Source organism: Moraxella sp. K127, assembly GCF_015223095.1.
In the GTDB taxonomy this organism is placed as follows: Bacteria; Pseudomonadota; Gammaproteobacteria; order Pseudomonadales; family Moraxellaceae; genus Moraxella.
Map to the genome: position 1 here is coordinate 1 of NZ_JADFBZ010000004.1, position 57,198 is coordinate 57,198.

General features: G+C 42.5%; 63 protein-coding genes and 1 pseudogene (1 of these 64 only partly in view). 50 read left to right on the plus strand and 14 right to left on the minus strand.

Annotated elements, in window-relative coordinates; translation table 11 throughout:
* The first annotated feature begins 39 nt into the window (after positions 1–39).
* The 6 genes from IM753_RS01320 (at position 40) to IM753_RS13420 (ending at position 4,270) form a co-directional block, all read left to right on the plus strand.
* Positions 40–969, plus strand: coding sequence for an alpha/beta hydrolase (locus tag IM753_RS01320; RefSeq protein WP_065255711.1), 930 nt, complete (start codon positions 40–42; stop codon positions 967–969).
* Between the two features lie 122 nt (positions 970–1,091).
* On the plus strand, positions 1,092–1,526 hold the full coding sequence (locus tag IM753_RS01325; protein WP_065255712.1) for a MarR family winged helix-turn-helix transcriptional regulator: 435 nt from the start codon (positions 1,092–1,094) through the stop codon (positions 1,524–1,526).
* A 70-nt stretch (positions 1,527–1,596) separates the two neighbouring features.
* The gene (locus tag IM753_RS01330) at positions 1,597–2,382 is read left to right on the plus strand and encodes an ABC transporter six-transmembrane domain-containing protein (protein WP_197035881.1); all 786 of its coding nucleotides are present in this window, start codon (positions 1,597–1,599) and stop codon (positions 2,380–2,382) included.
* A complete protein-coding gene (locus IM753_RS01335; protein ID WP_065255713.1) occupies positions 2,379–2,921 on the plus strand; it encodes a GNAT family N-acetyltransferase in 543 nt (180 codons plus the stop codon). Before IM753_RS01330 ends, IM753_RS01335 begins: the two co-directional genes overlap by 4 nt.
* A gap of 234 nt (positions 2,922–3,155) precedes the next feature.
* Entirely contained in the window at positions 3,156–3,446 is a 291-nt protein-coding gene (locus tag IM753_RS01340; RefSeq protein WP_194108482.1) for a hypothetical protein, read from the plus strand.
* Between the two features lie 20 nt (positions 3,447–3,466).
* On the plus strand, positions 3,467–4,270 hold the full coding sequence (locus tag IM753_RS13420) for an SMP-30/gluconolactonase/LRE family protein (RefSeq protein ID WP_194108483.1): 804 nt from the start codon (positions 3,467–3,469) through the stop codon (positions 4,268–4,270).
* 45 nt (positions 4,271–4,315) lie between these two features.
* On the opposite strand, the gene IM753_RS01350 is transcribed toward IM753_RS13420, so the two are convergent.
* The gene (locus tag IM753_RS01350) at positions 4,316–5,164 is read right to left on the minus strand and encodes an MBL fold metallo-hydrolase (RefSeq protein ID WP_194108484.1); all 849 of its coding nucleotides are present in this window, start codon (positions 5,162–5,164) and stop codon (positions 4,316–4,318) included.
* Between the two features lie 221 nt (positions 5,165–5,385).
* Here IM753_RS01350 and IM753_RS01355 point away from each other — a divergent pair, with 221 nt between their 5' ends.
* Positions 5,386–5,805: a MarR family winged helix-turn-helix transcriptional regulator gene (locus IM753_RS01355; RefSeq protein WP_370582621.1), complete on the plus strand. Its 420-nt coding sequence runs from the start codon at positions 5,386–5,388 to the stop codon at positions 5,803–5,805.
* 112 nt (positions 5,806–5,917) lie between these two features.
* A complete protein-coding gene (locus IM753_RS01360; RefSeq protein ID WP_065255717.1) occupies positions 5,918–6,361 on the plus strand; it encodes an organic hydroperoxide resistance protein in 444 nt (147 codons plus the stop codon).
* Positions 6,362–6,423: 62 nt separating this feature from the next.
* Here the strand turns inward: IM753_RS01360 and IM753_RS01365 are convergent, their stop codons facing one another.
* Positions 6,424–6,588, minus strand: coding sequence for an isochorismatase family protein (locus IM753_RS01365; protein WP_156065065.1), 165 nt, complete (start codon positions 6,586–6,588; stop codon positions 6,424–6,426).
* On the opposite strand from IM753_RS01365, the pseudogene IM753_RS01370 reads away from it, so the two are divergent.
* A pseudogene (locus tag IM753_RS01370) lies at positions 6,577–6,708 on the plus strand (alcohol dehydrogenase); the annotation flags it as partial. The gene IM753_RS01365 and the pseudogene IM753_RS01370 overlap by 12 nt on opposite strands.
* A gap of 70 nt (positions 6,709–6,778) precedes the next feature.
* On the opposite strand, the gene IM753_RS01375 reads toward IM753_RS01370, so the two are convergent.
* The 4 genes from IM753_RS01375 to IM753_RS01390 are packed head-to-tail and all read right to left on the minus strand — an operon-like array spanning position 6,779 to position 10,402.
* On the minus strand, positions 6,779–8,821 hold the full coding sequence (locus IM753_RS01375) for a DUF3732 domain-containing protein (protein WP_065255718.1): 2,043 nt from the start codon (positions 8,819–8,821) through the stop codon (positions 6,779–6,781).
* Positions 8,818–9,276: a three component ABC system middle component gene (locus tag IM753_RS01380; protein WP_194108485.1), complete on the minus strand. Its 459-nt coding sequence runs from the start codon at positions 9,274–9,276 to the stop codon at positions 8,818–8,820. Before IM753_RS01380 ends, IM753_RS01375 begins: the two co-directional genes overlap by 4 nt.
* 11 nt (positions 9,277–9,287) lie before the next feature.
* The gene (locus tag IM753_RS01385) at positions 9,288–10,091 is read right to left on the minus strand and encodes a hypothetical protein (RefSeq protein ID WP_194108486.1); all 804 of its coding nucleotides are present in this window, start codon (positions 10,089–10,091) and stop codon (positions 9,288–9,290) included.
* Positions 10,082–10,402 (minus strand): hypothetical protein, encoded by a 321-nt coding sequence (locus tag IM753_RS01390; RefSeq protein WP_083108070.1) that lies wholly within the window; start codon positions 10,400–10,402, stop codon positions 10,082–10,084. Before IM753_RS01390 ends, IM753_RS01385 begins: the two co-directional genes overlap by 10 nt.
* Positions 10,403–10,830: 428 nt before the next feature.
* On the opposite strand from IM753_RS01390, the gene IM753_RS01395 reads away from it, so the two are divergent.
* The 6 genes from IM753_RS01395 to IM753_RS01425 all read left to right on the plus strand — a co-directional run bounded on the left by IM753_RS01395 (position 10,831) and on the right by IM753_RS01425 (position 17,899).
* Positions 10,831–11,958 (plus strand): MBL fold metallo-hydrolase, encoded by a 1,128-nt coding sequence (locus tag IM753_RS01395; RefSeq protein WP_065255721.1) that lies wholly within the window; start codon positions 10,831–10,833, stop codon positions 11,956–11,958.
* A gap of 54 nt (positions 11,959–12,012) precedes the next feature.
* On the plus strand, positions 12,013–12,546 hold the full coding sequence (locus tag IM753_RS01400) for an alpha-ketoglutarate-dependent dioxygenase AlkB (protein WP_194108488.1): 534 nt from the start codon (positions 12,013–12,015) through the stop codon (positions 12,544–12,546).
* Positions 12,547–12,882: 336 nt separating this feature from the next.
* Positions 12,883–13,902 (plus strand): aspartate carbamoyltransferase catalytic subunit, encoded by a 1,020-nt coding sequence (locus IM753_RS01410; RefSeq protein ID WP_064647164.1) that lies wholly within the window; start codon positions 12,883–12,885, stop codon positions 13,900–13,902.
* A 32-nt stretch (positions 13,903–13,934) separates the two neighbouring features.
* A complete protein-coding gene (locus IM753_RS01415) occupies positions 13,935–14,303 on the plus strand; it encodes a tetratricopeptide repeat protein (protein ID WP_194108489.1) in 369 nt (122 codons plus the stop codon).
* Between the two features lie 48 nt (positions 14,304–14,351).
* Positions 14,352–15,527 carry a dihydroorotase gene (locus IM753_RS01420; protein ID WP_194108527.1) on the plus strand — a complete coding sequence of 392 codons (1,176 nt, stop codon included), beginning with the start codon at positions 14,352–14,354 and terminating at the stop codon, positions 15,525–15,527.
* A 254-nt stretch (positions 15,528–15,781) separates the two neighbouring features.
* Positions 15,782–17,899, plus strand: coding sequence for a TonB-dependent receptor domain-containing protein (locus tag IM753_RS01425; RefSeq protein ID WP_227713046.1), 2,118 nt, complete (start codon positions 15,782–15,784; stop codon positions 17,897–17,899).
* Positions 17,900–18,046: 147 nt separating this feature from the next.
* Here the strand turns inward: IM753_RS01425 and efp are convergent, their stop codons facing one another.
* Positions 18,047–18,616, minus strand: a complete 570-nt coding sequence (efp, locus tag IM753_RS01430; RefSeq protein ID WP_029103061.1) for an elongation factor P — start codon at positions 18,614–18,616, stop codon at positions 18,047–18,049.
* Positions 18,617–18,713: 97 nt separating this feature from the next.
* On the opposite strand from efp, the gene epmB reads away from it, so the two are divergent.
* Complete coding sequence (gene epmB / locus IM753_RS01435) at positions 18,714–19,724, plus strand: EF-P beta-lysylation protein EpmB (RefSeq protein WP_194108491.1); 1,011 nt, start codon at positions 18,714–18,716, stop codon at positions 19,722–19,724.
* Positions 19,725–19,780: 56 nt separating this feature from the next.
* Here the strand turns inward: epmB and IM753_RS01440 are convergent, their stop codons facing one another.
* The gene (locus IM753_RS01440; RefSeq protein WP_194108493.1) at positions 19,781–20,353 is read right to left on the minus strand and encodes an FxsA family protein; all 573 of its coding nucleotides are present in this window, start codon (positions 20,351–20,353) and stop codon (positions 19,781–19,783) included.
* A 140-nt stretch (positions 20,354–20,493) separates the two neighbouring features.
* Between IM753_RS01440 and ruvC the strand changes: the two genes are divergently transcribed.
* Positions 20,494–21,081 carry a crossover junction endodeoxyribonuclease RuvC gene (gene ruvC / locus IM753_RS01445; protein WP_062498284.1) on the plus strand — a complete coding sequence of 196 codons (588 nt, stop codon included), beginning with the start codon at positions 20,494–20,496 and terminating at the stop codon, positions 21,079–21,081.
* A 223-nt stretch (positions 21,082–21,304) separates the two neighbouring features.
* Positions 21,305–22,615 (plus strand): solute carrier family 23 protein, encoded by a 1,311-nt coding sequence (locus IM753_RS01450; protein ID WP_194108495.1) that lies wholly within the window; start codon positions 21,305–21,307, stop codon positions 22,613–22,615.
* A 117-nt stretch (positions 22,616–22,732) separates the two neighbouring features.
* On the opposite strand, the gene IM753_RS01455 is transcribed toward IM753_RS01450, so the two are convergent.
* The 3 genes from IM753_RS01455 to gdhA all read right to left on the minus strand — a co-directional run bounded on the left by IM753_RS01455 (position 22,733) and on the right by gdhA (position 26,280).
* The gene (locus IM753_RS01455; RefSeq protein WP_065256933.1) at positions 22,733–23,230 is read right to left on the minus strand and encodes a protein disulfide oxidoreductase; all 498 of its coding nucleotides are present in this window, start codon (positions 23,228–23,230) and stop codon (positions 22,733–22,735) included.
* Between the two features lie 59 nt (positions 23,231–23,289).
* Entirely contained in the window at positions 23,290–24,678 is a 1,389-nt protein-coding gene (locus tag IM753_RS01460) for an FAD-binding oxidoreductase (protein ID WP_065256932.1), read from the minus strand.
* Between the two features lie 261 nt (positions 24,679–24,939).
* Positions 24,940–26,280, minus strand: coding sequence for an NADP-specific glutamate dehydrogenase (gene gdhA / locus IM753_RS01465; protein ID WP_194108496.1), 1,341 nt, complete (start codon positions 26,278–26,280; stop codon positions 24,940–24,942).
* Between the two features lie 332 nt (positions 26,281–26,612).
* On the opposite strand from gdhA, the gene IM753_RS01470 reads away from it, so the two are divergent.
* The 31 genes from IM753_RS01470 to IM753_RS01620 all read left to right on the plus strand — a co-directional run bounded on the left by IM753_RS01470 (position 26,613) and on the right by IM753_RS01620 (position 52,426).
* Positions 26,613–27,284, plus strand: a complete 672-nt coding sequence (locus tag IM753_RS01470; protein ID WP_065256930.1) for a phosphoribosylanthranilate isomerase — start codon at positions 26,613–26,615, stop codon at positions 27,282–27,284.
* A complete protein-coding gene (locus tag IM753_RS01475; RefSeq protein ID WP_065256929.1) occupies positions 27,281–27,844 on the plus strand; it encodes a hypothetical protein in 564 nt (187 codons plus the stop codon). The genes IM753_RS01470 and IM753_RS01475 overlap by 4 nt, the downstream gene beginning before the upstream one ends.
* A gap of 129 nt (positions 27,845–27,973) precedes the next feature.
* A complete protein-coding gene (locus tag IM753_RS01480) occupies positions 27,974–28,399 on the plus strand; it encodes a hypothetical protein (RefSeq protein WP_065256928.1) in 426 nt (141 codons plus the stop codon).
* Entirely contained in the window at positions 28,396–28,638 is a 243-nt protein-coding gene (locus tag IM753_RS01485; RefSeq protein WP_065256927.1) for a hypothetical protein, read from the plus strand. Before IM753_RS01480 ends, IM753_RS01485 begins: the two co-directional genes overlap by 4 nt.
* A complete protein-coding gene (locus IM753_RS01490) occupies positions 28,638–29,054 on the plus strand; it encodes a type II toxin-antitoxin system VapC family toxin (RefSeq protein WP_065256926.1) in 417 nt (138 codons plus the stop codon). The genes IM753_RS01485 and IM753_RS01490 overlap by 1 nt, the downstream gene beginning before the upstream one ends.
* Positions 29,055–29,071: 17 nt before the next feature.
* Positions 29,072–29,824, plus strand: a complete 753-nt coding sequence (locus IM753_RS01495; protein WP_194108497.1) for an SDR family NAD(P)-dependent oxidoreductase — start codon at positions 29,072–29,074, stop codon at positions 29,822–29,824.
* Positions 29,825–29,832: 8 nt separating this feature from the next.
* Entirely contained in the window at positions 29,833–30,063 is a 231-nt protein-coding gene (locus tag IM753_RS01500) for a hypothetical protein (protein ID WP_062498278.1), read from the plus strand.
* An 8-nt stretch (positions 30,064–30,071) separates the two neighbouring features.
* Positions 30,072–30,449, plus strand: coding sequence for a type II toxin-antitoxin system VapC family toxin (locus IM753_RS01505; RefSeq protein ID WP_255518620.1), 378 nt, complete (start codon positions 30,072–30,074; stop codon positions 30,447–30,449).
* A 27-nt stretch (positions 30,450–30,476) separates the two neighbouring features.
* Positions 30,477–31,679, plus strand: coding sequence for a tryptophan synthase subunit beta (trpB, locus tag IM753_RS01510; protein WP_194108500.1), 1,203 nt, complete (start codon positions 30,477–30,479; stop codon positions 31,677–31,679).
* Positions 31,680–31,687: 8 nt separating this feature from the next.
* The gene (locus IM753_RS01515; RefSeq protein ID WP_065255675.1) at positions 31,688–31,939 is read left to right on the plus strand and encodes a hypothetical protein; all 252 of its coding nucleotides are present in this window, start codon (positions 31,688–31,690) and stop codon (positions 31,937–31,939) included.
* Positions 31,932–32,336 (plus strand): type II toxin-antitoxin system VapC family toxin, encoded by a 405-nt coding sequence (locus IM753_RS01520; protein WP_065255674.1) that lies wholly within the window; start codon positions 31,932–31,934, stop codon positions 32,334–32,336. Before IM753_RS01515 ends, IM753_RS01520 begins: the two co-directional genes overlap by 8 nt.
* A 5-nt stretch (positions 32,337–32,341) precedes the next feature.
* Positions 32,342–32,890 (plus strand): NADAR family protein, encoded by a 549-nt coding sequence (locus tag IM753_RS01525; protein WP_065255673.1) that lies wholly within the window; start codon positions 32,342–32,344, stop codon positions 32,888–32,890.
* A gap of 30 nt (positions 32,891–32,920) precedes the next feature.
* Positions 32,921–33,514 (plus strand): hypothetical protein, encoded by a 594-nt coding sequence (locus tag IM753_RS01530; protein WP_065255672.1) that lies wholly within the window; start codon positions 32,921–32,923, stop codon positions 33,512–33,514.
* A complete protein-coding gene (locus IM753_RS01535; protein ID WP_065255671.1) occupies positions 33,511–33,855 on the plus strand; it encodes a hypothetical protein in 345 nt (114 codons plus the stop codon). Before IM753_RS01530 ends, IM753_RS01535 begins: the two co-directional genes overlap by 4 nt.
* A 221-nt stretch (positions 33,856–34,076) precedes the next feature.
* Positions 34,077–34,703, plus strand: coding sequence for a hypothetical protein (locus IM753_RS01540; RefSeq protein WP_065255670.1), 627 nt, complete (start codon positions 34,077–34,079; stop codon positions 34,701–34,703).
* Between the two features lie 47 nt (positions 34,704–34,750).
* Positions 34,751–35,569: a tryptophan synthase subunit alpha gene (trpA, locus tag IM753_RS01545; RefSeq protein ID WP_194108502.1), complete on the plus strand. Its 819-nt coding sequence runs from the start codon at positions 34,751–34,753 to the stop codon at positions 35,567–35,569.
* Positions 35,570–35,637: 68 nt separating this feature from the next.
* Positions 35,638–36,525 (plus strand): acetyl-CoA carboxylase, carboxyltransferase subunit beta, encoded by an 888-nt coding sequence (accD, locus tag IM753_RS01550; RefSeq protein ID WP_194108503.1) that lies wholly within the window; start codon positions 35,638–35,640, stop codon positions 36,523–36,525.
* A 73-nt stretch (positions 36,526–36,598) separates the two neighbouring features.
* Positions 36,599–37,141 carry a DUF2059 domain-containing protein gene (locus IM753_RS01555; RefSeq protein WP_065255667.1) on the plus strand — a complete coding sequence of 181 codons (543 nt, stop codon included), beginning with the start codon at positions 36,599–36,601 and terminating at the stop codon, positions 37,139–37,141.
* 26 nt (positions 37,142–37,167) lie between these two features.
* Positions 37,168–38,496, plus strand: coding sequence for a bifunctional tetrahydrofolate synthase/dihydrofolate synthase (gene folC / locus IM753_RS01560; protein ID WP_194108504.1), 1,329 nt, complete (start codon positions 37,168–37,170; stop codon positions 38,494–38,496).
* A gap of 86 nt (positions 38,497–38,582) precedes the next feature.
* The gene (locus IM753_RS01565) at positions 38,583–39,722 is read left to right on the plus strand and encodes a LysM peptidoglycan-binding domain-containing protein (RefSeq protein WP_194108506.1); all 1,140 of its coding nucleotides are present in this window, start codon (positions 38,583–38,585) and stop codon (positions 39,720–39,722) included.
* A gap of 459 nt (positions 39,723–40,181) precedes the next feature.
* Positions 40,182–42,359, plus strand: coding sequence for an ATP-binding protein (locus tag IM753_RS01570; protein WP_194108507.1), 2,178 nt, complete (start codon positions 40,182–40,184; stop codon positions 42,357–42,359).
* 199 nt (positions 42,360–42,558) lie between these two features.
* The gene (locus IM753_RS01575; protein ID WP_194108508.1) at positions 42,559–42,921 is read left to right on the plus strand and encodes a response regulator; all 363 of its coding nucleotides are present in this window, start codon (positions 42,559–42,561) and stop codon (positions 42,919–42,921) included.
* A gap of 228 nt (positions 42,922–43,149) precedes the next feature.
* On the plus strand, positions 43,150–43,605 hold the full coding sequence (locus IM753_RS01580; RefSeq protein WP_194108510.1) for a chemotaxis protein CheX: 456 nt from the start codon (positions 43,150–43,152) through the stop codon (positions 43,603–43,605).
* 293 nt (positions 43,606–43,898) lie between these two features.
* A complete protein-coding gene (gene rpsB, locus IM753_RS01585; RefSeq protein WP_194108511.1) occupies positions 43,899–44,708 on the plus strand; it encodes a 30S ribosomal protein S2 in 810 nt (269 codons plus the stop codon).
* A 159-nt stretch (positions 44,709–44,867) separates the two neighbouring features.
* On the plus strand, positions 44,868–45,746 hold the full coding sequence (gene tsf, locus IM753_RS01590) for a translation elongation factor Ts (protein ID WP_194108513.1): 879 nt from the start codon (positions 44,868–44,870) through the stop codon (positions 45,744–45,746).
* A 109-nt stretch (positions 45,747–45,855) separates the two neighbouring features.
* Entirely contained in the window at positions 45,856–46,494 is a 639-nt protein-coding gene (gene pyrE / locus IM753_RS01595; RefSeq protein ID WP_065255679.1) for an orotate phosphoribosyltransferase, read from the plus strand.
* 8 nt (positions 46,495–46,502) lie between these two features.
* Positions 46,503–46,742 (plus strand): hypothetical protein, encoded by a 240-nt coding sequence (locus IM753_RS01600; protein ID WP_065255661.1) that lies wholly within the window; start codon positions 46,503–46,505, stop codon positions 46,740–46,742.
* The gene (locus IM753_RS01605; protein WP_065255660.1) at positions 46,739–47,203 is read left to right on the plus strand and encodes a type II toxin-antitoxin system VapC family toxin; all 465 of its coding nucleotides are present in this window, start codon (positions 46,739–46,741) and stop codon (positions 47,201–47,203) included. The genes IM753_RS01600 and IM753_RS01605 overlap by 4 nt, the downstream gene beginning before the upstream one ends.
* A gap of 24 nt (positions 47,204–47,227) precedes the next feature.
* On the plus strand, positions 47,228–48,178 hold the full coding sequence (gshB, locus tag IM753_RS01610) for a glutathione synthase (protein WP_194108515.1): 951 nt from the start codon (positions 47,228–47,230) through the stop codon (positions 48,176–48,178).
* 212 nt (positions 48,179–48,390) lie between these two features.
* Positions 48,391–50,514, plus strand: coding sequence for a PhoX family phosphatase (locus IM753_RS01615; RefSeq protein ID WP_194108516.1), 2,124 nt, complete (start codon positions 48,391–48,393; stop codon positions 50,512–50,514).
* A gap of 526 nt (positions 50,515–51,040) precedes the next feature.
* Positions 51,041–52,426: an APC family permease gene (locus tag IM753_RS01620; protein WP_065255657.1), complete on the plus strand. Its 1,386-nt coding sequence runs from the start codon at positions 51,041–51,043 to the stop codon at positions 52,424–52,426.
* An 89-nt stretch (positions 52,427–52,515) separates the two neighbouring features.
* On the opposite strand, the gene IM753_RS01625 is transcribed toward IM753_RS01620, so the two are convergent.
* Entirely contained in the window at positions 52,516–53,223 is a 708-nt protein-coding gene (locus tag IM753_RS01625) for a ParA family protein (RefSeq protein WP_194108518.1), read from the minus strand.
* A gap of 100 nt (positions 53,224–53,323) precedes the next feature.
* The gene (locus tag IM753_RS01630; RefSeq protein WP_065255655.1) at positions 53,324–54,091 is read right to left on the minus strand and encodes a TetR/AcrR family transcriptional regulator; all 768 of its coding nucleotides are present in this window, start codon (positions 54,089–54,091) and stop codon (positions 53,324–53,326) included.
* 260 nt (positions 54,092–54,351) lie between these two features.
* Between IM753_RS01630 and IM753_RS01635 the strand changes: the two genes are divergently transcribed.
* Positions 54,352–55,533 carry a fatty acid desaturase gene (locus IM753_RS01635; RefSeq protein WP_194108529.1) on the plus strand — a complete coding sequence of 394 codons (1,182 nt, stop codon included), beginning with the start codon at positions 54,352–54,354 and terminating at the stop codon, positions 55,531–55,533.
* A 321-nt stretch (positions 55,534–55,854) separates the two neighbouring features.
* On the opposite strand, the gene IM753_RS01640 is transcribed toward IM753_RS01635, so the two are convergent.
* A protein-coding gene (locus IM753_RS01640) for a DNA translocase FtsK (protein ID WP_227713047.1) crosses the window boundary here: on the minus strand, positions 55,855–57,198 show its 3' end. Its footprint extends 1,677 nt past the window's final position; only the last 1,344 of its 3,021 coding nucleotides appear in the window; the start codon falls outside the window, past its right edge; it ends in the stop codon at positions 55,855–55,857.

Genomic DNA, 57,198 nt, shown 5'->3' on the forward strand with positions numbered 1-57,198 from the left:
TAAGTCCCTGTTATGTTTTGATTTTTAGGATAAAATTTGATGAAATTTTTAAAAACCGCTTTGCTTGTCAGCTTGACGGCAGTCTCTTTAATCGCCTGCTCCGCCGTAAAAGAAAAATGGGAGCGTATGCCTGTGGTTAATGTCAGCTACACCCAAGAAATACAAGGCTTAATGCCGATTGAAGCCAAATACACGCAAATGGGGCAATTTGCTGTTGTCTCGCAAACCGTGCCAAGTGGCGAAAATTATTTTAAAGAACACAAAATCTGGTATCCACAAAACATCAATCAAATCAATGGTAAATTGCCCGTTGTGGTGTTCGCCAATGGTACAGGCGTGCCGTATTACAAATACGAAGCGGTGTTTGAGCATTTGGCAAGCTTTGGTTTTGTTGTGATTGGCAATGATGATAAAGAAAGTTGGAGCGGATTGTCATCAAGTCAATCGCTTGCGGTGCTAGATAACTTAAACAGCGATAAAAATTCAATATTTTTCAATAAATTGGATACCAAAAACGCAGGCATTAGCGGTCATTCGCAAGGCGGTGTGGGGGCAATCAATGGGGCAACCCGTTTTGCCAATTCACACCAATTTAAAGCGGTTTATACTTCCAGTGCGACCAAATTGGCGTTGGCAAACGGCTTAAAATGGGATTATGACATCAGCAAAATCCGTGTGCCGTATTTTGCCGTTTCAGGCACAGGCTTGTTTGATGCAGGCAATGGCAAGCCCGATAGCGGTATCGCCCCTTTATCATCGCTACAAGAAAATCATCACAAAATCCCAAACGGTCAATGGGCGGTTTTCGCTCGCAGAAAAAACACCGACCACGGCGATATGCTGTTTAAAGCAGACGGCTATATGACCGCTTGGTTTATGTATCATTTAAAAAATGATGTCAATGCAGGCAAAATGTTAGATGAAATCAAACGCAATCCAAATTGGCAAGATGTGATGATAAAGCGTTGATGATGAAAACACCGTTTGCAAAATGTGAGCGGTGTTTTTATTTTATTAAAATCAAAATTCCCTTGCAAATCGTCCGAAAATTGACTAAAATACGCCACTTCGTCAATATTCGGACTATTTTTATGAATACATTAACCCCCAATCAAATAGACCAAATCGCCGATGTCGCTGTGCAAATGATGAATGATTATGCTCAATTTGCCAAAAAGCACAATGTAAACGACAACGAGCTTGGCATACTCTACACACTGTGGGTGGACGGTGCGTGCAGTCAGTCGCACATTGCCCAAAAACAGCTTATCGCCAAACAAACGGTCAATACGCTATGCCAAAAATTTATCAAAGACGGTCTGTTGATAAGCCAGCCTTGCGATACAGACAAACGCCAAAAGGTGTTGCATTTTACCGATAAAGGGCGAGCCTTTGCCGAGCCGATTATTGCCGATTTACTCGCCCAAGAAAACAAGGCAATCGCTGAATTTGGCGTTCGGAGAGTGGCATTTTTATTAAATGAATTAAAAGACTTACAAGGCGTACTTGCCAAGTATTTGGAGTAACCAATGACAACTGCGGTTTAGACCTTAAAACACATTGCACGCACCAACCACAAAAAATTAACGCTAACATTTGCTAACATTTGCCCTTGTGGCAACCGAGAATCTTTTGTTTGTGCTGTATCCATTGGTGGGCAGTTTTGCGGTCAATGCGGTGCTTTCTGGCGATACTGTTAAGGCGTTGGCGTATGCATTCATCGTCTTTGTGATGTGGGCGGTGGGGTCGGCACGGCGAGCGGTGGACACACGGGCGTTTGTGCGGATTTATGCCAGTCTTGCCGTGCCTGCCATTTTGAACCAAAAACAAAAAGGCACAACGTCCAGTGCTATCGCCCACGCCAATTTGGCACGGCAATTTGTGGACTTTTTTGAGACGCATTTGCCTGTGCTGATTACCGCAGGATTTAATATTGTCGGTTCGGTGGTCATGCTTATCATCATTGAGTTTTGGTCTGGGGTGATTTCGTTGGCTATTTTGTTGATATTTATGATGATTTTGCCAAAATACACCAAGATGAATGACCGACTTTATTTTAAATTGAACAACCACATAGAAAACGAAGGCAATCTGATTGAGCGTGGACAAGCAGGCGAGCTGGTTCGCCATTATGATTTATTGTCAAAAATCCGCATTGGTATTTCCAACCGTGAAGCGATAAGTTTTTTTGTGATTGGTGTGTCGCTTGCGGTGCTGTTTGGGATAACTTTGGCGATTTTGGCAAACAAATCGGTGCAGGCAGGACACGTTTATGCGGTCATTACCTATCTGTGGGCGTTTGCGATGAGCATTGATGATATGCCAAGATTTGTAGAGAAATTTTCAGAATTAAGAGACATTGGAGCTAGGGTACAAATATGACTTTAACTGTTAAAAACATCCGTCCATTTACGCCATATTTTGCTGATTTTAAACGGCTGTATCATGCGGTATTTCCTGATAAAGCACGTTTTCCCATACCGCTACTTGTGCTGATGTCGGTGCGGTCTGATGTGGATTTTTGGGCAGTGCTGGATAAGGGCGAATTTGTCGGATTTGTGTATTTGATTAACGACAAAAAAGCAACCTTTGTGCTGTATTTGGCGGTGGACGAACGCCAGCATTCCAAAGGCTACGGCTCGCAAATTTTGGCACTCATTGAACGCAAAAAAGCAGGCAAAACCATTGTGCTAGACATTGAAACGGCTGATAACACAGAAGCGGACAACCACGCCCAACGGGTCAAACGCCAAGCGTTTTATGTGAAAAATGGCTTTGAGCGAATGGATTTTCGTTTGCAGGATAATGATGATTATCTTGATGTTTTGTGCAAAAACGGACGGATTGACGAAAAAGCGTATCACGCCTTAGTTACCAAACCTGTGTTTGGGTTGGTGAATATTCGGACAAGAAAGCGGTAGAGCATGGGATTTATAATTCTTTGGTTAAAGTGATTTATTAGACTTCCTGCAAAACCCCAAATTAAAGAAAACCGTTCTAATGGTTTTCCTACCCGCAGGCAAGCTTGGGGCGAACGGAAAACTGGTTTTGCAGGAAGTTTATTTTCCATTTTTAAAAATTAAATTCCCATTTATCGCCATTCCTTTTTATTTTAAAAAAGATATAATGATACCAATTCATCAACGAGAACAATCATGACAACATTTAAAATCACACTCATCGCCCTATCCCTTGCCACATTTGGCGTGGCGTGTACGCCGATTGACAAACTGGCACACCAAACGAGCCAAGCGGTCAAACAGGCAGGGCAAAGTGTTCATCTTTCCCATGCTAAAACGGTGGAAAATCTGCACTTTATCAACGACCTAAAAAGCCCCGAAGATTTGGTGCAAATCCCCAATACCAAATGGCTGATTGCCAGTGGCATGACGCACCATAGTGGATTGTATTTGGTGGACAGCCAAACTCGCCCGCCCAGCGACTGATTGCCCCCAAGGCGTCTGCGGTGTCTCATGAGTTTAAAAACAGCAAGCCACAGCCCCATGCCGATGAAATGCAAATTCATGGGGTGAGCATTCGAGATATTGGCGGTGGCAAATCGCTTCTGTATGCGGTCAATCACAACAGCTTTGACAAAAATATCACGCACGAGAGCGTTGAAGTGTTTGAAGTGAATGCCAACACCGCCACACCAACAATCACATGGCTAGGTAACGTGCCAATGCCCAAAGATGACAAAGGCAGGTATTTGGCAGGCAATGCGGTGGTATCAGGCTCGGACGGCTCAATGTATGTTACCGTGATGATGCACCCTGAGCATGAGCTTGGTGATATATTTACAGGTAAAACCACAGGGGCAATTTATCGCTGGACACCCACCACACAAAAATTTGAGAAATTGCAAGGCTCGGAATTTAACGGCAACAACGGCATTGAGCTATCCAAAGATGGCAAGCACATCTTTGTTGCCCATATGCAAAAGTTGAGCAAATTAACGAACACCAACCCTGCCAAAATCGTAGCCACCACGACACTGGATTATGGCGTGTTTGACAATTTGCATTGGCATGGCGATAAACTCATTACCGCAGGGTCAATGACGGTGTCGTGTGATAATGGCTTAACCTTTGACTGTCTAAAAGATTTTCACATCACCACAATCAATCCTGATAATTTGGCGGTTAAACCAATCTATCAAGGCAAATACAGCAAAGATTTTAGCGGAGTTTCGACCGTATTGGCGGTGGATAATACCTATTATCTAGGCTCGTTTTATAGAGATAAAATGGCGTATTTTGAAGGGGAATGAGCCATAAAAGAAAACACCGTTTTTAAAAAGCGGTGTTTTTTTGAGTTATTTTAGCCTAATCACTTCCCCATCTTTTGGGATACTCACTTTATCAGCGATTTTCTCGCCAATCACAAATTTACGCATATCTTCACGACTGACCGAATTATGGTTGGTGGTGTCCATATGCACGGTGATGATGTGGGCATTGGGGGCGACTTGCGTGGCTTTTAGCACGTCATCCACGCCCATGATGATACTGTCGGATATGCCGTTAATACGAGCGTAACCTGTGTTCATGACCAGATATTTTGGCGTGTGTTTGTGCAGGGCTTTATTGACTTCGGCAGTCCAGACGGTGTCGCCCATGATGTAGGTGGTGGGGTGTCCGTCTTTTTTGATGACCACGCCCATTGCTTCGCCGAGCAAGCTGGCAAGCTGGGGATTGGCATAAATCGCTTCTGTGCCATGACTTCCGCCTGTTTTGTGCAGTTCCACACCGCCAAAGGTCGCCTTGTCGTGCAAAACCGTTACATTTTTAAAGCCTTGTGAGCGGATAAGTTTGGCATCGTCTTCGTGTTGTACAAAAATCGGCAAATGCTTAGGAATCGCCTGTTGGGCGGTTTCGTCCCAATGGTCTTCGTGCGTGTGCGTTACGATGACCGCATCCACGCCCTTTATAATGTCCTTGATGGGCATGGGCAACTCAATCATCGGCGACTGCAAATGACTATTATAAGTGCCGTCAAAGCCTGCCATTGAGCCTTTTTTGGCAAAAAATGGGTCTACCAAAAAGGTCTGCCCTGCGTACTCAATCCTGGCGGTGGCGTTGCGGATATGCTGATAGCTGTCTAGGGCAAAGGCAGAAATGCTTACACTTAGAGCTAGGGCGGATAGGGTTAATTTTTTAAACATAAAATGTCTCACTGTGGATTGGTAAAAACAAGCGTATTTTAGGGTAGATTGGCAGGCGTGAAAATGGGCAAGATTGCCATTTATCGTAAGGATTTTGCTAAGTTGAAAATACTTAAAAAATAATGAAGGACAAGCAAAAGTCTAATGTAACAGTTGGATAAATATAGTTGTGTACAATTTGATTTTATGCTATTATCCGCCCAAATTTATTTGGAAAATTAATCATGCACGACCAACTAAGACTTTGTAATCAGCTCTGCTTTCCACTCTATACCATCTCCAAAGAAATCACACGCCGTTATACGCCATTTTTGCAAGAGCTTGATCTGACTTATCCGCAGTATTTGGTCATGCTCGTGTTATGGGAGTCTGATGCGATGAGCGTGGGCGAGATTGGCGAGCAGTTGCACCTAGATAGCGGTACGCTTACCCCACTTCTAAAACGTTTACAAAGCAAAGGGTTGATTGACCGAGTTCGCTGTGTCAATGACGAACGCAGTGTCAAAATCACTCTAACCGAACAGGGGCAAGCCATGGAAAATCAAGCGGTAGCGATTCCTTATAAGATGGCAGAACAGCTGAATTTATCCGATGATGAAGTTGATACGCTAAAAAAAATCGTTTCAAAATTAAACAGTTAGCATTTATTTTAGGGATTTTTGATAAATTTTATAAAAATATATTGTATACAATTTAATTTTGTACTATAATAATTTCATCAAGTTAATAACCATGCTTTTAAGGAGCAATCTTATGAAAATTTTTTATCACACATCAGCCACAGCCACAGCCACAGCCACAGGCGGACGAGACGGTCGCACCCAAGTAGATGACGGCTCAATCGGCTTTGATTTGGTCGGCTTTCAAAACGAAAGCGGTAAAGTCGGCACCAACCCAGAACAGCTTTTTGCCATGGGCTATGCCGCCTGCTTTGACAGTGCGATGAATCATGTCGCCCCAACGCTAGGCATCAAGCCCGAGCAATCTAGCACCACTGTGGCGGTCGGTATCGGTCAAAAGGCGGACGGTGCATTTGGTTTGGATTTGGACATCACCATCACCGTAAAAGGTCTAAGCGAAGAGCAGGCGAAAACCTTGATTGAAAAGGCTCATGCCGTTTGCCCTTATTCAAATGCTGTGCGTGGCAATGTGGACGTACGTTTGCACGTGAATTTGATTCAAACTTTTGATTTGTAATTGGTTTGATAATAAAAAACACCGCCCAGCGATATTGTTAGGCGGTGTTTTTTATTATAAATTTAAACCACATCAATCCAATCACGGTCTTTTAATGCTTCTAGGGCGATACCATGGATAAGCTCTGTCGGTGCGGTGCAAAGGCTTGATAAGACACGGATTTTATAGCCCTTGGCAAGGGGTGATAAGGCGGTGTGGGTTACGCAGTTTTGGGTTGTGCCGAGCATAATATCGTGCCAGATGTGGAAATGATAAATATGCAGGACATTAACACCGCTTATGAACGTATGCAAAAAAGCGATGTGAAATATCGTTTTGTGATTGATATGGCGAGTTTGAAGGGGTAATTTTAGGATAAGGGAAACACCGTTTATTGCAAAATAAACGGTGTTTTTTATCAAAAATTATGGGTGCTGATTATTCAGTTGGGTAAATAAACCCACGATTTCGCCACCGTTCTTTTACAAACCCCTCAAAATCAAACTTACCTAAATTCAAATCATCTGCGTGGTCAGTAACAATGATTTGTGGTGAATAGCCATATTTTTTCTGTAATTTATCGCAATAAATTGCCAGTTGTTTAAAAATATTTTCAACTTGTTTAATATCATCATCAAACTTTTCTGCGTTAAAATTGGTATTAAGTTGTTGTTCCAAAATTTTAATGTCATCTGCATTAAAATTATCAGATGTATCATATTTAAAATTTGGAAAATATACTTGGGTTGGCTGGTCAATCATTAAAATTGAAGGAATCAAACATTTAGAGTTGTTTGAAAATAAATCTAATGATTTTGAATTATCTAATTCCACAAAATATTGGTGTAATGCTAAAAATAAGGTTAAATGACTGTATAGCCAATTTGCACCACTACCCATTGAACGCAGGTAAACTTTTTCATTCTTTGATTTTTGGTGATACAAATCAAAATTTTCAAAAGAAAACTTTAAATTTATCGGCGTATAAGAGTCCTCAAAATTAAAATGTTGTCCAATTTCACGCATAATTTGACTGACTTGAATGTCCGCCTGCTTAATTTCAGCTTCAATATTATACGCTTTCTTTTGTTCTTGATAATTTTTTAATTCTTTATTCAAACCATCAATTTTATTTGTTAATTCCACATCATTATTAGATGATGTTTTATCCAAAAGATAAAATATATCGTTTTTAAGACTTACTGCAATATCAAATAATTCTTTAAATTTTTGCACCGATTGATTATTTTGTCCTATTTTTGACATTTCTGCTTTTATAACTTCTATTTCTTTTCTGCATTCTTTAATCTCTTTTTCTGTTTTGTCAAGATGTGTTTGCAATTCATTTTGAAGTGCCTTATTTTTAACAATATTTCTTGATACCACATCAATTGCTTGCTGTAGTTGTTTTGCTTGCTCTGTCAAGCTAATATTGGTTGTATGACAAAATGGGCATTCCGATTTTTGAATATCATCAATATGCTGATTATATATTAAATCATTAGTAAGTTTATTTTCCAATGTTAAGGAGCGATTTATTTTATCTCTTTTAATACATAAACTTTGATGTTTTATATCCAGCTCACCAAGCCTTACCCTTAACTCACCGTAGCGTTGAGACAATATTTCGGTATGATGATTGATATTATCATATTTGATGATTAGATTTACCTCTGATTTAAAATCATCGGTAGGTGTGATACCAAATTTAAACTCTGGGAAAGAATTAGGTAAGTTATCCAAAAACAAAATACCTTTTAATAATTGTATTTTATTTTCCAAATTTGGTAAATTATCTTTGATAAATTTATCCAATTGTTCTTTTTCTCTATTTAGTAATTTTAATTCATTTTTGACACGCTCAAAATTTTGAGCAATTAAAAAATATTGCTGGTCAGCAAATCCCAAAAATATTTTAATGTGCTCCATTACTTGCTCTCGCTTTTCTTTTTCATCAAAGCGATAAAATAAAGCGTGTTTATTGGCAATTAAATTTTGATGTTGAAACATAAAAGAAGTAAAACTGCGAATAGTAGGTCTTGGCAAAGCCTTACCCCGTATTTCTTTTGCAATTTCAGATTCCTCAACGTCTTTAATACCAATAAATTCATCATTTAATGTATTGAGATAGTGTGTTAATGTCATTGATTGTTTTTCATAAAAATAATCATTATTGATATTTTGATGATATTCCTGCTCTTTCACAAAATAACACTCTCTAATATTTTCAGAATTCCTTGCTAAAACATAATAACATTGGTTGGTTTTAATATAAATATAATAAATTTTTGCATTATCTGTAATTACGCCTACAGGAATTGTGTATTCACTACTACCAAAACAATAGTCCACAATTTCAATCAACGCACTTTTGCCCGTTGAAGATTTGCCTGTAATAATATTTAAACCTTCTTGTAATGGAACACGATGAATATTACCATCTTTATCCAAAACACCAATTTCACATATCATCATTCTCATAATTTCACTCCCAAATATGAATAAATTTCATCTACTGAATATTTTCCAAATAATAAAGCAAGTCTTTCTGCTATTTTGGAATCTGGATTGAATTTTTTTACAGTTTTTTTATCCAAATTATTGGCATAAATATTTAATTCATCAATATTTAAATATAGCAATTCTTTTCCTAAACAATATTGCAAGCTCTGTCTTGACAACATCTGCAAAGCATCTATCCTTTCTTGAAAATCATAAAGTTCTTTTTTGTTTTCAAAAATGGTTAATAATGAACTTCTTTTATTTGAACCAGTGATTTTATTCGTATATTTTGAATGGCTGCATAATGGAATGATTAAAGGTAATAAGAGTATGTTGTTCTGATATTCTGGTAAATTACTATAAAAACGATAAATATACTCTCCATATTTAAATGGATTATATTGAATATGGTAAATAGCATCAATCATATTCATTATTTGGTATCTCATTTTAAGTCTATTTGAGTATTGTCTTTTTTCAATTCTGCATCATTCATAATTTCGTGAATCAAACCATTTTTATAAACCAAATCAGGCACTGTACCTTGATGAGAAAAAGGTTTATCTACCATTGTTTTGTCATAAAATGTTTGTGGGTGAATTTTTTCTCTTTTAGCCATACGACAATGAGTATATAAACTTGAAACAAGAGAGGTGCGGTAGCTCGTTGTATAATCTAGATAAGTAGGGCTGTCTTTCATCTTTATATTTAAAGCATTTAAAAACTCAATATAATTCCCAATAGCTTCTGGTAATACTTCATCATAGTCAATATCTTTGATTTTTCTTACAAATAAATGTTGTTGATGTTTAGCTATTTGATCATTATCTGCTTCATTGTTTAAAAACTCTGGGAAGCTAAGTATTTTTGAGTATCTTTCTGTTAATTGAAAAATTTCCGTTTGAAAATCATTATAACAGATAGACCAATCATTGCTATTATTTGATTTTTTATATACAAAACCCACAAGGTCACTTAAATATGGTAACTGGTATTCTTCTCGAATAAGATTTAGTCTTTCTCTGCATATTTTAGTAATCAAATCCTCCCTATTTTCCATTTCTGCATTAATAATAATTTTAGGGATAATTGCTTTTAAATTATCCTCATCATTCATTACTTGTTGTTGATATTGTGATACCGAACTGGTTTCTTTAGTGCGTTTATCATTTTTTCTTTTTGATACAATATTTTGCAAAATAACAAAACGATTGTCATTGCTTTGACTATTCCAATCTTTTAAAAGCATTTTTTTTCTCCATAAGATTGAGAGGTGTGTAAAATCAGAAAACGATATTGATGATGCTGAAAATTAGGAGATAGCCAGTTTTTGAGTGTTTTCCAAAAGTTTTCATGATTATCTGTTAAATTATCAGAATAATGCTTCACTTCTATATTTGCAGAGTTTAGTCCATTTTTATCAACAAAACTCACATCACCATCTTTTTCAAAATAGATGACTTCATCTTCTTTTAATTCAAAACATTTATCCAAACCAACAAGGGTTTGGTAATAAAAGGATAAATTAGTTTCTTTTGCAGAATGATTAATTTTTACCATTACAAATCCTAGTAAATAGTAATTAAAACCCCGCTTATCATCAACTTAAAATCATAAATTATTGATAATTATAATTTATGATTATAGTCTCGTAAGGGCAAATTGCAATTCGCCCTGATAAAAATCAAGTCCAGGTTTTTAAATTTAGAAAAATACTCAAAAAACAGGGGGTCTAGCCCAATCTTTTTTGGTTTCGCAAGAGATTTAATCTCCAAAAATGTGTTTGGTAATTTTGTTAAGATGGTGTTGACATTATTATTTTTCAAGTGTATAAATTTTGGTATTAGCTTCAACCATAACCCCACCTTATACCCACCCATAACCATTCTCAATTTCCCTTAATATCTAAAACCTTGTATAATATCCATTTTCCAACCAAACCATTAGGACAACCCATTCCCTAATGGTTTGTTTTATTTGCCAAACCGATGAAACCGACTGTTAAACACCCCATTTTAAAACGCCTGCTTAAATTCACCCTAATCACTTTGGGTGTACTCACGCTTATCATCGCCATTTTGGGCGTGATGCTCTATCGCAATTTGGGCGGATTGCCCGATGAGAGCCGTTTTGCTCATTTGCCCTATTACAAAAACGGGCAATTTGTGAACCTTTATACCACCGATTTGCCCTATTATCCCGACAAAGCCACAGGGCAAGGCGGTTTTGTGCGGTTTGACGGTTACACGCCAAAGGCTCGTTTGCCTATGGTGGATTTAAATCAGGCGACTTTTGGCCAGCCTGAAAACTTTGCCTATTATTGGCTCGGTCATGCGTCCGCCATTTTGGAGCTGGACGGCGTACGCTTTTTGACCGACCCTGTGTTTGACAACGCCAACCCCTTAAATCTACCGCTCATCGCCCCACGCTTTCAAGAAGCCCCAATCACACGCCAAAACCTGCCTGCCATTGACGTTGTGCTGATTACCCACGACCATTATGACCATTTGGAAGCCACAACCATTCGCCATTTGGCGGATAAGGCAGAGCGGTTTGTCGTACCGCTTGGCGTGGGGGCAAGGCTAGAATCTTGGGGAGTGCCGTCTGAAAAAATCACCGAACTGGGTTGGGGCGACAGCACGCAAATTGGCAAAATCAAACTCACCGCCGAGCCGACTCAGCACTACTCATCACGCTGGACGAATGACCACAACAAAACATTGTGGGCGTCTTTTGTCTTTGAAGGGAGCAAACGGCTGTATTGGAGTGGCGACACGGGTTATGCCGAGCATTTTTCCGACATTGGCAAAAAATATGGCGAATTTGACATCGCCTTTATGGAGATTGACGCTGCCAACGCAGGCTGGCCAAAAACGCATATGTTTGCTCATCAATCGGTGCGGGCAAGCCTTGATTTAAATGCCAAAAAAATGGTGCCAATGCACTGGGGCGTGTTCAGTTTGGGGCGAAATCCGTGGTATGAATCCATTGATAATGCGGTCAAAAGTGCCAAAGAACATAACCTTGCCATTGACGTGCCAAAAATGGGCGAGAAATATACGGACGGTTTTGTGAATGATAATTGGTGGGAAAATAAGGCATTAAGAAGAGAGTGATTTTTTTGGGGTGTGGTATAATAAATTTATTTATAAATTATTTTAGGTGTTAATATGAATGCCCTTAATGAACCCAATATTACATTTATGCCAAATTTTATTGTCAATCCCCAAGATTTATTTGAATTGATTGAAAATACAACCAATTGGGATAATCGTCTGTCGGTGCGAAAAACGGCAAGTTTTGGCGTGGCTTATGAATATTCCAATTTATCCTATCCAAAAACAACCATGCCTGATTGGTCATTACCCATTATTGAACAAATGGCGGATAAATTTGGCTTTTTACCCAATAATTGTTTAATCAATTATTATAAAAATGGGCAGAATGAAATGGGGTTTCATTCTGATGATATAAGCCAAATGTATGAAAATACAGGCGTGGTTATCATCAGTCTTGGGGCGGAACGAGAAATTGTTTATCGTCAAAAAACAAATAAAAACAATGAATACCGTTATTTATTAACAAAAGGCAGTTTGCTGTATATGGACGATAAAGTGCAAGAAGATTGGTTGCACGCCATTCCTATGGATAATACCACAACACCCAGAATGAGTTTGACATTTAGAAAATTATTAAGTAGTTGATTAAATATAAGTAATTAAATGGTTGATTTGGAAAAACCCCATGCAACACCTAGAAACCTTTCGTATTTTTAATGGCGAACAACAAATTTGGCAACATTCATCGGCAACGTTAAATTGTGAAATGAAGTTTGCCATTTAAATGACTAAAAAACCATCCAAACCAACACCCCATCTCTGTGTGTTTAGCCGCTCCCGCCTTTTTGTTGCTTGATTTGCACCCAAAAATATCATCAAGAACCATTCCCAAATCTACCAAAATTTGTTAAAATGTCTTAATTTGTTTTTATTTTGCCACGGCACAAGCACGCATCACAAGCATGCACCCAAGGAAAACCCATGACCGCCACCACCGCCCGCCTAAATCAAACCCTTGTCCGTCCACAGCTTATCCCCAATGATGATACTGGCATCCGCCATTTTATCGGTGTGGAGGGGTTAAATAAAAGCCAGCTTGAAAGTATCATTGATAAGGCGATGGGCTATTTTGATGAAGATGGCAGGCTCATTAACACCGATGAGCTGTCAGGCAAGACGGTGATGAATCTGTTTTTTGAAAATTCCACCCGCACCCGCACCACTTTTGAGGCTGCCCAAAAACGCTTGGGTGCTAATGTGCTAAACCTTGACATCGCGCGTTCAAGCACCAACAAGGGCGAGACTTTGCGTGATACCCTTTGGAATTTGGAGGCGATGAGCGCCGATATGTTTGTGGTGCGTCATTCTGCCAGTGGGGCGGCCCATTATATGGCGACCGAGGTTACCCCCAATGTTGCCATCATCAACGCAGGCGACGGCTGGCACGCCCACCCCACGCAGGCGATGCTTGACATGCTCACCATTTACCGTGAAGCAGATAAGCCCTTTGATGAACTTTCTGTGGCGATTGTTGGCGATATCAAGCACAGCCGTGTGGCTCGCTCGGATATTTCGGCTTTGACGACTTTGGGGGTGCGTGACATTCGTGTCATCGCCCCCAAGACTTTGTTACCAAAAGGCATTGAACGCTATGGCGTCTTAGTATTTGATGACATTGATAAAGGCGTGGCGGATGCTGATGTGATTATTGGCTTACGCATCCAAAATGAACGCATCGGCTCACCACTTTTGCCATCAACTTCTGAGTATTTTAAAATGTATGGCATCACCGAACAACGGCTAAAACTTGCCAAGCCCAATGCGTTGGTCATGCACCCAGGTCCTATGAACCGTGGCATTGAAATCGCATCAAGCGTGGCGGATGGTGGGCAATCGGTGATTTTAAAACAGGTCAATAACGGCATTGCGGTGCGTATGGCGGTGATGGCATTGGCGATGGCAGGACAACGACAAGCAGGCTATTTTAAACCTTACAACTAAGATGGATTTTTATTTTTTATAAGGATAAAGTCATGTTAACAAAATTCACAGCGTTAGCCATGGGCGTGTTGTTATCGGTATCGGCAATGGCGGCGGATATGGCGACGGTGGATATGGCAACTTTGACACGCCAAGCTCAAAGTGGTGATGTAGCGGCTCAATCTGATTTGGCTCATGAGTATTATGAGCAAGGTAACCATGCCAAAGCATTTGAATGGTACACCAAAGTCGCCCATCAAGGTGATGCAAAAGCCCAATCTAATCTGGGCGTGATGTATTACAATGGTCAAGGCGTACGCCAAAATAAAAGCACCGCCAAACGCTACTATGGTCAAGCCTGTGATTATGGAAATCAGCTGGGCTGTGATAACTACCGAATGTTAAACCAACAAGGCTACTAGGTGCTGATGATGCCCCATATCCCAAATCAAGCAAATCAAGAGACAGCGATGAAAAATCTACTCCCCCCCAACTGGCGATTTGACACCGCCCAACTCAAAGAAATAAGCACAGATGGCAAATGGCTATTACCGCCCCTTGTTGATCTGTGTGCCAGATTGCGAGAGCCGGGGCATCAGTCGCACGGCACACTGGCAAGCGAGGGGCGAGCGGCACGCCAAAATGGCTTTTTACATGTGGTCATGCCACCTGATACCAGCCCTGTGCTAGAAAATGGCTCACTGTTAAAGGGTCTCAAACAAAAAGCATGGACAGACGGTGGCATTTACTTGCATGTTTTGGGGGCATTGAGTGCAGGCTTAGAGGGCAAACAACCTGCCAATCTGGCAGGACTAAAACAAGGCGGTGCTATCGGTGTGAGCAATACAGCGGCAGGTTTTGAGAGTGATTTGGTATTGTTACGCTGTTTAGAATATGCAGCGACTTTTGACATCAAAGTCTTTTTCTACCCTGATGAACCCAGTTTATCGGCAGGGGGTGTGGCTCACGATGGCTACATTGCTTCTTTTCATGGCTTACAAGGCATTCCGTGGCTGGCTGAGACCATTGCACTGTCTAAGCAAATTTTGATGACCGAAGAGACAGGCATTCATGCACATTTTAGCCAAATCACTTGTCGCACCTCGGTAGAGCTAATCCGTCATGCCAAACAAAAGGGTCTGCCCATTACCTGTGATGTGGCGATGCACCAGTTACACCTGACCGATGATGACATTGAGGGTTATAACGCCCATGCTTATGTGTTGCCCCCTTTGCGTAGTAACACCGACCAAAAAGCTCTTATCAAGGGTCTTCAAGACGGTACGATTGACGCCATCTGTTCTCATCATGAACCACTGTCAAGCAGTGCCAAACAAGCCCCCTTTGCCCAATGCCAAGCAGGGATTAGTAACTTTGATACTTTTGTGTCATTGGGGGTGAAACTGGTGGCAGATGGCGTGTTAAGTACTGAGCAGTTGGTAGAGAAAATCTGCCTAAATCCTGCCAAAATCGCAGGCATTACAGATTATGAGCGCATTGGCGGGGCGGTACTCATTGACCCAAATCAAGCATGGACGGTAACCAAAGACACCATGCTATCAGCAGGCAAGAACACGCCATTTTTGGGGCAGACGTTGATGGGGAAAGTTGTGCAGACATTTTTTGACGACTGTATGAATGGTTGATGATAAGATGCCAACATCAGACAAGCATTCTCCAACCAATCCATAAGGCTTGCAAGATGCGAGCTTTTCTATTTGTCATCATGTCTTAAAAAAGTCCTGTTATTAAATAATATTAATTATACAAATAATAAGAAATATTATTTACTTTTTAAAATAATCGTGTTAATATTATTACCAGTCTCTTACCAACGCTGATGCTCACACACTGATGCACGATGTGAGTCTCACTCCTTTTTGATACTTATGGTGATTTTATGACACAAAAGACCTTTGCACTACGCCATTTGACCTTTGCCGTCATTGGCACGATGACAGCGACCGTTGCCATGGCAAATACCACGAACGTGGGGCCGACGGTTCGCCTAGAACACGAGGTGATTAGCACTGACCGCCAAGGTGCGAAAATTAAAACCAATGTTGTTACCTTACGAGAAAAAGACGAAAGTACTGCCACAGATTTGCGTAGCCTGTTGCAAGATGAACCTGCCATCGGTTTTGGCGGTGGTAATGGTACTTCTCAATTTGTCAGCATTCGTGGCATGGGTCATAATGCCATTGACCTAAAAATTGACAACGCTTACCAAGATGGTCAATTGCACTATCACCAAGGTCGCTTTATGCTAGACCCTCAGATGGTAAAAGTCGTTTCGGTACAAAAAGGGGCAGGCTTTGCCAGTGCAGGCATTGGGGCAACCAATGGTGCGATTGTTACCAAAACCTTAGACGCCAATGATTTGTTAGCCAATAGCAGTAACCCAAATTTTGGGGCAAAAGTTAAGGCAAATTACAGCAGTAATAAAGGTCATGGCTATGGTGCCAGTGCCTTTGGTAAAACAGATAACTTTGATTTTGTTGTCTCTGCCAATGTTGTCAATGACAGTAACTATAAAGATGGCTCAGGCAGAGAGATTCAATACAGTGCTTTGGATAAAAAAAGCTACTTAGCCAAAGCAGGTGTTAATTTAGGTGATCACAGATTATCTTTAAGCCACTTACAAGAAAGCCATAAAGGTGTACGCCCAGTGCGTGAAGAGTTTGTTAACTTTGATCCTAAACGCCAAGCGCCACATCAGCGTGATACTTATCAAAAATTAACCAACCTTGAATGGACAGGTAAAAACCTTGGCTTTGCAAGTGAAGTTACTGCCAATGTCTATAAGTTAGAACATGGTCGTGATTCTCAAAGTGATTTGGGCAATACTTATGCAACGAACAATTCTCCAGAAGAGGGCAATGATAAATTAGCTGATACACCATCAAACATGCATGTGGTAGCCAAAGGGGCAAATCTAAACTTTGACACCGAGTTTAACCACCTTTTATTAAAAGGCTTTGGCGTTGACCATACTTTATTAAAATATGGTATCAACTATCGCCATCAAGAAGCCGTACCACCCAGAAGTTTAAACACTGGTGTGGTGCATCAAGAAAAAACCGATGCTGGCATTTATCTAGAAGCGGTTAACCATATCAATGACTTTACCATCAATACAGGCGTGCGTGTTGACCGTTTTAACTTTAAAGCCATGGACGGTAAAAAGGTTGAACAAACCGACATCAACCCAAGCTTTGGGGTGATTTATGATGTCAATCCCAATCTTAGCGTCAGCGGTAACCTAATCTATGCCACTCGCAGCCCACGCTTTGCTGATGCCATCCTAAGCCGTGGTTATCGTGATGGTGTGGTTAGCATTAATGAGGATGCAAAAGCAGAAAAAGCACGCAATACCGAGATTGGTTTTAACTATAATAATGGACCATATACCGCCTTTGGTAGTTATTTTTGGCAGCGTGTGGATAATGCCAGAACCGCCACTCGCACTGATAATCATGGCAGAAGAGATAAAAAGGGTAATCTTCTTGAAATACCAGAAATTGGCAACCAAGGTCATCAGACCAACCACGGCTATGAGCTGGGCGTAGGCTATGCTGATGGGGCGTGGCGTGCTCGTGCTGGCGTTGCTCATAGCAAACCAACCATGCACAATGTCAAATTTAAAGGCAATCCTGAATATGCCGTGCGTACAGGTCGCACATGGACAGCAGATGTCGCCTATCGCCTGCCAAACCCCAGCGTGGAGCTTGGTGTGAGACACACATTGGTTGAAGATGTAAGTGCCAAAGACACTTCTATCCTTAGTGGTAAACTTGATACATCAAGAGATGGTAAGACCGTTTATAACCGTAAAGGCTATAATGTCAGCGACATCTATGCCAACTGGAAGCCTTATGGCAACGATAAGGTGAATGTGAATTTCTCAGTGAACAACGTCTTTAATAAAAACTACCGTCCACACACTCAGAATGCTTCTGAAAACGCTTTACCTGGGGCAGGTCGTGATTTCCGTGTTGGGGTGAACTTTACTTACTGATTTGGCTGATGAGCCAACTGACTTTTAAAATATCGTGCTTTTCTCCACACCCAACTTTCACGCTTGAAGGTTGGGTTTTTTCATACCTAAATCAGCACAAAAAAACAGCCCATATATATGGACTGTTTTTTGGCATTCATCACACCATCACACACGAGACAGATATTCGCCAGTACGGGTATCTACTTTAACCACTTCATTTTGTTGAACAAACAGTGGCACACGCACGACCGCCCCTGTTTCTAGTTTGGCAGGCTTACCGCCACCGCCTGATGTGTCGCCACGCACACCAGGGTCGGTTTCCACGATTTCAAGCTCCACGAAGTTTGGCGGAGTTACTGACAGTGGCGAGCCGTTAAATAGGGTAATGGTGCAACGGGCGTTTGAGTTTTCTTTTAGCCATTGTGCTGAGTCGCCCATGGCGTTTTTGTCGGCTTGCATTTGCTCAAAGGTCTCAGGGTGCATGAAATGCCAAAACTCGCCGTCATTGTACAAGTATTCCATTTCGGTATCCACCACGTCCGCCCCTTCTAGGCTGTCGCCTGATTTGAAGGTTTGTTCTAGGACTTTACCAGTTTTTAGGTTACGCAGTTTGACACGGTTAAAGGCTTGACCTTTACCAGGTTTGACGTATTCGTTTTCTAGGATAGAGCAGGGGTTGCCGTCAAGCATGACTTTTAAGCCTGCTTTAAAATCGTTGGTAGAAAAACTTGCCATGAAAATTACCTTAAAAAATAAAAATAAAAAGTAAAATGCGTTATAATGACGCACTTTAACCGTCTATTATACTGAAAATTACTAAGTTTTGTCAAAAATGAACGACATTTTTTTTAATGAGCCAAATTGGCAAAAAGAGCTGTCAGGTGCCGTAAGCGACGTGGCAAGCCTTTATCAGCTGTTAGAGTTGCCCCTGCCAGAGCAGGTATACACCCCAAATAAATTCCCCCTAAGAGTGCCACACGCCTTTATCAATAAGATGAAAAAGGGCGACCCAAACGACCCATTATTACGCCAAACCCTACCTGACATTGCCGAGAGTCTGCCTGTGGCAGGCTATACCGCTGACCCACTTGGTGAGAATGCCCACAACCCAATAAAAGGCTTATTGCACAAATACCAAAGCCGTGCCTTAATCACGGTAACAGGGGCGTGTGCGGTGCATTGTCGTTATTGTTTTCGTCAGCATTTTGATTATGGGGCGAACTTGCCAAACAGCCAAGACATTCGCCAAATCTGCCACTATATCGCCAATGACAAAAACATCAATGAAGTGCTATTAAGCGGAGGCGACCCATTAAATATTAACAATCGCCGTTTTAATGAATGGATTGGGGCATTATCAGCGATTGATAATATTAAAACCATTCGCATTCACACCCGACTGCCAGTGATATTGCCAAATCGTATTGATGATGAGCTGATTGAGATATTGGCAAACTGCCCAAAAAATATCGTCATGGTGCTACACATCAATCATCCCAATGAGATAGACGATGCCCTTGCCCAAAAATGCCAAATTCTAAAAAATCATGGTGTGGTACTGCTCAATCAAAGCGTATTATTAAAAGGGGTCAATGATGATGTAGATACGCTGTGCAAGTTAAGTCATGCTTTATTTGGTATTGGTGTGATGCCGTATTATTTGCATGTTTTGGACAAAGTGGCAGGGTCGGCTCATTTTGATTTGCCCATTGATAGAGTGATTGATATCTATTGGCAACTTTTGGAAAAATTATCGGGCTATCTTGTGCCGAAACTGGTGCAAGAGATGGCAGGCAAGCCCTATAAAGTACCGATTGATATTTATAAGCGACCCCCAACTTAAAATCATAAAAATAAACAATCGCCCAATGTTATTGAGCGATTGTTTGTGATTTTAGCTTAGTCATCATTGGCTGATTTTTTAACTGTTTTGGCTTGTCCGTCAATGGTAGTGCCAGAGTTGCCATAATTGCCCCCAAAACCGCCAGTACCAAAGGGGTTTTTTTGCCCAAATGGGTTATTGGGGTTCATGCCCCCCATGCCACCAAAGGGATTTTGACCCCCCATCTGTTTTGCCATCATTGCCATCATTTTGTCTTGGTTGTTCATGGTGTAGTTTTTGGCTTTGGCTGTCAGCATTTTTTGAATGGCAGGTAACAAGAGCAAAAACGCCCCAATGTCAGTTAAGATGCCCGGTAGGACAAACAAAATCCCTGCAATGCCCATCGCAAGCGATTTGGTGATGGCAGACTCTGGCGGTTGATTGGCAGGGTTGGGGATAACGCCACTTTTCATCTGCTTGGCCATGGGATTTAGGGTACTGGCGGCTTTTTTGATGAGTGTCAGACCGATAAAAAACGCCACGACAAACCACAAAAAAACAAGCCAACCACTCATAAACTGAGCCAGCAGATACCAAATCAACATCTCAATGATGAACCACACCAAAGCAATGCCCACAATAACGCCCATACGTTTTCCTTATTAGTTTAGAAATTTAACACAAAATAGTTTATAATACCAAATGTTTGTGCTAACGCCAACTTTTTAAAGGCAAGGGTAACAATTTTTAACATTTATCTTTTAATATTTTTTGGGTAGGCTTCATTAATATGACACTCATCATCGGCATAGACCCCGGCTCTCGCATGACAGGTTACGGCATCGTGCGTTCAGTGGGTGATGGCTTGACATTCATGGATGCAGGAACAATACGTACTGACAGTATGGACATGCCTGTGCGTATTGGTCAGATTTTTGATGGCATCACAAGGATTGTCCAGCATTATCAAAAATATTACGATGAACCGATACATTCCGCCATTGAACAGGTGTTTATGGCGACAAATCCTGACAGTGCTTTAAAGCTTGGGCAGGCTCGTGGGGCGGCGATTGCCTCTTTGAGTGCACAGGGTTTGACCGTCTCAGAATATACCGCACGCCAAATCAAACAGGCGGTCTGTGGCTATGGGGCGGCGGACAAAGAACAAGTAACGGCCATGGTGTGTCGTCTGCTTGCCCTTGATGTTGTACCGCAGGCAGATGCAGCCGATGGGTTGGCGTGTGCTATTTGTCATGCCCATTCTAGTCATTCTATGCACAAACTTTTGGGGAATGCTGCTCTAAAAGGTCGCTCGGTGAGCAAAAAAAAGGGACGATGGCGTCTGTCTGAGACGGATTTACTCATCCAAAAAAAATAACAAAATCATGATAACACCAAAACGTAACTGCCTGTTATGATGCAATTTACATGTTAAATATTTTAAAAAAACACGTGTTTTTGCATGAATAGAGTGTACCTGCTCTTAGCTGGTTGCGTCTCATAAAATCCAAACCCCATCTTCAATCGTCATATTGAAAGGGGTTATTTAAATTAAGACAATTTAAAACAATTTAAAATGATTTAAAACAATAAGGTCAGCCATGTCATTCTTTCCAAAATTTACCCCTTACAAAGGCGACATTGCCACAAGCCCTGTTGCCACTTATGAATACTTGCCCCCTGCTCAAACGGTCATGCTGGGCATTCAGCACGTCCTTGCCATGTTTGGGGCGACGGTGCTTGCTCCTATTTTAATGGGCTTTGATGCCAATCTTGCCATTATGATGAGCGGGATTTGTACCATTTTATTTTTTATCATGACAGGTGGGCGAGTGCCAAGCTATCTGGGCTCGTCCTTTGCTTTTATTGGGGTTGTGGCAGCAGCAACTGCCCACGTTACAGGCAGTGGAACAAACCCTAATTTGGGCGTGGCATTAGGTGGCATCATCGCTTGCGGTGTGGTTTATGCCTTGATTGGTTTTATCGTCATGGCAACAGGGACACGCTGGATTGAAAAACTCATGCCCCCTGTGGTTACAGGAGCGGTGGTTATGATTATTGGATTGAACCTTGCCCCTGTTACGGTGTCATCTGTGGCAGGCAAACCTTTTGAACTTGCCATGACGCTTGTTACCGTGCTTTGTATGAGTGGCATTGCGGTATTTGCCAAGGGGTTTGTCAAAAGACTGTTGCTCCTGTTGGGGCTAGTGCTTGCCTATATCATTTATGCCGTTGTCGCCAATGGTATGGGGTTTGGTAAACCGATTGACTTTGGGGTGATTGGGCAAGCAAGCTGGTTTGGCGTGCCAAACTTCTCCGCCCCTGTATTTGACATGAATGCCATGCTCATCATCGCTCCTGTGGCATTTATCCTTGTGGCGGAGAACCTAGGGCATATCAAGGCGGTGGGGGCGATGACAGGCGAAAACCTCACGCCACAGCTTGGTAAAGCATTCGTGGCGGACGGTGTGGCAACGGCACTCTCGGCAGGCGTGGGCGGTACTGGTATGACAACTTATGGTGAAAACATTGGGGTTATGGCGATTACTCGGGTATACTCTACGCTCGTGTTTGTGGTAGCAGGGGTATTTGCCATTTGTTTGGGGTTGTCACCAAAATTTGGAGCATTAATCCAGACCATTCCCACGCCTGTTTTGACAGGTGCGTCCATTGTTGTATTTGGTTTGATTACCATTGCAGGGGCAAAGATTTGGATTGATAATAAAGTGGATTTTAGCGATAACAAAAACCTGATGGTGGGTGCGGTCAGTGTAATTTTGGGAACGGGTAATTTTGGTTTGGTGATTGGCTCATTTGATTTGGGGGGTATCGGTACGGCGACTTTTATGGCAATGCTACTAAATTGGGTGCTTGGGGCAGGCAAGAACAAAGGCAACACCATGCAGAGTTAATCAATATGGACGGGGCGTAATGGCGAGTTTTTGGGATTTGCCATGAAAATGGCTAAATCCTCAATTTTTTATCAAGATTTGTAAAATGTCATCAAAGCTAAGAAAGCTAAGTACACCTTATAATCCTGCCCACCACATCCGCAATCTTAACAACCAAAGCGGTGCGATGCCTGTAAAACTTTGGGCAACTTTACCATCATCTAGTATCACAAAAGATGGCGTTACTTGTCCGCCCCATTCATGAAATATCGCTCCTTGTTGGTCATTTAGGGTATAAAAATCATAGCCATGTTTGTTCATATACGCAAGCAGTTCATCATCATTACCTGATGATACCGCCACACTTAGCACGTCATGACCATTGGCGTGCAGGGTTTGGACGTTGGGGCCGGTTGTGCGACACACCCCACACCATGACCCCCAAAAGTAGATGAGTACAGGGGTATCATGGCTTTGTGCCACGACATCCACCACTTGTTTTGAGCTGTTTTGATAGATAAGTTTGGGGCCGTCTGGCATGACAGGCGACCGCCACAGATTGACCGCCGTGTAGATGATGATAAACATCACAAGGTAAGTCAAGGCGGAAAATAAAGTTTTGCGAAGTTTTTTCATAATTTATAAATAAAACTTATCTTGATAATTCTAAAATAGGTTTTTAAATTTAAAAAGTTCTAAATATCAAACACCTTACCACGGTTCATAATCCCATTGGGGTCAAACACCGCTTTTACCGCTTTCATGTATTCAATCTCAATGGGCGAGCGGGTGTAATCCAAATAGGGTTTTTTGGTCATGCCTACGCCATGTTCGGCAGATATTGAGCCTTTGTATTTTTTGACGGTTTCAAAGACGTATTTATTGACCGTTTGGCATTTTGCAAAAAAGTCGTCTTTGGTCAAGTTGTCAGGTTTTAGGATATTTAGGTGCAAATTGCCATCGCCAATATGCCCAAACCAGCAAATCTCAAAATCAGGGTAGTTGTCCTTGACAATTTGCTCAATATCATTGATAAAATCGCCCAAGTGCGTAATCAGCACCGATACGTCATTTTTATAAGGGGTAAACACCGAAATCGTCTCAGAAATGCTCTCACGCAATTTCCAAAGCTCGTGCAGTTGCCCCACGCTTTGGCTCATCACGCCGTCTTCTATCAAGCCGTCTTCGGTGCAACTTTCAAACACATTCATGGCGGTGTCTAGCACGTCATCGGATACCGCTTCAAATTCCAAAAGCACATAAAAAGGCGTACGGCTCTCAAAGGGGGCTTTGGCGTGTCCTGCGGTCAATACCTTGTCAATTGCCACGCTGTCAAAAAATTCAAACGCAGTCAAATTTAACGCCTTACCAAACTTATCAAGCAGTTTTACCACCGAGCCAAAATCAGGCACGCCAAGTACCATAGCGGTTAAGTTTACAGGTTGTTTTTCAAGTTTAATCAAGGCTTTGGTTACAAAGCCAAGCGTACCTTCTGCTCCGATGAACAGATGACGAAAATCATAGCCTGTGGCATTTTTTAGCATACCGCCATTGAGCTCCAAAATATCGCCCTTGCCCGTTACTACCGTCAAGCCTAGGATTTGGTTACGGGTCATGCCATAGCGGATTACCTTGATACCGCCAGCGTTCGTGCCAATATTGCCCCCAATTTGGCTTGACCCCGATGAGGCAAAATCCACCGCATAGTATAGGTTTTTGGCGTTGGCAAATTCTTGCAAGGCTTTGGTAATAACACCAGCCTCCACCTCCACCATTTGGTCAGCTTCATAAAACGTGCCAATGGCATTCATTTTATCAAAACTTACCACCACCTCGCCTGCACTTGCCACCGCCCCTGCTGATAAACCTGTGCGTCCACCACTAGGCACAAGGCAGACATTGTGTGTATTGGCAAGGCGGACGATGTGGGCAACCTGTTCGGTTGTTTTGGGAAAAATGATGGCAGATGGGGCAGGGCTAAAATATTTGGTCCAGTCCTTGCCCCAGTTGTCTAGGCTATCGGGGTCGGTTTTGATTTGGTTGTCGTCAAAGTGTAAATCGGCTAAAAATTGGGTTAAGTTCATGTATTTCTCTGCTGTCTTTGCTAAAAATTCATATCATATCAAAAATTTATCCCATTGGGGGTAAAATTTATGACACATCCCTTAAAATCTCTCGGTGCGATAAAACCATCCAAATCGGTGTTGGCTTTTACAAACAGCGGTGCAACGCCTTATTGGTACTGATGGATAAAGATGATTTGGGTCTTAAACGATGAAAACGCCCCGAGATGATTCTTAGGGCGTCTGTTGGCGCTGCTTGATAAAGCTGTGATTAACACATGATTATAGATAACCATACGCCACAAGAGCATTGGCAACCTGCATGAATCCTGCTACATTTGCTCCTGTCATATAGTCAATAGCACCTTCGGTTGTGCCGTATTTTTCGCCAGCGGTTTTGGCACTTTCATGAATGTTTTTCATGATTTTTTGTAATTCTAAGTCCAAATCTTCAAAAGACTTATATTTACGCACCGAGTTTTGGCTCATCTCTAAACCAGATACGGCAACCCCGCCAGCATTGGCAGCCTTACCAGGGGCATAGGCAACGCCATGCTCACGCACTACATCAATGGCTTCGGCAGTCAGTGGCATATTTGCCCCTTCGGCAACGTATTTTACGCCGTGCTTAACCAGAGCTTTTGCATCATCTTCGCTCACTTCGTTTTGGGTGGCACATGGCAGAGCAACTTCGGCATCAAACTGCCAAGGACGTTGTCCTGCGAGCCACTCACCGCCAAATTCACTCACATAATCCGCCAACGCTTTACCATTTGCTTTGTGGTTTTTGACCCAGTCAATTTTCTCTTGGGTAAAGCCGTCTTTGTCCACCAACGTGCCTTTTGAGTCGGAGAAGGTGATGACTTTTCCGCCCAAATGTAGACATTTTTCGGCGGCGTATTGAGCCACGTTACCTGCACCTGATACTAGGACAGTTTTGCCTTCTAGGCTGTCGTTTTTGGCTTTTAGCATATTGTCAAGGAAATACACCAAGCCATAGCCTGTCGCTTCGGTACGGATTAGCGAACCGCCATGCCCCACGCCTTTGCCAGTTAATACGCCCTCAAATTCACGAGTTAGGTTTTTGTACATGGCAAACATATAGTTCACTTCACGACCGCCCACGCCGATGTCGCCAGCAGGTACGTCCATGTCTTTGCCGATGTTTTTGTGCAATTCACGCATGAACGCATAGCAAAAACGGCGGATTTCGGCTTCTGATTTACCTTTGGGGTCAAAGTCAGAACCACCCTTAGCACCGCCCATAGGCAAGCCTGTCAAGGCGTTTTTGAAAATCTGCTCAAAGCCTAAGAATTTTAATGTGCCTTCGGTTACGGTTGGGTGAAAGCGGATACCGCCTTTGTATGGGCCAATGGCGTTGCTAAATTGAACACGCCAGCCACGGTTTACCTGTACTTCGCCTTTGTCGTTTTCCCAGTTGACACGAAAGCTGATGATGCGGTCAGGCTCGCACAGGCGTTCAAATACTTGTAGGGCTTCGTATTTTGGGTTGTCGGCATAGACTTTTTCAATGGTCATGGCGACTTCTTTGACAGCTTGGATAAATTCTGGCTGATGAGCGTAGTTTTGCTCGACTTTGGCAATGGCGGATTGGATAGTCATGGCATATTCCTATGGTAAAAACTGATGAAATAAAGGGTTGGTGCTTATCAGTTGTTTTATCAAAAAAACTCATTAACTCATAAGTGATAACAATAATAACAGGTTTTATAAAAAAAACAAGGCATTTTGCCCCCTGTATTCATGGATAATTATCATCTAAGGTTAATATTTTATCAGTATTTTTTATAAATAAAAATAAATCATTGATATTATTCATGATTTTTTAAATTTTTTATAAAAATAATGGAGATTTTGTTAGTAAATTATGGACATCTCTACCGATTAATGATACCTTAAAGCATGATAAATGCCTTTGATGACCCTGTGATGACATGACACAACAAACCCCCAAACAATTAGCCGTCAAATTCTGCGGATTTACTCGCACGGACGATTTGCAGACCGCTACCGCTCTTGGCGTGAATGCGGTGGGACTGGTGTTTTATCCGCCAAGCCCGAGATTTGTGGATTTTGACACGGCACGCACGTTGGTGGCGAGCTTACCGCCCTTTGTGAGCGTGGTGGCACTGGTGGTTAATATGACGGACGATGAATTTATTCGCCTAACAGATACCGTGCCGTTTGATGTCGTGCAGTTTCATGGCGATGAGACGGTGCAGGATTGCCAAAGGCTTGCTAATATTGCCAAAAAACGCTGGTACAAGGCAATCCGTGTGCAAGAGAGCGATACGGCAGAGAGTTTATTAAGCCAAATCAATGAGTTAAAGGCATATGGGGCAAGTGGCGTGCTACTGGACGCTTATCACCCTGACAAATTTGGCGGTACAGGGCAAGCCTTTGACTGGGCAAAAATCCCCACAAACTCACCCCTGCCCATTATCCTAGCAGGCGGACTGACCCCCGATAATGTCGCCAGTATCGTCCAAAATGAGCTTGCTCATCGCCTATATGGGCTTGATGTCAGCGGTGGTATTGAAAAACAAAAGGGCGTAAAATGTGGGGAGAAAATGGGGCAATTTTTACAAAGCGTGAAACATCAATGACAAAAGACACGGACAACCAAACAGGTCAAATATCATCGGGGCTGTATTTGGGATTTTTTGGTCTGTTATTGGGCGGTGCTTATTTTGTTATTCGCCCATTTTTTGATTGGAATGAAGGGTATTTTGCCGTTGCCGAGACGATGATTGGTTGTACATTTATCATTGCGATGTGTGTTGCAGGCAATGCAAGCGTTATTTATACTTATATACAAGCAAAAAACAAAGGCGTAAGTCTTGATATCAGGTTTGTGATTATTGCTTTGGCGGTATTTTTTGGCACGTTATTTATGGGTCAATTTGTCGTTAAGCCTTTGTATTATGCCATTTTTGAGAAAAAGGCAACCACAACAACCAATGAATATTACCTAAAACGTTTTGAACAACAAAAACGAGCAGGTGTTTATGATTATTATCTGTATTTTGATGATAAAAAATGTGTTAAAATCAACCCAAAAACATATCATACGTTAAAAATAAAAGACAACGCCACATTAACCCTAACTTATCAAGAAAAGGCAGAGATTTTATATCAACTAACCATACATGATAAAGCTCCATGAAAATAAGCTGTCCCTTGGCACTTGCCATTCTTATTGTCTATTGTGTAATGGCGTCGCTATTTTTTCTATTTTTTTGACGGTGGGTTTGATTTACACGAAGGGACTTGGGCGGTAATCACAACGCTTAATATGCTGTTTGTGAGTCTTTTGATATTTGGCATTTTTGGCTTTGTTGCCATTAAAAAGATAAAACCAAAACATTATGATGATTGGTGGGGATTTTTCTCAAATCTTTTCATGGCATTATCTTTGCCTGTTATGTTTTTAATGACATTGTATTATGCTTCGGATAACGGGTATTATATATTATTTGAACATAAACAAACTGCCACAACGGACATATATGACCTAACAAAAAGAGAGAATCGTGGGAGATATGAATACTATCTGCGTTTTGACGACAAAAAAGGCGTAGATGATGTTAAAATTGTAAGAATCAATAAAAGCACTTATGATAAGTTAAAGATAAAATCCAATGACACATTGGTCATTACTTATAAAGATAAGGCTCGGATTTTATATGATTTGCAAGTTTTACCAAAAGGAAAGCTATGATTATAGAAATTAGCACATTACCCACAATCGTCCAACAAGCCATGATTCAAGGCAGACAAATTGATTTTGCTGATAATGGTAAAATCATTGCCCACGCCATTCAAGGTAAAAAAGAACCAGATGATAACATGACACTATATGAATGGGCGATGATGTATGACGGTGTCGATGTTGCGGATATTGAAATAGATGATGTTGAGCCAATTGCCAGTAAGAACCGTTGGGTGGAGCTTGACTGATGTATTTATTGGACAATAATGTCATTTCAGAACTTAAAAAAATACAATCAGGTAAAATCAATATTGGTGTGATGAATTGGATAAAAGACAAGCCAAAACATCAATTATTTACTTGCGATATTGTTATCATGGAATTATATCGTGGTGTACTTTTAAAAGCAAGGAAAGACCCAATACAAGGTAAGCATTTAAAAGATTGGTTTGATAATTTTGTCATGCCTTATTTTCATGATAGGATTTTGAGTATTGACCATGATGTTAGCTTGATTTGTGCCAATTTTCATGTCCCAAATCCCAGAGCGGAAAATGACACTTGGATTGCCAGTATTGCCAAACATCATGATATGATATTGGTAACTCGCAATGAAAAAGATTTTGCGAATTTTCCCATAACAGTTATCAATCCATTTATTTAATCCACAAGGAAAAACCCATGAACATTTTAATCACAGGCGTAACATCAGGTTTTGGCAAACAAATTGCCATTGATTGCATTAAAAACGGCTTTACCGTCATTGGCACAGGTCGCCGTCAAAACAAACTTGATGAGTTAAAAAACGAGCTTGGCGATAATTTTATTCCGCTATGCTTTGATATTGGCGACATATCCGCCACAAAAACGGCTTTGCAAACCCTGCCGAATGATATTTTGACAAATATTGATGTGCTTATCAATAATGCAGGATTGGCATTGGGGTTAGAAAGTGCTGATAAAACGGCTATTAACGATTGGCAAACGATGATAAATACCAACACGCTTGGGCTTGTTAATATCACGCACGAGATTTTGCCATTTATGGTTGCCAAAAATGACGGTTATGTCATCAATATTTCATCAACAGCAGGCAATTATCCGTATTTTGGGGCGAATGTCTATGGGGCGAGCAAGGCATTTGTTACGCAGTTTAGCCTAAATTTGCGAGCCGATTTGATTGGCAAAAAAGTGCGAGTTACCAACATTGAACCGGGTTTGTGCGGTGGTACAGAGTTTAGTAACGTGCGTTTTCATGGCGATGATGAGAAAGCGGGCAAGGTTTATGAAAATGTGGAATTTATCCGCCCCGAAGACATCAGTAATATGGTATTATGGCTTATCAATCAGCCCAAACATATTAACATCAACCGCTTGGAAGTCATGCCAACCGCCCAGACCTTTGCAGGATTGACGGTGGTGAAGGATTTATAGGAAAAATTATGCATTATACAATTAGTGGCACTTATCAAGGCGGTAAAATTTCATTAAACGAATTACCGCCATTTGACAAACCCAGTCAAGTCATGGTGGTATTTTTGGACGAAACAATTAACAATGAACCCACAGCAAAAATGAGCAAACGCCAACAACAATTAGGCAGATTATCTGGTTATAAAGCTGACCCTGCTTTTTATGAGCCTTTGGATAAGGACGAATTGGAAAAATGGTAAAGCGATATTTGTTAGATACCCATATTTTGCTGTGGTACTATACCGAACCTGAAAAATTATCCAAAACAGCCATTGATATTTTAACCAATGATGATAATCAAATTTATGTCAGCTCGGCAAGTGTTTGGGAAATGGCGACCAAACACCGAAAAGGCAAATTAGGCAAAGCTCAAAAAATATTAGAAAATTTTGAAGAGCTAATGATTGATGCTGATTTTAAACCTTTATCGGTAAATTGGCGACACGCCAAATTATCAGGCGAATACGCATTAAATCATGCAGACCCATTTGATAGAATGTTGGTTGCCCAAGCTCAAATTGAACAGTTGATTTTAATTAGCTGTGATGATGAAATAAACGCATTTCCCATTGAAGTGATTTGGTAAAAAATTTAATTTAAAAGGCAAAAACTTATGACAGACTTTACCCAATACCCCAACGCCACAGGTCATTTTGGCATTCATGGCGGACGTTTTGTGTCCGAAACTTTGATGAGTGCCTTAGAAGAGCTAGAACGCATTTATTTATCGGTCAAAAATAACCCTGAATTTTGGGCGGAGTTTCATGATGATTTGGTCAATTATGTCGGTCGCCCCACACCGCTTTATTTTGCCAAACGCTTAACAGACGAGACAGGCGGAGCCAAAATCTACCTAAAACGAGAAGACCTAAACCACACAGGAGCTCACAAGGTCAATAACACCATCGGTCAAGCCCTACTCGCCAAAATGGTCGGCAAAAAGCGTATCATCGCCGAGACAGGGGCAGGTCAGCACGGCGTGGCAACGGCAACAATAGCCGCACGCTTAGGCTTAGAATGCGTGGTCTATATGGGGGCGGACGATGTAGAACGCCAAAAAATGAACGTGTATAGAATGCGACTTTTGGGGGCGAAAGTCGTGGCGGTAACGTCAGGCTCACGCACGCTAAAAGATGCGATGAACGAAGCCATGCGAGACTGGGTAACGAATGTGGATGATACCTATTATGTCATCGGCACGGTGGCAGGCCCGCACCCTTATCCTGTACTGGTGCGTGATTTTCAGGCGATTATTGGGCGTGAAGCCAAAATGCAACACCTTGAAAAAGAAGGCAAAAATCCTGACGCACTGGTCGCTTGCGTGGGCGGTGGATCTAATGCCATGGGGTTGTTTTATGAGTTTTTAAATGACAATGACGTGGCGATTTATGGCGTGGAAGCAGGCGGACACGGCATAGACACAGGCGAGCATTCCGCTCCCCTAAATGCAGGGCGTGTGGGCGTGCTACACGGCAATCGCACCTATCTTATGGCGGACGATGACGGTCAGATTTTGCACACGCACAGCATATCGGCAGGGCTTGACTACCCTGGCGTTGGGCCTGAGCATGGTTTTTTAAAGGATGCAGGGCGTGTTAATTATCCTGTCATCAATGACGATGAAGCCTTAGAAGCTTTTCGTATTTTGACCAAAACCTGTGGCATCATCCCTGCCCTAGAAAGTTCACACGCTGTCGCCTATGGGCTAAAACTTGCCAAAACGCTTGATAAAGACAAATCCATCATCATTAATTTATCAGGGCGTGGCGATAAGGATTTGCATACGGTGATGAGTGTGGATGGGATTGAGATTTAGGAGATATGATGAGAACTTATACCATAGAAGTTAATGACAATGTTTTGGAAAATTTTTTGAGAGTATTAAATAATTTTTCAAAAAATGATGTCAAAATTATTGAAAGTATGCCAAAAGAGCCTGTTAATAAAGTAGTAGAAAACGACAGTCTAAGCGGAATGTTTGCCCATTATGTAACACACCGCCTTTCTGATGAAGAAATTGAAGAAGGAATTGTAGAAGGGGCATATGGGCGAGCCATGCGGGGCTTAAATGATTAAAACTGTTATAGTGGATACGAATGTCTTGGTGCGTTATCTATTAAATGATGACGCACGCCAAAACGCCATTGCCAATCAATATTTGGATAATAATCAAATTACCTGTGTTTTGCCTATCATGACTTTTTGTGAAATTGATTGGGTTTTGCGAAAAAAGATTAAAATCCCACGCACAGAGATTGTGGAATTTCTTGAAAGATTAACCCAAAAACCAAATGTAATTTTTGATAAATCTTTATTTGAAATTGGGCTATACTTTTTAAAAAACGGTGGCGATTTTGCGGACGGTGTCATTGCTTATCAAACCCAAAATTTTGATGATGCCAAATGGCTAACCTTTGATAAAAATGGTAAAAAATTGGCAAAGAAAATTGGGTTTGAGATAGAATTGGATTAAGCAATATGAAACATTATGATTTAAACTGGCTTATCAATCAATACCAAGCCAACGCTAAATTAAAATATCTTTACTTTTGGGGGCATGCCCCAAAGGCAAATGGACAAATTGACAATGCCTGTTTTAGTCAGTGGTATGACGCTCCTTTTTCACTGGATAATATCACCTATCTAACGGCAGAGCATTATATGATGGCTCAAAAGGCAAAATTGTTTGGCGATATAGACACCTTTCATAAAATCATAACGTCCAAACACCCCAAACAAGCCAAAGATTTGGGTAGGCAAGTCAGTCATTTTGATGAAAAAATTTGGAATGAACACCGCTTTGATATTGTGGTGCAAGGCAATATTGCTAAATTTAGTCAAAATCCTGCATTAAAAGATTTTTTATTAAATACAGGTAATCGTATCTTGGTAGAAGCCAGTCCCGTGGATAAGATATGGGGTGTGGGACTTGCCAAAGATAATGAAAAAATTCATAATCCCAATAACTGGCAAGGCTTAAATTTATTGGGATTTGCGTTAATGGTGGTAAGGGATACCTTGCTTTAAACTTTAAAAATAAACCCAAACACCACAACCATGACCGAAGAAAATAAACCCGTCCCAAAGATTTTGACCATTTTATTTTTTGCATTCTTTGGACTTGGAATGTATGCCATGCTTGGCGGGTCATATGTGGGCGTGCAAGAAGGCTATTGGGGTGTTTTATCCAGAATGTCAACCAGTCTGATAATGCTTATTCTATTGCCAGCTGGGGCTTATTTTTCATTGACACAGCTTAAAAAAGGCAATGAGACATTATGGGAAGATTTTAAAGATTTATTGGCGGTATTGGCGTGTCCTGTAATATTTTTGATGTTGTTTGCTGATTTGACGGATGATATTTATTATCCACTTTTTGAAAATCATCAAACCGTGATAAGCGATAGTTATCGTTTTTATTATGAACTTTATCGTGGCGAAAAGATTTATTATTTGGTTTTTGATGATAAAAACAACCCTGATTCTTGTAATCCTAAATACCAAAAATGCCGTTATGCTTATAAATTAAGAATTAACGGCAAGACTTATGATGATTTACAACATTTAAATTCATCAAATAAAGACAATCCATTGCAATTAACCTTTAAACCAAAGGCAAGGATATTGATGAAATTGCAGGTTCAATCATGACAATCAAGCCAATGCGTTTGCCATTGATGATGATTGCCATATCTGCCCCTTTATGGTGGGTATTTACCCTAAGCTATATCATGGGATTGGTGGCGATATATTATGGCAAAGAGACGATATGGCTTGATGTCTTAGCGTTATTGATGACGGCAGGATTATTGATAGCTCTTGGCATTATGCTGATTTATCTATATCAATCATTTGCTAAGATGATGAATAAATCATCTGCGATTTTTATGAGTTTATTGATAATATTTCTGTATTTGCCAATTGCTTTTTATGTGGGATTTTTTGTCAGTATAGAAAGTGCTTTATTGGTGGGCATTGAGATTGTAAAATAGCCATTTTAATCATTATCAACCAAATTTTACTTTACTGTGTTAAACTAAATTTAACAACTTATTTATTATTTGTGAGTAAACCTATGACCCGAATTTCCAAAACCTTTGCTACCCTAAAACAGCAAAACAAAAAAGCCATAACCCCTTAAATTGGCAAGGCTTAAATTTATTGGGATTTGCGTTAATGGTGGTGCGTGATAGATTATTGTTAGAGAAATAAAATGAGCGAAAATAACACAGACAGAGAATTTTTTAAAAAACTATCAAAATTTGATATTTTGCTAGGTGTGTGTTTTATTTTAATGTTTGGATATTTTTTTATTGTAAATACTTTAAATATTTCTGAAGGATATATTGCAATATTAAACAATATTATTTTACCCTTTTCTTTTAATTTTATAGTGTTTATTATGTATAAATATGTGAAAATAGATATGGAAAATAATGAAAATTTCAAAAATAAAAGAGAGTCAATAAATGGATTAAGGGTTATTTTTGCTTTTTTCTTTATTGGTTATACAGTCATTTCATATGGTGTTGGTTTTTATAAAAGAGCTTATCACGGCGTGTTTGAGAACAGTCAAACAATGGTAACCAATGACTATAAACTCAGATTTAGTAATTATAAAGGAGAACATTATAGTATTAAGTTTTTTGATGTACAAAATCCTGATAAATGTTTTGAAGAGTATGATGATGTTTGTGTAATTTCCAAAACATTGGACATCAATAAAACAACCTATAAGCAATTAAAAGATTTAGAGCCAGAGACTAATCCAATTCGTATCACTTTTAAAGACAAAGCCGAAGTGGTGATGAATATTGAATTGGCTCAAAATGGGTTATAATCAATAACCCACAATTTACCAAAGTAACTTTAAATGGAAACAAACTTATGACCCGAATCTCCCAAACCTTTGCTGCCCTAAAACAGCAAAACAAAAAAGCCCTAATCCCCTATATTATGGCAGGCGACCCAACCCCAAGCGTTACGGTAGATTTGATGCATCGTCTTGTCGCTCATGGGGCGGATGTGATTGAGATTGGCTTGCCATTTAGCGACCCAATGGCGGACGGAACGGTAATTAGTCTGGCTGGCGAGCGAGCCTTAAACGCTGGGACGAGTACCACCCAAGCCGTGCAAATGGTGGGCGAATTTAGAAAATCCAACAGTACCACGCCAGTTTTATTGATGGGTTATCTAAACCCTGTGGAGATTATCAGTTATGATAAGTTTCTAGCGTTGTGCGAGCAAAATGGCGTGGATGGCTTGCTACTTGTGGATTTACCGCCCAATGAAACTTCTGATGATTTGTCCGCCAAACTCGCTGATAAAGAGATTAACCAAATTTTCCTACTTGCCCCAACGACCGAGCCGACACGCCGAAAAGCGGTGCTAGAACATGGCTCTGGCTTTATCTATTATGTGTCGGTCAAGGGTGTAACAGGCTCAAACGCCCTAGATACGGACGATGTGGGCAAGCAAGTCGGAGCGATTAAGGCGGATACCGACTTGCCTATTTGTGTGGGTTTTGGTATCCGTGATGGCGAGAGTGCCAAAGCGGTGGCGACATTTGCAGACGGCGTGATTGTCGGTAGTGAGCTGGTGCGTCATTTTGCTGATGTGGGTGATGATAAAGATAAATTGGAGCTTGCCATTCGTCAAATTTTGGTAAAAATGGACGAATTACGCCAAGCCATTGATGAGCTTTAAAAAATGATTTGCCAAATGATTAAAACAACTGTAAACTATGCCTATATGAATGTGAATGTAGCAAAAATATGACTAACACCCAAATCTCCATGCCAACCACATGGCTAAACCGCCCCGTACCGTCCATCAAGCAAGACCGTATCGTTCAGCCGTCTGCGGTGGAGACCGAGCCGTCCACCGAATGCCCAAATTGCCATACGCTGACGACCAACACCAGCTTGATTTTTAATCAATACGTCTGCCCTGATTGCGACCACCATTTGACGATGTCGGCTCGCAAGCGGTTGGAGTGGTTTTTTGACAGCATCACAGGTGAGCTTGGGCAAAACTACCAAGCAGGCGACCCTTTGCATTTTACCGATTCCAAGCCCTATCCTTTGCGTATGAGCGAAGCCCAAAAAACCACAGGCGAGAGCGAGGCCTTGATTGTCATGAATGGCAAAATCAAGAACTTGGAGCTGATTGCTTGTGCGTTTGATTTTAAATTCATGGGCGGTTCTATGGGTTCGGTGGTGGGCGATAGGTTTGTCATGGCGGGCGAAAAAGCCCTTGCCGAGCGTAAACCGCTTGTCTGCTTTGCGTCTAGCGGTGGGGCGAGAATGCAAGAAGGCTTATTATCACTCATGCAAATGGCTCGCACGTCTGCGGTCATCGAACGTTTGCGTTTGGCTGGCGTGCCGTATATCGTGGTGCTAACCAACCCTGTCTATGGTGGGGTAACCGCAAGCCTTGCCATGCTGGGCGATGTGCATATCAGTGAGCCAAAGGCAATGATTGGCTTTGCAGGTAAACGTGTGATTGAGCAGACCGTGCGTGAAGTGCTTGATGAGCCGTTCCAACGTGCCGAATTTTTGCTAGACAAAGGTGCAGTGGATATGGTGGTACACCGCCATGAGCTTGTGGATACGGTGTATCGACTGCTTACCAAGATGATGAAATTGCCGAATGTGGGTTGATAAATCATGCTATAATACCAAAACTCTATAAAGGGGTTTTGGTATTTTTATTGAATAATACAAGGAAAATTTTATGCGTATTTTTATCATCATGATGTTATTTTTATCATCAATGGCTTATGCCAATATACCAAGTGATGAATCTATCAGAAGGCTTATGTCATTAACACAAATACAAGAAAAAACCACAGAGATTTTTGTTGATCATCTGATGTCTTTAAGCCACACAAATCTGATGATAAATATTGAAGAAACATATCCTGATATAACACTCTCACAATATGATGAGCTGACATTAGTCATTAAAAATCATGGCAAAAATATTGCCCATGATTTAAAGCATCATGAGCAATTTAAAGAGTTATTATCACAAAATTTAATGGCGATTTTTAAAGAGCATTATACCCAAGATGAAATCAATGCCATGATAGCATTTTATGAAACCCCTGTGGGTCAAAGTATTGTCAGTAAGCAATATACTTTTTATGATAAAATCAATAATGATGACATGAGCCAAATACTTCTTTCTTATTATCAAAGCTATCTATTTACACCAAAAGCACAAGATCATCATGATGCCACCCAAAAAGCCATAGAACGCATCATCAGAAAATAACTTTCACCAACTTTTTTTAAATCACCATGAATCATACAGCACTTCCCCAAACCATCTCCGAATGGCTCAATTATATGGGCAATATTCACGTCTCCGCCATTGATATGGGGCTTGACCGTGTGCTACCTGTTGCCCGAGCGTTGGGCATATTAAAAGACGACTTGCCACACCGCCCTTATGTGTTCACAGTCGCAGGCACCAATGGCAAAGGGTCGACTACCGCTCTCATCAGCGAGATTTGCACCCAAGCTGGCTACAAAACCGCCCTGTATCAATCGCCCCATTTAGTTAGTTTTAACGAACGCATTAAAATCAATGGGACAGATATTAATGATGAATTATTGATAAAAGCCTTTAACGCCTGTGAAAAAGCGCGCACGGACTGCCATGTCTCTTTATCATTTTTTGAAATGACGACATTATCGGCATTTTGGATTTTTAAAGAATTAAAGTGCGATGTTTGGGTATTGGAGATTGGCTTGGGTGGACGACTTGATGTGGTTAATATCATTAACCCTGATATTGGCGTGATTACTAATATCGGCATTGACCATATTGAGTGGCTGGGCGATGATAGAGAAAAAATCGGTTTTGAAAAAGCAGGGATTATCCGTGATGATATGCCCGTCATCTATGGCGAGCATGATATGCCAAATAGTGTATCTCAAATTATCCATGACAAAAACGCCAAATGCTATCATTATGACAAAGGCTTTATTTATCAAGCACATGATAAACATTGGACTTATGTCAATGGGGCGATAACATTAGATTTACCTAAGCCAAATATTGCCCTTATTAACGCTGTTAATGCCATCAGTGCGATATTGGCAAGTGAACTTGATATCAGCATGGATGATATCAAAAATGGATTAAGTCATGTTAAATTGGCAGGACGATTTGACAAAAGAATGATAAATAACAAACAATGGATTTTTGATGTGGGGCATAATACGCATGGCATACAGTTTTTAATGGATTTATTTGTCCCATTTTGGCAAAACATTAAAGACACCTGCCCAACTGCCAAATTGCATTTTGTCTTTTCTATGCTTGCCGATAAAGACATTGATGACGTGTTAGCATTTATTGGTGCGTTTGATTTGCCGATTTGTGCATGGCACATTGGCAAGATTGATAATGTGCGAGCCGTGACAGTGAACGAACTGCACACCAAAATCGCCACGCATTTACCAAACAGCACCGTTTATGCCCATGACAGCATTGCCCAAGCGGTGGCAAGTGTAGAGACACAGGCAGGTCATGATGATGTGATTTTGTGCTTTGGCTCGTTTCACACGATAGGCGAGAGCCTCATTGCACTAGGGCTGGCGAACGACCCACGCACTTTATAAGAAAATTGTAAAATCAGGATAAATCCGATTGGCTTTATTGTCTTTTATGGTAAAATAAAAACATTGCTAACAGACGTGATAAGACGATGATTTCAAAACAGTTATTATTAGGATTAAGTTTGGTTTTGGGCGGTGGTGTGATTTTATATGCCGTCAATCAAGGGCAAAGCGACACCGCCCAAAACGTACAAACTGCCGAGACCACCCCCCAAACAGACAACGTGGCGACCACTCCTGATGACGGTGTGGCTCGCCCGACCGTTGAGCCTTTGACCGTGGACATGACGACCGAGAGCAAGCTTTTGACCGCCAAACAGCAAGCCCGAGAAGCTCGCACGCTTGCCCAAGAAAAAGAAGCCATGGCACTCATCGAAGCCCAAGAAAAGGCCCAGCAACTGGCTCTTGACAAAGCGACCGCTGAACAAAAAGCCTTAGCCACAGCCACGCCTGCCGATACTTTGACGGTAGAGACACGCCCTGAGGCGATTGCTGTCGCCCAAGCACAAGCAGAACAAGAACGCTTAGAAAAACTTGCCAAAGAAAAAGAGCTAAAAGCCAAACAAGAACAACAAAAGCGTAAAAAAGATGAAAAAGCCAAAGCTGATAAGCTAAAAACCCAAAAAGAACAAGAAGAAAAAAAAGTTCAACAAGAAGAGAAAACCAAAACTGAAAAACAAAAAAAAGAACCAGCCAAAAAAGCCTATGATGAAACCCCACAAAAAACCAACAATGGACAGCATAAAGTGGTGCGTGGTGATGGCTTGATTAAACTGTCTCGTCAGTACGGCGTGCCTGTTTCTGCCCTTGCCCAAGCCAACAACATGGGAAGAGATGACCCTTTGCCACTCGGCAAAACCATCAAAATCCCATCAAAAGCACAAGTGGCACGCCTAGAGCGTGAAGCCAAAGAGCGTGAAGCCAAAGAGCGGGCTGCCGCCAATGCTGACAAACGCCTAAAAGAAGCCCGCCAAAGGGGCAGTGATGGCGACAGCAATGCTCGCTATGGCGTGCAAGTGTCACTGGCAAACAACCAAACCAAAGCCGATGAGCTTGCCAAAAAATACCGAGATGCTGGCTATACGGTCAGTACCAGTCAGACCAGTCGTGGCGTGCGAGTGTTGGTTGGATCAGAAAAAAACCAAGATGCCGCCGCCGCCTTGCGTGATAAAATCAAAAATGACAGTCGTGTGGATGGCAGTGGGGCATGGGTAAAACGTGTGCAGTAACTTCCTAAGATGATTTGATGATGAATCATTTGGTTGATTAGCCGTTACAATGATCGCATGACTGATGAAGTTGTGCGATTTTTTATGTAAATTAACAATTTTTTGATGATAATTGTGTTGGTTGTGTTATAATGTTAGGTATATGCCTAAAATTTGTAATAAATCTGTAACACTTGTAATAACCGTTTGTGATGGCTGATGGGTGTCATTTGGTGGTTGTGGGTGTGATGATAGAATTGGGTAAACTTTAATAGATGCTTTGTTGTTTGGTTTGGGTATTTTTATGATGTAGGGCGTGCCTACCTTTGGTATTTGCAATGAAAAATTGATAAAAGTGTTAAATTTTCATCGTATTTTGTGAAAATGTTATCAATGGTAGGCACGCCCTAATAAAAATATTTAAAGGAATGCAGTTAGAACCACAATAAGGTTGTCAGTCACTTCTGGTTAGGAGTATTTATGTCTCAAAATGCCACACCAGCCACAGGGCGTTATCGGGGTCTGATCATCTCGATGTCGCTTTTTATGGCATTGATTTTTATTCTGCTTGCGTTTACATTTTATGCCTCAAACGTGCTAGAACGTAACGCTATTTTGGAGGACGCCACACACTGGGTTGCCAACGACACGCAGTCGCTCATTAAAGACATTTTTGACATGCAGTTAAGTTATGGTGAGGACATCACATCTCCTCACATGAAAACGGTATTGTCTCGTCTGGATGAAACGTCAAAATCCATTGAATCAACCCTAAGTGCCATTGAGCATGCTGGCATCTATCATGACTCTCGTGGTGGAACTCACCAATTGCCAAAGCTAACGGATTCAGAGGCCGTCGCTCATTTGGAGATAGCACGTGAACAGTGGAACGCTCTAAAACCTAGGGTAGAGGCATATTTGGCGGTGGCAGGCGACATCACCGCAGATTCTAGTACGCAATTGCGTTTGGCAGGTGAGCAAGCCAAAATCTCATCTTTGGCGATGAATGATGCTTTGCATGAATTAACTTTTAGTGTAACACGTGCTGCTGAGACCCAAGCTGGCAATATTCGTATCATTCAGATCATTGGGGTGGGTGCGATTTTGGTGTACTTTGCTGTGTTTATTCTGATTGTATTAAGACGTCTACGTCAATCGGATGCCGAAACCGAAGCGGCACGTCAAGAGACCACAGAGATTATGCAGACGGTAAACACAGGTCTGTTCCTGCTTGACAGAGACCTAAACATCGGTCAGCAGCACTCAAAAGCTCTGACCGACATTATCGGTACTAAACGCTTAGGCGGTGAGAACTTAACCACCGTACTTCGCAATCGCATCTCTGATAAAGACCTTGATACCACACAAAAATTCATTGACCAGCTATATAACCCACGTGTTAAAGAGAAACTTGTGGACAGCTTGAACCCTTTGAATAAGGTCATGATTCAGCGCGAGGGTGAAAATGGCACAAATGAGAACCGCTATCTTGATTTTAAATTCTCTCGGGTATACGAAGGCAAAAGCATCGCCCGTATTTTGGTGAACGTCAATGACATCTCTGATGCGGTGCGTCTGGAACAACGTCTAGAACAAGAACGTGCCCAAAATGACATGCAGATTGAGATGCTGACCACCATTTTGAACGTAAATCCTACGGTTATTGGCGAATTCATTGACAATACGCACAAGCATATTGAAAAGATGAATAACACGCTAAAAAACCCAGGCAGCTCGCAATTTGAACTACAAAATAAAACCAAATCGCTATATCGTGAAATGCACAGCTTAAAAGGTGAGGCATCAGCATTAAAGTTGCACAGTTTTACCAAGATTGCATCAGAGGCAGAAAATAAACTGCACGCATTGCAAAACCAAGCAACACTCTCAGGTAATGACTTCTTGCCATTAACCGTACATTTGGATGAGTTATTGAGCTTATCTAATACCATTACTGGTCTGGGTGAGCGTATTAACACAGCAGCACGTAACATGATGAATCACGGACATCAAGAGGTTGGTGCTAAGACCCAAGAGGATTATCTAAGAAGTGAGACAACTCAGACAACAGAGCAGCAAGAAACTGTGAATGCCAAAGAAGAGTTGGGTGTGTATTTAGAGCAGTTTGCCCAAGACATCGCTGAGCGTCAGGGCAAACTTGTACAGCTAGATACCCAAGGACTGGAAGGTCAAAATATTCCTGCACGCCTAAAAACCGTAACCAAAGAATTGTCTGTTCAACTACTTCGTAACGCCATCGTGCATGGTATTGACTCACCCGCTGCTCGTGTTCAAAATGGAAAAGATGAGATAGGCACTGTCAAAGTGATGATAAAAACTCATGCAGGCGATGACAATAGCGACTTTATTTTTAGCATAGAGGATGATGGCAAAGGCATTGATTATGAGGCCATTCGTCAGCGTATCATAGCCAAAGGTACTTATACCGAAGATGAAGTGCACGCCTTTGAGAAGAGTCGCTTATTAAACATACTGTTTTCCTCAGGGTTTAGCACCAAAGACCAAGCCGATGAAGATGCAGGGCGAGGTGTGGGGTTAGACATTGTCAAAGACCGTGTCAAAGAGTTTGGTGGTAAGATTAATGTTCAAAGTGAAGAAGGTCAATTCTGTCGCTTTGTGATTAAACTACCCATGTGATTAATTTTAAATAGGGCGTGCCTGCCTTTGGTATTGCAATGAAAAATGAAAAATCATACGTTTTTCATGCAAGATGAATTAAAGTTGTTAAAGTTTCATCATATTTTATAAATAATGTTATCAAGGGTGGCACACCCTAGCCAAAAACCCGTAAGTGCTGTATCATTAACAGGCTTACGGGCGTTCTAATGGAGTTTATATGTATAAATTAATGGTTGTTGATGATTCAAACATCATCAGAAATCGTATTCAACGTGCTTACAATAACGAAAAATTCATGTTGGTTGCTACGGCATCCAATGGTGCGGACGCAGTTGAAAAGTTTCAGCTACACAGACCTGATGTTGTGACCATGGATTTGACCATGCCACAGATGGATGGTTTGGAGTGTATTGAGAAGTTGGTTGCTTTGGATGATGGGGTGCGTATTTTGGTGGTCTCAGCACTCTCTGATAAAGCCACAGGCATTCAAGCACTGTCGCTAGGTGCCAGTGGTTTTCTGTGTAAGCCATTTTCTGATGAAGAGTTGATTGCAGCACTTGATGAGCTTATGCATGATTGATTGGTATTCGGCGGATAATGTCCGTCGATGGTTTGTAACTTTAAAAAGTCGATAGACTTTTTGTTTGCTTTACTTGAACATTTAAGGGTTTTTCTATTGCTTGGTATAGAACCATCTGTTTATACCAATACCATGAAGTTTAGACGTATTTTAAATACTGTTTAGATGGCTGGGCTAATAGGCATAACATTAAAATAAGGTATGGCACTAACACATTGAGAAGTATTTATGAAAGCAGAAAAATTAAACGTTTTTATCAGCTCGGTTATGGCATTTTTTGACCAAGTTGGCGAAAAATTAACCGAGGTAGACACCCCTTATCTAAACAGCAATGCCACACCGCTTGCCTATGATTACAGTGGCATCATTACCATCACAGGTCCTTTGACTGGCTGTGTGTATGTGAGTGCAGAGACCCCACTGCTTCGTGACCTACTTATCACGTTGGGTGAGCCTGAGAACTCATTGGCATTACTAAAAGACCTTATCGGTGAGGTTGCAAATACTGTATCGGGTAACGCACGCACAGAGTTCGGCTCGGATTTTATCATCTCGCCACCTAAGATTGTTGATGGGGCACCAAGCGTAAACTTTTTGCCCAAAGACAAACGCACCTACGTCATTCCTTTTCACTGGCGTGAGCATGATGGCGTGATTGGTATTTGTGTTGGTTATAGCAATTAATTCATTGCCTTTATCATGAATCCGCCCACTCAGCAAATAACTTTTAAAAGTGTGTTGCAAGTGGGCGGATTTTGTTGTCAGATATATCAATCTGTGCTATAATGAATGGCTTTTTTAAGCATTTTACTTTAACTTTAATGACACACACGAATTAAAGTCCTAAATATACTTTTTGCAGGACTTGCTTTTGGCTTGTCGGGGTGTTTGTTTTATTCAAGGTTTTTATGGACTTTATAAGACAAATTCGGCAAGGCTCATTCGTGGAGGCATAACCCAAACTTTAAGGACACATCATGTCAAATCCTACTCAAATCGCCATGCGTGACTTGTTAGAAGCTGGCGCTCACTTCGGTCACCAAACCCGCTACTGGAACCCTAAGATGAACCAATACATCTTTGGTGCACGTAACGGCATTCATATCATCAATCTTGAACACACTGTTAAGCAATTCAACGAAGCCCTAACTTTTGCTAACCAACAAGCTGCTAACCGTAACAAAATTCTATTTGTTGGCACCAAGCGTGCCGCAGGTCAAGCCATCCGTGAGCAAGCACAACGTGCGGGCATGCCATATATCGACCATCGCTGGTTGGGTGGTACATTGACCAACTGGAAAACCATTCGCCAATCCATCACTCGTCTAAAAGAGTTAGAAAAGCAAGCCGAAGATGGCACCTTTGCCAAGCTAACCAAGCGTGAAGCCCTAGAGCGTACTCGTGACATGGAAAAATTAGAGCGTGCTTTGGGTGGTATCAAAGACATGAATGGTCTGCCTGATGCGATTTTTGTGATTGACGTTGATCATGAAGCCATTGCCATCAAAGAAGCCAAAAACCTAGGCATTCCTGTGATTGGCGTGGTTGATACCAACTCAAACCCTGATAACGTAGATTATGTCATCGCAGCCAATGACGATGCCATTCGTGCCGTTACTCTATATGCCACTGCCATGGCTGATGCCATCATCGCTGGTAAAGAATATGCCAAAACCCAAGGTAAGGGCGATGAGTTGGACCCTGAAAAACAAGCCAATCGTAATAATGCCACCGCCGATGTTGAAGATAAAGTTGACCAAGCAGGTCAAGTGGTAAACAATTATTGATTTTGTTACTGGGCTTTGCTGTTCATTTTAAGCCCAGCATGTGATTGTTGTCATGTGCTAATATAGGATAAAATGAGGAGCATTGCCCAATCAATAATTTGCTGTGTATGCAAGTTATTGTATTTAATTCAATCATCACCAAACAAAAGGTAAGAAACCATGTCTCAAATATCTGCAAAAACTGTAAAAGAACTCCGTGACCGTACTGGTCTTGGTATGATGGAATGTAAAAAAGCCCTAGAAGAAGCTGGTGGCGATATTGAGCTTGCCATTGATAATCTACGTAAATCAGGTCAGGCCAAAGCTGCCAAAAAAGCAGGAAATATTGCTGCTGACGGTACCATTATTATCACTCAAAATGCCGATAAAGCATTATTACTAGAAGTAAACTGCCAAACTGATTTTGTTGCCAAAGATGAAAATTTCACCGCATTTGCCAACAAAGTCGCTGAGCTTGCCCTAGCAAACAACACCACGGATGTAGCAACCATCTCTGCACTATCTTATGAAGATGGCGTGAGCGTAGAAGAAGCTCGTGTTGCCTTAGTACAAAAAATCGGTGAGAACGTACAAGTTCGCCGTGCCGAAGTCATCGAAGGTGCCAACCTAGCCGCTTACCGTCATGGTCTGCGTATCGGTGTGGTTGTGTCTATGGATGGTGGTTCGTCAGAACTTGGTAAGTCTGTTGCCATGCAAGTGGCTGCCTTTAATCCATTGGCGGTAAACGAAGAGAGCGTGCCTGCTGACATCCTAGCTCGTGAAAAGGACATTATTGAAGCCAAGGCCAAAGAATCTGGTAAGCCTGAGACGGTCATTGAGAAGATGATCACTGGCGGTATCCAAAAGTACCTAAACGAAGTTACTTTGGTCAACCAGCCTTATGTCATTGACAACGACAAAAAAGTTGGCGATGTCCTAAAAGCCGAAAACGCCACTGTCATCAGCTTCAAACGCCTAGAAGTTGGCGAAGGCATTGAGAAAAAGCAAGAAGACTTCGCTGCTGAAGTTGCTGCCGCTCAAGCTGCCGCCCAAGGTTAATCACTCTTTGATGATAAAAAACGCACTATTCGGTGCGTTTTTTATTGTAAAAAATTTGGGAAATTTGTCAAAAACAGAGTACAATAGAGATTATTTATCGGAGATTTTTATGTTTAACAAAAACGAATTTATTCAGCTACTGCTTGATTATGGCGTTTTAAAATTTGGCGAATTTACCCTAAAATCAGGGCGTGTTAGTCCCTATTTTTTTAATGCAGGGCTACTGTCAAGCGGTAAGGCGTTGGATATGCTCTCAAATGGCTATGCCGATATTTTGGCAAAACAGTTGGGCGATAATCCCACGATTTTTGGGGCGGCATATAAGGGCATTCCGTTTGTGGCGACCACGGCTCAGACCTTGTGGCGTTCGCATGGCATTGATACCGCTTGGGGCTATAACCGCAAAGAAGCCAAAACGCATGGCGAAGGGGGCAACCTTGTCGGAGCGGACTTGTCGGGCAAATCGGTGTGGGTGATTGACGATGTCATGACCGCAGGGACGGCTGTGCGTGAAGTGGTTGAGATTTTAAAGGGTGCAGGGGCGAGCCTTGCAGGGATTGTCATCGCCCTTGACCGCAAAGAGCGTGGGCAGGACGAGCGTTCGGCGGTTCAGCAGATTAAAGATGATTTTGGCGTGCCTGTGTTTGCCTTGGTGGATATTGATGATATTATTGGCTTTTTGCAAGATAAAGGCGAGACTGAGCATTTGGCAAAAATGCAAGCCTACCGTGAGCAATATGGCGTATAGGGGGTGTTATGGCAGTGGTTGAGAGAACGTTTGTGATTGATGAAAGCATTGCCAAGCAGTTGGACGAACTTGTGCTTTTTGATGAGCAATCAGAGTTTGTTAGCGAAGTGCTTGCCAAACAAATTTATCAAATCAACAAGGAAAAACTGCTTAAAAAAATGCAAACGCTACGCCAATCCGCTAACGCACCTGACGGCATTTCTACCACAGATATGATTTATCAGTTGCGACAAGGTGGACAGGTGTGAAATCTCATTTTGCTGATAGTGTGGTGATTGATGCCAATGTTTTTGTCAAACTGCTACACGCTGAACACGACAGTCCGCTGGCTTTTGACCTTTTGGATTATTGCATTGCTCACGATATTTTAATCGTTGCTCCGACACTTTTTGATTATGAAGTTATCTCGGTTTGTGTGCGATTGCACATTGAGTTAAATGAGATATTGGCGTTGCTGGCGGATTATCGGGCGACCAATTTGGTGTTACAAGTGCCTGACTTTGACGACTGGCAACTGGCGACCAAAATTTGCCAAGACGGCAATACCAAAAGTGGCTATCCGTCCATGTATGACAGCATTTATCAAGCAATGGCAATCAATCGCAACATCACGTTTGTGAGTGCCGACACTCGCCACATCGCCAAAGCCAACAAGCATGGCAATGTCTGTGCGTTGACGGAGTGGCGTGGTATTTTTAAACATTTTTAACCATTTTTTAAACTGGAAAATCTAATGAAAAAACTCAACTTTCTTATCGTCATGGACGATATTGCCACCATTAACTACAAAAAAGACACCTCCCTTGCGATGATGTGGGCGATAGCCGAGCGTGGGCATGGCTTGGCGTATTGTGGCATTCATGATTTGTGGCTTGACAAGGGCGAGCTGTGTGTGGATAAGCAGGACGTGGAAGTCTTTAAAAATCCTGATGATTTTTATCAACTTAGCCAAAAAACAACCGTCAAAGCCACAGAATTTGACGTGATTTTGATGCGTAAAGACCCGCCTTTTGACATGAATTTTTTATACGCTCTGCACCTGTTAGAATACGCCAAGCGTGCAGGCGTGTTGGTGGCAAATGACCCAAGTTCGGTGCGTGCGTGTAATGAAAAGCTCTTTGCCACGCAGTTTAGCGAGCTGATGAGTCCGACCATTGTTACTGCTAGGCAGTTGCACATTCGTTCATTTATCAATGAGCATAAAGATGTGATTGTCAAACCGCTTGACGGCATGGGCGGTATGGGGATTTTTCGTTTGACGGCAGACAGCCCAAACATCGGTTCAACTTTGGAGATGCTGACCCAACTGGGAACCTTGCCTATTATGGCTCAAAAATACCTGCCCGAGATTAAAGACGGCGATAAGCGAGTGCTAATTGTTGGCGGTAAAGTCGTACCATTTTGTTTGACTCGTATCCCACAAGGGGGCGAGACTCGGGGTAATCTGGCGGCGGGCGGTCGTGGTGTTGCCATGCCACTGACAGACGCCGAACGAGCCGTTGCCGAAAAAGTCGCCCCCGTGTTGGTGGAAAAAGGCTTGTATTTTGTGGGGCTTGACCTAATAGGAGCAAAAATTACCGAGATTAACGTAACATCGCCAACGTGCGTGCGTGAGATTGATGAACAATGTGGCACAACCATTGCAGTGGATTTTATTGAGTTTATTGAAGGTTTGGTAAAATAAAGGGTATTGTTAATTGACTAACCCTTTGGGTGGATTTGTAGGGGCAAATTGCAATTTCATGAGATAAATATATCATTTTGGGTGTTTTAAAAAATAAGACGGTCTGTCCGTCTTATCTTGGCATAATTTCATTAAATTATCATAAGCCGTTCACAAAACCGTCATAAAAACCCCTTATCCTATGCGTACTTTGATAACCTTTGGAGTACGCCATGCCATTGCACAGCAACACCGACCTAGACCACGATGACGAAATCATCGAAGACTCAAATCCCACCGACAACCCCGAATTTGCCAATATGCTCATCAAAAGACGCTCCATTTTAAAGGGCGGAGCAGGGCTGATGACCGCAAGTTTCTTTGGTTCATTGCCCCTTATGGGCTGTGCCACAGGGGCAAGCAGTGCAAAAATGACAACCAATGCAGGCAAATCCCTAAAACGCCCAACCGCCCTAAAATTCACCGCCGTCCCCCACTACACAGGGGGCGACATGATTGTGGCGGACGGCTATCATGCCGAGCTGATTTTGCCCATGGGTACGCCCATTGTGAGCGGACTTGGCGAGTGGACGGACGACCGCATGGTGGTGGGCGAATCTTTTAAATACCGCATGGGCGACAACCATGACGGTATGTGGTTTTTTGGCTTAAAAAACGGCAGTTACGCCCCCGATGTGTCCGAGCGGGGACTGCTTGCCATGAACCACGAATACACCAATTCAAACCTAAATCCCATTGAAAATTACTCCGACCAAGACGACACCGCCCCCAAGATTTTTCAAAAAAGACGACTTGCCAATGACGTTCGCCGTGAGATTCACGCTCATGGCGTGTCGGTGGTGGAAATCAAACGCACGCCCACAGGCTATGAGCTCATCAAGGATTCACCCTTTAACAAACGCTACACCAGTGGCACGCCAACCCGACTGTCGGGCGTGGCAAAGGGCAGTGAATTTGTCAAAACACGCCTTGACCCACAAGGCTTATCAAGCGTGGGTATCAACAACCAATGTGGGGCGGGGCTTTCGCCTTGGGGGACGTATTTGACGACCGAAGAGAATTTTTTGAACGTGTTCGCTCGTGGGGCGGATAAGGGTATCATCGGCGACAAAAACGACAAACGCCTTGCCCGATATGGCTTAAAAGAAGACACGATAGGCGACCCTGCGTACAGTTGGCACACGCCAAAAGACGGGCAGGCAGGCGAGTTTGACCATTGGGATATCACCGCCAAGGCAGGCAAAACCGCCACGGACGATTATCGCCACACCTTTAACACTTTTGGCTATATTACCGAGATTGACCCCTTTAATCCAAAAGCCAAAGCAGTCAAACGCACAAGTTTGGGGCGGTTTGCTCATGAAAACTGTGCCTTTGCCCCACCAAACGAAGGCGAACCGCTTGTGTTTTATATGGGCGATGACGCTCGGGGCGAGTACATTTATAAATTTGTCTCCGATGCCAAATGGACAAATGCCGATGTGGGCGGTGGGCTTGCGGTGGGCGATAAATATCTGGATAAAGGCACGCTGTTTGTGGCGGTGTTTCACGATGACGGCACGGGCGAATGGCGTGAGCTGTCTAAGAAAAATCCCATGCTTGCCGACTTTGAGAGCGATGCCGAGATTGCTGTGTTTGCTCGTATGGCAGGCGATAGGGTGGGGGCGACCAAAATGGACAGACCTGAATGGGTGTCGGTAAGTCCCATAACTCGTGAGATTTATGTAACTTTGACCAACAATTCTAAGCGTAAAGAAGAAGACGTGAACGGAGCCAACCCCAGAAGCTATGACGGCAAGGGCAATCAGCACGGGCATATCATTCGCTTTGCCGAGACGGCAGGGGGCGTGGGCGATAAGTTTGTCTGGGACATTTATCTGTTTGCGTCCCCGCATGACAAACACGAGCAAAACCTATCAGGCTTGACCGCCGAGAATGACCTATCATCCCCTGACGGGCTGTTTTTTGACCCCCGTGGCGTGCTGTGGATTCAGACCGATGACGGAGCGTACACCAAAACGACCAACTGTATGCTACTGGCAAGTCTGCCCAACCACATCGGAGACGGGGCAACTCTTTCCACAACCACAGGTAAAACCACCCACATGGGGGCAAAAGCCACGCCCGACACGCTAAAACGCTTTTTTGTCGGGCCAAAAGGGTGCGAAGTAACAGGCATTACCATGACTCCTGATTGCAAGGCGTTGTTTATCAACATTCAGCACCCCGAAGGCACGTTTGGGGCGGTGGCAGGGGGCAAAACCCCACGTTCTGGCACGGTGGTGATTACCAAAAAAGACGGTGGCGTGATTTTGGCGGAGTCGTTGGACGGGTAGGGTGTTTAACATAAACAAAAAAGGGGGTGTTTTTGCATTCCCTTTTTGGCAATGGGTAATTTTTCCAATTTTCCAATTTTCCAATTTTCCAATCCGCCCAATCCGCCCAATTTTTCAAATGTATTATAAAATGTCCAAGTCAGGCTGCTTTAACCTTTCATATGTTTTTGAATAATCTTGATGAAGAATAAAGCCTTATTTTTTATGGGGATTTTTTTGATTAAAAACTCATCAATGTTACAAAAATCTTGTTAAATATGGCTGGATTTTTAAAAAATTGATTGGCATGGGTCAATTTTTGGGGTAAAATTAGCCGTTTTTTTACGTCTGTAAAAATTTGTAAAGAGATTGCCATTTCGGTCAATCAGTTTTTTAACTCGGAGTTGATAGCTTAATCAAATCTCAAACACGCCCGCTAACAGATTTTATCTGCCAAAAGTACGTTTGATAACAGTATTAGCACCCCCAACGCCTTTTCTCTGTTTTGCGTTTACGGTTTTACGCACGCTTTTTGGAGGACTCTACGTTGAGTACACCTGTTACTACCCAAGCTGCAAAATTGCGGCGAAATCTTGGTCTATGGCACGTCATCATCATTGGTTTGGCTTATATTCAGCCGATGACTTTGCTTGATACTTTTGGTATGGTCTCCCGTGATAGTGGTGGACACGTGCCGATGTCTTATCTTTTTGCACTATTCGCCATTTTGCTCACGTCAATCAGCTATGGGCATATGATTCGTGCCTATCCGTCATCAGGTTCAGCTTACACTTATACACAAAGAGCGATTAACCCGTCTATGGGCTTTATGGTCGGCTGGTCAAGCTGGCTGGATTATCTGCTCTCGCCGATGGTAAACATTATCCTTGCCGTGCTGTATCTTGAAGCCCTATTCCCTGCGGTGAACCACTGGGTGTGGGTGATTGGTCTGACGGGGCTGATGACTCTGGTTAATATCTTTGGTTCAAAAACCGTTGCCTACTTTAACAGTTGGATTGTGGCGGTGCAACTGCTTGTGATTGCCGTCTTTACCTATCTGATTTATAGCAAATTGCAAATGGCACAATACGCCGCCAACACCAACCCAGAAGACATCTATGAGCTGTGGAGCTTAAAGCCGTTTTGGAGTGAGATGACTTCGGTGGGAGCTTTGATTACAGGTGCGACCATTTTGTGTTTCTCGTTTACAGGTTTTGACTCGATTTCTAGCCTTGCCGAAGAGACCAAAGACGTCAAAAATACCCTGCCAAAAGCGATGATTTTGACTACCCTAATCGCAGGTGCGGTGTTTGTTGTTAGTGCTTACTTCATGCAAACTTATTTGCCAAGTAACCCTGAGCTGTACTTTGAGGCGGTGGACGAAACCCAAGCCGAAATCCTGCTATTGGTGGGCGGTTCAGCGTTCCAAGCGATTGTGTTAGGCTTTGCTATTGTAACGGTGATGGCGTCTGGTATCTCGGCTCACGCTGGTGTGTCTCGTCTTATGTATGTGATGGGTCGTGATGGCGTGATTAGCAACAAAATCTTCGGTCAGCTAAGCCCCAAATTCTTGACCCCTGTCAATAACATTCTGATTGCTGGCGGTGTGGCTTTGACCGCAGGCTTTATTAGTTTGGAGACGGTGGTAAACCTAATCAGCTTTGGTGCATTGACGGCATTTAGCTTTGTAAACCTATCGGTCATTTTCCGCTATGCGGTGCGTGATAAGATGGTTAATACACCCAAACAAATCATCAGCTATGTCGTGGTGCCTGTGATTGGCTTTATCAGTATTTTCTTGATGTGGCTAGAAGTGGACAGCACAACCTTTGGTGTGGGTCTGTTCTGGGCGTTCTTGGGCTTTATCTGGCTTGGTATCAAGACAGGTGGCTTCAAAAAGCCTGTACCACAATACAAAGAAGAAGATGTATAATTCTTTGGTTAATTATAAAAATCCCGTCTTATGGCGGGATTTTTTGTGGGATAAATTCAAATAACCAATATTAAAAAGGGCAAATAAACCTAAAACCAACTGCCGTCCGTACTCATGTCTGCACATTTGCCGTTGTCTGAGAGCTTATTTTTGATGAGTGCTAATATCGGTTGCCATTGTCCTTTGGCGTCTTGGTAGGGCTTTTGTGTTTTGTCAAAGATGGTCAGTGCGTCATCAGCAAGCTGAGCGTAGGCACTTTTCTCACTGATATAAGCCAAAGGGCGTTGCCCTATCTCATCAAATATCGCCAACAGTTTGTCGCTTGGTATGCCCCCATCCATGAGCTGTGGACGTATGCGGTTGGCGATGAGATGAACATCCACTTTGCCTTTTCTGATTCGCTTGATGTCGGCGATATTTTTTAAAAATCGCTTGGTACTGTCTATGTCAAAAAAGGACGGCAACACTGGCACAAACATTAAATCACACTCGCCAATAAGCCGTTCGGCACGCTCGCCTGCCACTGCCCCTGGGGCGTCGATGATGAGAACATCGGGCTTAGCTTTGTTTATCTTTTTGGGCAAATCGCCAATGTCGTCACTGTCTCGCCAGTCAATGCCCATAATGGGCGTGACATCATCGGGGCGATATTTTAAAAAACGCAAGGCAGATTTTTGGGGGTCAGCGTCTGCAATGGCGACCCGATAGCCTTCATGAGCCAAGGCGACAGCAAGGGTCAGACTGATTGATGTCTTGCCACAGCCCCCTTTTTGGTTGGCGGTGAGAATGGTGAGCATGCATTAATCCTTAATTGTCGTGTGGTTATTGGTGATGAATGATTGTACCGAAAATTAGGGGTAAATGCAATGCAATAATAAGGTAATAAATCCAATGACATCACACCAAAGGCGGTGTCAATGGCTTAATCAGCTTGGGGGTAATGGCAGGGGTTTGCTCATCGCTAGCGGGAGCGATGTCCGTCTCGTCATCTGTCTGTGGCAATGACTTGACCGCAATGTCTTGGTTGGTGTCTTTGTCGGTATTTTTGACAGCATCTTTGGTAATGTCTTGGGCGTAAAGTTTTGGTAAGTCCAGCATTTGCACAACAAAGGCATATTTTAAGGTGTCTCTGTCGCCCAGATAACGCTGATAAAAGCTGGAATTTAACAGCCCTGCCCCACCTTGCCCCAATGCCCAAATACTTGCCAAAAAATCTCGGGTCGCCATGGTGCTGTTCTGTTCGGACAGATACCGCTCGGCAATTTCATAAATGCGTTTCATGCGTTCACGGCGAATCTTATACAACTCACCGAACAGGCGGTTTAGCCCTGACGCGGTCGATGACAATTTGTCTTCTAGGTGGTGAAACATCATCGCTCGCTGTGGACGCAAAAGCAGTTGTAGCACCATGCGAGCCACGCCTGCCCCCGCCCCATCATCAATGGCATTCATCTCATACAGGCGTTTTTCGTACTCTATGAGCAGTCGTAACAGTAGCTCATCCTTACTCACAAAATGCTTGTACAACGTCCCCTTTGCCAAATCCAAATGGCGTGCCAAACTGTCCAAGGTCAAATCATAATCGCCTGATTCTAATAACAACTGTTCAGCAGTCGCCAAAATCTGCCGTTCTCGGTGCTCAAACTGTTCTTTACGACTGCTCATGTCTTTATTCCCTGAGTGGGCAAAAAATGTAAAATCTTCTCAATTATAACAAAATTTTAAACATTGTGAAATATTTTAAAACCATCCATCCTGCCACACACCATTCATTCCCAAAATTTTGATAAAAAATTATTAAAAAACAATCACTTCTTATGGCTTAACAAATGTTCATTTTTAATAAATTTTTGTGCATGGGCGTTCACATCCTTGATAAATTCATGTATAATAGTGCACCAAAACAGGCAACACAGGAAAACACCATGACTGCCAAACACAACCCCCAAGATTTTGAAAATCCCCCCATCAACTGGGTGCCTGCTGTTTTTCTCATCAGCACGCCCTTGCTCGCCTTGATTTTGGTGCCGTGGTATCTGTGGACACATGACACCAGCCCTGCTCTGTGGATTGCCTTTTCGCTGTTTATGGCATGGACGGGGCTGTCCATCACCGCAGGCTACCACCGCTTATTTGCCCATAAGTCCTATGAAGCTCACCCCGTTGTCAAATATTTTTTGCTCATCGGGGCGACCTTGGCGGTACAAAGCTCTGCCTTTGACTGGTGTTCGGGACACCGTGTCCATCACCGCCATGTCGATGATGAATATGATGACCCCTACTCGGCACGTCGTGGTTTTTGGTTTAGCCACATGCAGTGGATGTTAAAAAAATACCCGAGCGGTCAATACGACTATAAAAACATCCCCGACCTAAAAAAAGACAAGGTACTGGTACACCAACATGAGCATTATGGACTGTGGGTACTGCTGACCAATGTCATCATCCTAAGTGCTGTCGGGCTTATCATTGGCGACATGCTTGGGGCATTTATCATCGTGGGGCTACTGCGTATGGTGCTGACCCATCATTTTACCTTTTTTATCAACTCGTTGTGCCACATGTTCGGCACACGCCCTTATACCGATGAAAACACCGCCCGTGACAACCCGATTTTGGCGATTTTTACTTGGGGCGAAGGCTATCACAACTACCATCATTATTTCCAATACGACTATCGTAACGGAGTCAAATGGTGGCAATACGACCCAACCAAATGGCTCATCGCCGGCTTATCCAAAATCGGTCTTGCCAAAGAGCTAAAAACCGTCGATGACCTAACCATCAAACATGCCGAAGTCACCATGCAGTTTAAACGTGCAGAAGCTCGCATTGCAGGTGGGGATTTGTCATTAGATGATAAGCTCATGATGTTTAAAGATAAAATCACTGCCGAATACGACGCCTTTACCAATACCGTGGAAGAATGGCACGCCCTAAAAGCCAAATCCATGGAGCTAAAACGCACCGAATTTGCCAACCGCTTACATGAAGCCGATGAATACCTAAAAGAACAGTTCGCCCAAGTGGAACAAAAAATCCGTGACCACAGTGAACGTGTAGAGCAAGCCTTTATGCAATTAAAAGGTAAAGCTATTAAGGGCTGATTAGGCAGATTAACCCATTAGGAGAGTAAATTTAGGTTTACTCTCTTTTTTAAGAGTTTAATTTTTAAAAATTATCGGAGAGCAGAGAGTACGCCCTAAATTATTATTTGCCATCACTTAAAAATAAGGGTATAATACCAAAATTCCCATTGTGCCGATGTTGCGATAATGTTTGTTGGGTTATCTCTCATCATTTCTGGAATGGGGCTGGTGTCAGCTACCCAGTGCTACGTCATTGACGGGAACTGCCGTAAATGCCATAAAAAAGAGCCTATGTCTAGGCTCTTTTTTGTATTATAATCAAGGCAGATTGTCATCTTATCACATCAAAATCTGCCGTTTACCAGCATTATCCATCGGACTGACCAATCCTGCCTCTTCCATCATGTCCACGATACGAGCAGCACGGTTGTAGCCAATGCCCAGCTTACGCTGAATACTGGATATGGAGACTTTACGGCTTTCCATAACAAAAGTCACCGCTTGATGATAATATTCATCATCACCGCCCTTACCCAGTCCATCACCCGACCCTTCGCCTTCAAAGGTGTAGCTGTTTGACAGGTCAATATAGTCAGGACTGCCACGCTCACGCCACGCATCGCAGACACGGTTAACCTCATCATCATCAACATATGCCCCATGTACACGGCGTGGAGTGTTCTCGCCTGGCCCGATGAACATCATGTCGCCATTGCCCAGCATGTTCTCAGCCCCACCTTCTTCGATGATGGTACGACTGTCCACTTTTGAGTTCACTCGTAGGGCGACACGGGACGGGATATTCGCCTTAATCAGACCTGTGACGACATTCACCGTCGGACGCTGAGTGGCAAGCACCAGATGAATGCCAGCGGCGCGAGCCTTTTGGGCAAGGCGAACAATCGGCTCTTCGGCAGTTTTGCCCAGTTGCATAATCATATCGGCAAATTCATCCGCCACGATGACGATGAGTGGCAAAGACTTGAGCTTGGGGGCGGTCTTGATGCTGACATTTTCGTCCGCTCGCCATAGCGGGTCAAATATCGGCTCGCCTGACATCTCAGCTTGTACCACTTTTTTGTTAAACTCCGAGATTTTACGCACACGCAGTAAGCTCATGAGCTGATAACGCCGTTCCATCTCGCTCACACACCACGTTAGGGCGGCGGTCGCTTCGGTCATGTCAGTAATCACAGGCGTGAGCAGGTGCGGTATGTCGCCATAGTTGGCAAGTTCTAGCTGTTTGGGGTCAATCATGACCAGTTTTAGCTCATCAGGGGTGTATTTAAAGAGTATGGAGAGCAAGATAGAGTTTACAAAAACTGACTTGCCCGAGCCTGTCGTACCCGCCACGAGCATGTGTGGGGCTTTGGCAAGGTCGGCAATGACCACCTTACCGCCGATGTCTTTGCCGATGGCGACACCGATTTGCTTGTCAGGGTTTTTATAATCAGGCGTATCTAGCAGTTCGATGAGTCGCACCATCTCCCGCTTTTTGTTGGGCACTTCAATGCCGATATAAGGCTTGCCTGGTATGACTTCGACCACACGCAGGCTCGCCATAGAAAGCGACCGTGCCAAATCCTGTGCCGCCCCCGTCACTCGGCTTGCCTTAATGCCTGCCGCCAGTTCCACTTCAAAGCGAGTTACCACGGGTCCGACCATGGCACTGACCACACTTGC

Excerpts from the sequence above, each read along its gene's own strand:
- IM753_RS01320 (WP_065255711.1), top strand. The coding sequence starts at position 40 with ATGAAATTTTTAAAAACCGCTTTGCTTGTCAGCTTGACGGCAGTCTCT.
- IM753_RS01325 (WP_065255712.1), top strand. The coding sequence starts at position 1,092 with ATGAATACATTAACCCCCAATCAAATAGACCAAATCGCCGATGTCGCT.
- IM753_RS01335 (WP_065255713.1), top strand. The coding sequence starts at position 2,379 with ATGACTTTAACTGTTAAAAACATCCGTCCATTTACGCCATATTTTGCT.
- IM753_RS01340 (WP_194108482.1), top strand. The coding sequence starts at position 3,156 with ATGACAACATTTAAAATCACACTCATCGCCCTATCCCTTGCCACATTT.
- IM753_RS01350 (WP_194108484.1), bottom strand. The coding sequence starts at position 5,164 with ATGTTTAAAAAATTAACCCTATCCGCCCTAGCTCTAAGTGTAAGCATT.
- IM753_RS01360 (WP_065255717.1), top strand. The coding sequence starts at position 5,918 with ATGAAAATTTTTTATCACACATCAGCCACAGCCACAGCCACAGCCACA.
- IM753_RS01365 (WP_156065065.1), bottom strand. The coding sequence starts at position 6,588 with ATGCTCGGCACAACCCAAAACTGCGTAACCCACACCGCCTTATCACCC.
- IM753_RS01375 (WP_065255718.1), bottom strand. The coding sequence starts at position 8,821 with ATGAGAATGATGATATGTGAAATTGGTGTTTTGGATAAAGATGGTAAT.
- IM753_RS01380 (WP_194108485.1), bottom strand. The coding sequence starts at position 9,276 with ATGAATATGATTGATGCTATTTACCATATTCAATATAATCCATTTAAA.
- IM753_RS01385 (WP_194108486.1), bottom strand. The coding sequence starts at position 10,091 with ATGCTTTTAAAAGATTGGAATAGTCAAAGCAATGACAATCGTTTTGTT.
- IM753_RS01390 (WP_083108070.1), bottom strand. The coding sequence starts at position 10,402 with ATGGTAAAAATTAATCATTCTGCAAAAGAAACTAATTTATCCTTTTAT.
- IM753_RS01395 (WP_065255721.1), top strand. The coding sequence starts at position 10,831 with ATGAAACCGACTGTTAAACACCCCATTTTAAAACGCCTGCTTAAATTC.
- IM753_RS01400 (WP_194108488.1), top strand. The coding sequence starts at position 12,013 with ATGAATGCCCTTAATGAACCCAATATTACATTTATGCCAAATTTTATT.
- IM753_RS01410 (WP_064647164.1), top strand. The coding sequence starts at position 12,883 with ATGACCGCCACCACCGCCCGCCTAAATCAAACCCTTGTCCGTCCACAG.
- IM753_RS01415 (WP_194108489.1), top strand. The coding sequence starts at position 13,935 with ATGTTAACAAAATTCACAGCGTTAGCCATGGGCGTGTTGTTATCGGTA.
- IM753_RS01420 (WP_194108527.1), top strand. The coding sequence starts at position 14,352 with ATGAAAAATCTACTCCCCCCCAACTGGCGATTTGACACCGCCCAACTC.
- IM753_RS01425 (WP_227713046.1), top strand. The coding sequence starts at position 15,782 with ATGACACAAAAGACCTTTGCACTACGCCATTTGACCTTTGCCGTCATT.
- efp (WP_029103061.1), bottom strand. The coding sequence starts at position 18,616 with ATGGCAAGTTTTTCTACCAACGATTTTAAAGCAGGCTTAAAAGTCATG.
- epmB (WP_194108491.1), top strand. The coding sequence starts at position 18,714 with ATGAACGACATTTTTTTTAATGAGCCAAATTGGCAAAAAGAGCTGTCA.
- IM753_RS01440 (WP_194108493.1), bottom strand. The coding sequence starts at position 20,353 with ATGGGCGTTATTGTGGGCATTGCTTTGGTGTGGTTCATCATTGAGATG.
- ruvC (WP_062498284.1), top strand. The coding sequence starts at position 20,494 with ATGACACTCATCATCGGCATAGACCCCGGCTCTCGCATGACAGGTTAC.
- IM753_RS01450 (WP_194108495.1), top strand. The coding sequence starts at position 21,305 with ATGTCATTCTTTCCAAAATTTACCCCTTACAAAGGCGACATTGCCACA.
- IM753_RS01455 (WP_065256933.1), bottom strand. The coding sequence starts at position 23,230 with ATGAAAAAACTTCGCAAAACTTTATTTTCCGCCTTGACTTACCTTGTG.
- IM753_RS01460 (WP_065256932.1), bottom strand. The coding sequence starts at position 24,678 with ATGAACTTAACCCAATTTTTAGCCGATTTACACTTTGACGACAACCAA.
- gdhA (WP_194108496.1), bottom strand. The coding sequence starts at position 26,280 with ATGACTATCCAATCCGCCATTGCCAAAGTCGAGCAAAACTACGCTCAT.
- IM753_RS01470 (WP_065256930.1), top strand. The coding sequence starts at position 26,613 with ATGACACAACAAACCCCCAAACAATTAGCCGTCAAATTCTGCGGATTT.
- IM753_RS01475 (WP_065256929.1), top strand. The coding sequence starts at position 27,281 with ATGACAAAAGACACGGACAACCAAACAGGTCAAATATCATCGGGGCTG.
- IM753_RS01480 (WP_065256928.1), top strand. The coding sequence starts at position 27,974 with ATGCTGTTTGTGAGTCTTTTGATATTTGGCATTTTTGGCTTTGTTGCC.
- IM753_RS01485 (WP_065256927.1), top strand. The coding sequence starts at position 28,396 with ATGATTATAGAAATTAGCACATTACCCACAATCGTCCAACAAGCCATG.
- IM753_RS01490 (WP_065256926.1), top strand. The coding sequence starts at position 28,638 with ATGTATTTATTGGACAATAATGTCATTTCAGAACTTAAAAAAATACAA.
- IM753_RS01495 (WP_194108497.1), top strand. The coding sequence starts at position 29,072 with ATGAACATTTTAATCACAGGCGTAACATCAGGTTTTGGCAAACAAATT.
- IM753_RS01500 (WP_062498278.1), top strand. The coding sequence starts at position 29,833 with ATGCATTATACAATTAGTGGCACTTATCAAGGCGGTAAAATTTCATTA.
- trpB (WP_194108500.1), top strand. The coding sequence starts at position 30,477 with ATGACAGACTTTACCCAATACCCCAACGCCACAGGTCATTTTGGCATT.
- IM753_RS01515 (WP_065255675.1), top strand. The coding sequence starts at position 31,688 with ATGAGAACTTATACCATAGAAGTTAATGACAATGTTTTGGAAAATTTT.
- IM753_RS01520 (WP_065255674.1), top strand. The coding sequence starts at position 31,932 with ATGATTAAAACTGTTATAGTGGATACGAATGTCTTGGTGCGTTATCTA.
- IM753_RS01525 (WP_065255673.1), top strand. The coding sequence starts at position 32,342 with ATGAAACATTATGATTTAAACTGGCTTATCAATCAATACCAAGCCAAC.
- IM753_RS01530 (WP_065255672.1), top strand. The coding sequence starts at position 32,921 with ATGACCGAAGAAAATAAACCCGTCCCAAAGATTTTGACCATTTTATTT.
- IM753_RS01535 (WP_065255671.1), top strand. The coding sequence starts at position 33,511 with ATGACAATCAAGCCAATGCGTTTGCCATTGATGATGATTGCCATATCT.
- IM753_RS01540 (WP_065255670.1), top strand. The coding sequence starts at position 34,077 with ATGAGCGAAAATAACACAGACAGAGAATTTTTTAAAAAACTATCAAAA.
- trpA (WP_194108502.1), top strand. The coding sequence starts at position 34,751 with ATGACCCGAATCTCCCAAACCTTTGCTGCCCTAAAACAGCAAAACAAA.
- accD (WP_194108503.1), top strand. The coding sequence starts at position 35,638 with ATGACTAACACCCAAATCTCCATGCCAACCACATGGCTAAACCGCCCC.
- IM753_RS01555 (WP_065255667.1), top strand. The coding sequence starts at position 36,599 with ATGCGTATTTTTATCATCATGATGTTATTTTTATCATCAATGGCTTAT.
- folC (WP_194108504.1), top strand. The coding sequence starts at position 37,168 with ATGAATCATACAGCACTTCCCCAAACCATCTCCGAATGGCTCAATTAT.
- IM753_RS01565 (WP_194108506.1), top strand. The coding sequence starts at position 38,583 with ATGATTTCAAAACAGTTATTATTAGGATTAAGTTTGGTTTTGGGCGGT.
- IM753_RS01570 (WP_194108507.1), top strand. The coding sequence starts at position 40,182 with ATGTCTCAAAATGCCACACCAGCCACAGGGCGTTATCGGGGTCTGATC.
- IM753_RS01575 (WP_194108508.1), top strand. The coding sequence starts at position 42,559 with ATGTATAAATTAATGGTTGTTGATGATTCAAACATCATCAGAAATCGT.
- IM753_RS01580 (WP_194108510.1), top strand. The coding sequence starts at position 43,150 with ATGAAAGCAGAAAAATTAAACGTTTTTATCAGCTCGGTTATGGCATTT.
- rpsB (WP_194108511.1), top strand. The coding sequence starts at position 43,899 with ATGTCAAATCCTACTCAAATCGCCATGCGTGACTTGTTAGAAGCTGGC.
- tsf (WP_194108513.1), top strand. The coding sequence starts at position 44,868 with ATGTCTCAAATATCTGCAAAAACTGTAAAAGAACTCCGTGACCGTACT.
- pyrE (WP_065255679.1), top strand. The coding sequence starts at position 45,856 with ATGTTTAACAAAAACGAATTTATTCAGCTACTGCTTGATTATGGCGTT.
- IM753_RS01600 (WP_065255661.1), top strand. The coding sequence starts at position 46,503 with ATGGCAGTGGTTGAGAGAACGTTTGTGATTGATGAAAGCATTGCCAAG.
- gshB (WP_194108515.1), top strand. The coding sequence starts at position 47,228 with ATGAAAAAACTCAACTTTCTTATCGTCATGGACGATATTGCCACCATT.
- IM753_RS01615 (WP_194108516.1), top strand. The coding sequence starts at position 48,391 with ATGCCATTGCACAGCAACACCGACCTAGACCACGATGACGAAATCATC.
- IM753_RS01625 (WP_194108518.1), bottom strand. The coding sequence starts at position 53,223 with ATGCTCACCATTCTCACCGCCAACCAAAAAGGGGGCTGTGGCAAGACA.
- IM753_RS01630 (WP_065255655.1), bottom strand. The coding sequence starts at position 54,091 with ATGAGCAGTCGTAAAGAACAGTTTGAGCACCGAGAACGGCAGATTTTG.
- IM753_RS01635 (WP_194108529.1), top strand. The coding sequence starts at position 54,352 with ATGACTGCCAAACACAACCCCCAAGATTTTGAAAATCCCCCCATCAAC.